Annotated in this window: 50 protein-coding genes and 6 tRNA genes (2 of these 56 cut by a window edge); 42 read left to right on the forward strand and 14 right to left on the reverse strand. The window is 59.9% G+C overall.

The window, feature by feature from the left end:
- The 3 genes from phrB to ACJ8HA_RS11745 form a co-directional block, all read right to left on the reverse strand.
- Positions 1-1,220, reverse strand: partial view of a deoxyribodipyrimidine photo-lyase gene (gene phrB / locus ACJ8HA_RS11735; RefSeq protein WP_099816696.1) — the 5' portion only. It extends 211 nt beyond the left edge of the window; the window shows 1,220 of its 1,431 coding nt (coding positions 1-1,220); its start codon is at positions 1,218-1,220; its stop codon lies off the left edge, out of view.
- Positions 1,221-1,235: 15 nt separating this feature from the next.
- Entirely contained in the window at positions 1,236-2,192 is a 957-nt protein-coding gene (locus ACJ8HA_RS11740) for a YbgA family protein (RefSeq protein ID WP_049208639.1), read from the reverse strand.
- Positions 2,193-2,334: 142 nt separating this feature from the next.
- A complete protein-coding gene (locus ACJ8HA_RS11745; protein WP_004939916.1) occupies positions 2,335-2,544 on the reverse strand; it encodes a YbfA family protein in 210 nt (69 codons plus the stop codon).
- Positions 2,545-2,985: 441 nt separating this feature from the next.
- Between ACJ8HA_RS11745 and ACJ8HA_RS11750 the strand changes: the two genes are divergently transcribed.
- From ACJ8HA_RS11750 to kdpE, 6 genes are all read left to right on the forward strand, one after another.
- Entirely contained in the window at positions 2,986-3,075 is a 90-nt protein-coding gene (locus tag ACJ8HA_RS11750; protein WP_016928742.1) for a K(+)-transporting ATPase subunit F, read from the forward strand.
- Entirely contained in the window at positions 3,075-4,763 is a 1,689-nt protein-coding gene (kdpA, locus tag ACJ8HA_RS11755) for a potassium-transporting ATPase subunit KdpA (protein WP_313259685.1), read from the forward strand. The genes ACJ8HA_RS11750 and kdpA overlap by 1 nt, the downstream gene beginning before the upstream one ends.
- A gap of 26 nt (positions 4,764-4,789) precedes the next feature.
- Positions 4,790-6,859: a potassium-transporting ATPase subunit KdpB gene (kdpB, locus tag ACJ8HA_RS11760; RefSeq protein WP_167324900.1), complete on the forward strand. Its 2,070-nt coding sequence runs from the start codon at positions 4,790-4,792 to the stop codon at positions 6,857-6,859.
- An 18-nt stretch (positions 6,860-6,877) separates the two neighbouring features.
- Positions 6,878-7,447, forward strand: coding sequence for a potassium-transporting ATPase subunit KdpC (gene kdpC / locus ACJ8HA_RS11765; protein WP_167324899.1), 570 nt, complete (start codon positions 6,878-6,880; stop codon positions 7,445-7,447).
- A gap of 73 nt (positions 7,448-7,520) precedes the next feature.
- Positions 7,521-10,217, forward strand: coding sequence for a two-component system sensor histidine kinase KdpD (kdpD, locus tag ACJ8HA_RS11770; protein WP_049208642.1), 2,697 nt, complete (start codon positions 7,521-7,523; stop codon positions 10,215-10,217).
- A 16-nt stretch (positions 10,218-10,233) separates the two neighbouring features.
- Positions 10,234-10,923: a two-component system response regulator KdpE gene (gene kdpE / locus ACJ8HA_RS11775; RefSeq protein ID WP_016928747.1), complete on the forward strand. Its 690-nt coding sequence runs from the start codon at positions 10,234-10,236 to the stop codon at positions 10,921-10,923.
- Between the two features lie 27 nt (positions 10,924-10,950).
- On the opposite strand, the gene ACJ8HA_RS11780 is transcribed toward kdpE, so the two are convergent.
- The 4 genes from ACJ8HA_RS11780 to seqA all read right to left on the reverse strand — a co-directional run bounded on the left by ACJ8HA_RS11780 (position 10,951) and on the right by seqA (position 14,345).
- Positions 10,951-11,250, reverse strand: a complete 300-nt coding sequence (locus ACJ8HA_RS11780; RefSeq protein ID WP_004939927.1) for a DUF3861 domain-containing protein — start codon at positions 11,248-11,250, stop codon at positions 10,951-10,953.
- Complete coding sequence (locus ACJ8HA_RS11785) at positions 11,250-11,891, reverse strand: PadR family transcriptional regulator (RefSeq protein ID WP_442515350.1); 642 nt, start codon at positions 11,889-11,891, stop codon at positions 11,250-11,252. The genes ACJ8HA_RS11780 and ACJ8HA_RS11785 overlap by 1 nt, the downstream gene beginning before the upstream one ends.
- 190 nt (positions 11,892-12,081) lie before the next feature.
- Positions 12,082-13,725, reverse strand: a complete 1,644-nt coding sequence (gene pgm / locus ACJ8HA_RS11790; RefSeq protein WP_442515351.1) for a phosphoglucomutase (alpha-D-glucose-1,6-bisphosphate-dependent) — start codon at positions 13,723-13,725, stop codon at positions 12,082-12,084.
- Positions 13,726-13,802: 77 nt separating this feature from the next.
- Positions 13,803-14,345: a replication initiation negative regulator SeqA gene (gene seqA / locus ACJ8HA_RS11795; RefSeq protein ID WP_025301864.1), complete on the reverse strand. Its 543-nt coding sequence runs from the start codon at positions 14,343-14,345 to the stop codon at positions 13,803-13,805.
- Between the two features lie 224 nt (positions 14,346-14,569).
- Here seqA and ybfF point away from each other — a divergent pair, with 224 nt between their 5' ends.
- The 4 genes from ybfF to fur all read left to right on the forward strand — a co-directional run bounded on the left by ybfF (position 14,570) and on the right by fur (position 17,467).
- Positions 14,570-15,343 carry an esterase gene (ybfF, locus tag ACJ8HA_RS11800; RefSeq protein WP_089180625.1) on the forward strand — a complete coding sequence of 258 codons (774 nt, stop codon included), beginning with the start codon at positions 14,570-14,572 and terminating at the stop codon, positions 15,341-15,343.
- Positions 15,344-15,599: 256 nt separating this feature from the next.
- Entirely contained in the window at positions 15,600-15,887 is a 288-nt protein-coding gene (ybfE, locus tag ACJ8HA_RS11805) for a LexA regulated protein (RefSeq protein WP_004939936.1), read from the forward strand.
- 264 nt (positions 15,888-16,151) lie between these two features.
- Entirely contained in the window at positions 16,152-16,691 is a 540-nt protein-coding gene (gene fldA / locus ACJ8HA_RS11810) for a flavodoxin FldA (protein ID WP_025301862.1), read from the forward strand.
- Between the two features lie 329 nt (positions 16,692-17,020).
- A complete protein-coding gene (fur, locus tag ACJ8HA_RS11815; RefSeq protein ID WP_019454058.1) occupies positions 17,021-17,467 on the forward strand; it encodes a ferric iron uptake transcriptional regulator in 447 nt (148 codons plus the stop codon).
- A gap of 246 nt (positions 17,468-17,713) precedes the next feature.
- Here the strand turns inward: fur and ACJ8HA_RS11820 are convergent, their stop codons facing one another.
- The 5 genes from ACJ8HA_RS11820 to nagE all read right to left on the reverse strand — a co-directional run bounded on the left by ACJ8HA_RS11820 (position 17,714) and on the right by nagE (position 26,679).
- Positions 17,714-20,371: a beta-N-acetylhexosaminidase gene (locus ACJ8HA_RS11820; protein WP_164099552.1), complete on the reverse strand. Its 2,658-nt coding sequence runs from the start codon at positions 20,369-20,371 to the stop codon at positions 17,714-17,716.
- A gap of 13 nt (positions 20,372-20,384) precedes the next feature.
- Entirely contained in the window at positions 20,385-20,711 is a 327-nt protein-coding gene (gene chiQ, locus ACJ8HA_RS11825; RefSeq protein WP_025301860.1) for a ChiQ/YbfN family lipoprotein, read from the reverse strand.
- A gap of 45 nt (positions 20,712-20,756) precedes the next feature.
- Complete coding sequence (chiP, locus tag ACJ8HA_RS11830; RefSeq protein ID WP_025301859.1) at positions 20,757-22,160, reverse strand: chitoporin ChiP; 1,404 nt, start codon at positions 22,158-22,160, stop codon at positions 20,757-20,759.
- A 577-nt stretch (positions 22,161-22,737) separates the two neighbouring features.
- The gene (glnS, locus tag ACJ8HA_RS11835) at positions 22,738-24,402 is read right to left on the reverse strand and encodes a glutamine--tRNA ligase (protein ID WP_025301858.1); all 1,665 of its coding nucleotides are present in this window, start codon (positions 24,400-24,402) and stop codon (positions 22,738-22,740) included.
- A gap of 240 nt (positions 24,403-24,642) precedes the next feature.
- The gene (nagE, locus tag ACJ8HA_RS11840; RefSeq protein ID WP_025301857.1) at positions 24,643-26,679 is read right to left on the reverse strand and encodes an N-acetylglucosamine-specific PTS transporter subunit IIBC; all 2,037 of its coding nucleotides are present in this window, start codon (positions 26,677-26,679) and stop codon (positions 24,643-24,645) included.
- Between the two features lie 334 nt (positions 26,680-27,013).
- Between nagE and nagB the strand changes: the two genes are divergently transcribed.
- From nagB to ACJ8HA_RS11900, 12 genes are all read left to right on the forward strand, one after another.
- Positions 27,014-27,814, forward strand: coding sequence for a glucosamine-6-phosphate deaminase (gene nagB, locus ACJ8HA_RS11845; protein ID WP_004939952.1), 801 nt, complete (start codon positions 27,014-27,016; stop codon positions 27,812-27,814).
- An 18-nt stretch (positions 27,815-27,832) separates the two neighbouring features.
- Positions 27,833-28,972: an N-acetylglucosamine-6-phosphate deacetylase gene (gene nagA, locus ACJ8HA_RS11850; RefSeq protein ID WP_025301856.1), complete on the forward strand. Its 1,140-nt coding sequence runs from the start codon at positions 27,833-27,835 to the stop codon at positions 28,970-28,972.
- Positions 28,973-28,999: 27 nt separating this feature from the next.
- Positions 29,000-30,220, forward strand: a complete 1,221-nt coding sequence (gene nagC, locus ACJ8HA_RS11855; protein WP_004939956.1) for a DNA-binding transcriptional regulator NagC — start codon at positions 29,000-29,002, stop codon at positions 30,218-30,220.
- 67 nt (positions 30,221-30,287) lie between these two features.
- On the forward strand, positions 30,288-31,040 hold the full coding sequence (locus tag ACJ8HA_RS11860) for an HAD-IIA family hydrolase (protein WP_004939957.1): 753 nt from the start codon (positions 30,288-30,290) through the stop codon (positions 31,038-31,040).
- 190 nt (positions 31,041-31,230) lie between these two features.
- A complete protein-coding gene (locus tag ACJ8HA_RS11865; RefSeq protein WP_049295166.1) occupies positions 31,231-32,673 on the forward strand; it encodes a carbohydrate-binding protein in 1,443 nt (480 codons plus the stop codon).
- Positions 32,674-32,956: 283 nt separating this feature from the next.
- On the forward strand, positions 32,957-34,621 hold the full coding sequence (gene asnB, locus ACJ8HA_RS11870) for an asparagine synthase B (RefSeq protein ID WP_004939961.1): 1,665 nt from the start codon (positions 32,957-32,959) through the stop codon (positions 34,619-34,621).
- A gap of 218 nt (positions 34,622-34,839) precedes the next feature.
- Positions 34,840-34,916: transfer RNA gene (locus ACJ8HA_RS11875), tRNA-Met, on the forward strand.
- A gap of 16 nt (positions 34,917-34,932) precedes the next feature.
- A tRNA-Leu gene (locus ACJ8HA_RS11880) sits at positions 34,933-35,017 on the forward strand.
- Between the two features lie 30 nt (positions 35,018-35,047).
- Positions 35,048-35,122: transfer RNA gene (locus tag ACJ8HA_RS11885), tRNA-Gln, on the forward strand.
- Between the two features lie 44 nt (positions 35,123-35,166).
- Positions 35,167-35,241, forward strand: a tRNA-Gln gene (locus ACJ8HA_RS11890).
- 41 nt (positions 35,242-35,282) lie between these two features.
- Positions 35,283-35,359: transfer RNA gene (locus ACJ8HA_RS11895), tRNA-Met, on the forward strand.
- A 4-nt stretch (positions 35,360-35,363) separates the two neighbouring features.
- A tRNA-Gln gene (locus ACJ8HA_RS11900) sits at positions 35,364-35,438 on the forward strand.
- A gap of 87 nt (positions 35,439-35,525) precedes the next feature.
- Here the strand turns inward: ACJ8HA_RS11900 and ubiF are convergent.
- Positions 35,526-36,707 carry a 3-demethoxyubiquinol 3-hydroxylase gene (gene ubiF, locus ACJ8HA_RS11905; RefSeq protein ID WP_127146249.1) on the reverse strand — a complete coding sequence of 394 codons (1,182 nt, stop codon included), beginning with the start codon at positions 36,705-36,707 and terminating at the stop codon, positions 35,526-35,528.
- A gap of 197 nt (positions 36,708-36,904) precedes the next feature.
- Between ubiF and miaB the strand changes: the two genes are divergently transcribed.
- The 12 genes from miaB to ACJ8HA_RS11965 all read left to right on the forward strand — a co-directional run bounded on the left by miaB (position 36,905) and on the right by ACJ8HA_RS11965 (position 48,589).
- Positions 36,905-38,329, forward strand: a complete 1,425-nt coding sequence (miaB, locus tag ACJ8HA_RS11910; RefSeq protein ID WP_025301853.1) for a tRNA (N6-isopentenyl adenosine(37)-C2)-methylthiotransferase MiaB — start codon at positions 36,905-36,907, stop codon at positions 38,327-38,329.
- Positions 38,330-38,449: 120 nt separating this feature from the next.
- A complete protein-coding gene (locus ACJ8HA_RS11915; protein WP_004939967.1) occupies positions 38,450-38,785 on the forward strand; it encodes a zinc ribbon domain-containing protein YjdM in 336 nt (111 codons plus the stop codon).
- A gap of 234 nt (positions 38,786-39,019) precedes the next feature.
- Positions 39,020-40,075, forward strand: coding sequence for a PhoH family protein (locus ACJ8HA_RS11920; protein WP_025301852.1), 1,056 nt, complete (start codon positions 39,020-39,022; stop codon positions 40,073-40,075).
- Positions 40,072-40,545, forward strand: coding sequence for an rRNA maturation RNase YbeY (gene ybeY, locus ACJ8HA_RS11925; protein WP_016928766.1), 474 nt, complete (start codon positions 40,072-40,074; stop codon positions 40,543-40,545). The genes ACJ8HA_RS11920 and ybeY overlap by 4 nt, the downstream gene beginning before the upstream one ends.
- A gap of 85 nt (positions 40,546-40,630) precedes the next feature.
- Positions 40,631-41,509 (forward strand): CNNM family magnesium/cobalt transport protein CorC, encoded by an 879-nt coding sequence (corC, locus tag ACJ8HA_RS11930; protein WP_025301851.1) that lies wholly within the window; start codon positions 40,631-40,633, stop codon positions 41,507-41,509.
- A gap of 7 nt (positions 41,510-41,516) precedes the next feature.
- Positions 41,517-43,046 (forward strand): apolipoprotein N-acyltransferase, encoded by a 1,530-nt coding sequence (gene lnt, locus ACJ8HA_RS11935; protein ID WP_049295164.1) that lies wholly within the window; start codon positions 41,517-41,519, stop codon positions 43,044-43,046.
- A 392-nt stretch (positions 43,047-43,438) separates the two neighbouring features.
- Positions 43,439-44,335 (forward strand): amino acid ABC transporter substrate-binding protein, encoded by an 897-nt coding sequence (locus ACJ8HA_RS11940; protein WP_025301849.1) that lies wholly within the window; start codon positions 43,439-43,441, stop codon positions 44,333-44,335.
- A gap of 213 nt (positions 44,336-44,548) precedes the next feature.
- Positions 44,549-45,289, forward strand: a complete 741-nt coding sequence (locus ACJ8HA_RS11945; protein WP_019454074.1) for an amino acid ABC transporter permease — start codon at positions 44,549-44,551, stop codon at positions 45,287-45,289.
- Positions 45,289-45,963, forward strand: coding sequence for a glutamate/aspartate ABC transporter permease GltK (gene gltK / locus ACJ8HA_RS11950; protein ID WP_025301848.1), 675 nt, complete (start codon positions 45,289-45,291; stop codon positions 45,961-45,963). Before ACJ8HA_RS11945 ends, gltK begins: the two co-directional genes overlap by 1 nt.
- A complete protein-coding gene (locus tag ACJ8HA_RS11955; RefSeq protein ID WP_025301847.1) occupies positions 45,963-46,688 on the forward strand; it encodes an amino acid ABC transporter ATP-binding protein in 726 nt (241 codons plus the stop codon). Before gltK ends, ACJ8HA_RS11955 begins: the two co-directional genes overlap by 1 nt.
- 115 nt (positions 46,689-46,803) lie before the next feature.
- Positions 46,804-47,736: a pyrimidine-specific ribonucleoside hydrolase RihA gene (rihA, locus tag ACJ8HA_RS11960; RefSeq protein ID WP_043135761.1), complete on the forward strand. Its 933-nt coding sequence runs from the start codon at positions 46,804-46,806 to the stop codon at positions 47,734-47,736.
- A 148-nt stretch (positions 47,737-47,884) separates the two neighbouring features.
- Complete coding sequence (locus ACJ8HA_RS11965; protein ID WP_089180619.1) at positions 47,885-48,589, forward strand: FMN-dependent NADH-azoreductase; 705 nt, start codon at positions 47,885-47,887, stop codon at positions 48,587-48,589.
- 40 nt (positions 48,590-48,629) lie between these two features.
- On the opposite strand, the gene ACJ8HA_RS11970 is transcribed toward ACJ8HA_RS11965, so the two are convergent.
- Positions 48,630-49,112, reverse strand: a complete 483-nt coding sequence (locus ACJ8HA_RS11970) for a zinc ribbon-containing protein (RefSeq protein ID WP_025301844.1) — start codon at positions 49,110-49,112, stop codon at positions 48,630-48,632.
- A gap of 285 nt (positions 49,113-49,397) precedes the next feature.
- On the opposite strand from ACJ8HA_RS11970, the gene leuS reads away from it, so the two are divergent.
- The 8 genes from leuS to mrdB all read left to right on the forward strand — a co-directional run.
- On the forward strand, positions 49,398-51,980 hold the full coding sequence (gene leuS / locus ACJ8HA_RS11975; RefSeq protein ID WP_043135757.1) for a leucine--tRNA ligase: 2,583 nt from the start codon (positions 49,398-49,400) through the stop codon (positions 51,978-51,980).
- 14 nt (positions 51,981-51,994) lie between these two features.
- A complete protein-coding gene (gene lptE, locus ACJ8HA_RS11980; protein WP_025301842.1) occupies positions 51,995-52,555 on the forward strand; it encodes an LPS assembly lipoprotein LptE in 561 nt (186 codons plus the stop codon).
- Positions 52,552-53,586, forward strand: a complete 1,035-nt coding sequence (gene holA, locus ACJ8HA_RS11985) for a DNA polymerase III subunit delta (protein ID WP_149570297.1) — start codon at positions 52,552-52,554, stop codon at positions 53,584-53,586. The genes lptE and holA overlap by 4 nt, the downstream gene beginning before the upstream one ends.
- Positions 53,576-54,238: a nicotinate-nucleotide adenylyltransferase gene (gene nadD, locus ACJ8HA_RS11990; protein WP_025301840.1), complete on the forward strand. Its 663-nt coding sequence runs from the start codon at positions 53,576-53,578 to the stop codon at positions 54,236-54,238. The genes holA and nadD overlap by 11 nt, the downstream gene beginning before the upstream one ends.
- A gap of 194 nt (positions 54,239-54,432) precedes the next feature.
- Positions 54,433-54,750 (forward strand): ribosome silencing factor, encoded by a 318-nt coding sequence (gene rsfS, locus ACJ8HA_RS11995; RefSeq protein WP_025301839.1) that lies wholly within the window; start codon positions 54,433-54,435, stop codon positions 54,748-54,750.
- Between the two features lie 3 nt (positions 54,751-54,753).
- On the forward strand, positions 54,754-55,224 hold the full coding sequence (rlmH, locus tag ACJ8HA_RS12000) for a 23S rRNA (pseudouridine(1915)-N(3))-methyltransferase RlmH (protein WP_004940002.1): 471 nt from the start codon (positions 54,754-54,756) through the stop codon (positions 55,222-55,224).
- Positions 55,225-55,262: 38 nt separating this feature from the next.
- A complete protein-coding gene (mrdA, locus tag ACJ8HA_RS12005; RefSeq protein ID WP_025301838.1) occupies positions 55,263-57,158 on the forward strand; it encodes a peptidoglycan DD-transpeptidase MrdA in 1,896 nt (631 codons plus the stop codon).
- Between the two features lie 8 nt (positions 57,159-57,166).
- Positions 57,167-57,671, forward strand: the beginning of a protein-coding gene (mrdB, locus tag ACJ8HA_RS12010; RefSeq protein WP_004940006.1) for a peptidoglycan glycosyltransferase MrdB. The gene runs 608 nt beyond the window's last position; only the first 505 of its 1,113 coding nucleotides appear in the window; it begins with the start codon at positions 57,167-57,169; its stop codon lies off the right edge, out of view.

Consider the following 57,671-nt stretch of genomic DNA (forward strand, 5'->3'; position numbering starts at 1 on the left):
GTGGTCGGGTTGAAGATGCGGAAATACGGCGCGGCGTCGGTGCCGGTGGAGGCCGCCCACTGCCAGCCGCCGTTGTTGGCCGCCAGATCCCCGTCCAGCAGTTGCGACATGAAATAGCGCTCCCCGGCGCGCCAGTCGATCAGCAGATCTTTCACCAGAAAACTGGCGCTGATCATGCGCAGCCGGTTGTGCATCCAGCCGGTGGCATTCAGTTGGCGCATGGCGGCATCGACGATCGGATAACCGGTTTCGCCCCGCTGCCAGGCCTGCAGCTTCGCCGCGTCATCGCACCAGCGCACCTTGTCCGTCCAGGCGATAAATGGCCGATAGCGGCACAACGCGGGATAAGCCACCAGCAGATGACGGTAGAACTCGCGCCAAATCAGCTCGTTCAGCCAGGCGAAAGCGCCGCTCTCGCGATCTTCCAGCAGCTGCGGGCATTCGGCGCGCAGGCGGTTGAAGCACTGGCGCGGCGACAGCGCACCGATCGCCAGATAGGGCGACAGGCTGCTGGTGCCGGCGATGGCGGGCAGATCGCGCTGCCGAAGGTAATCCTGCACCTGCTCACGACAAAAGGCGCGCAGCCGCTGCAGCGCGGCCTCCTCGCCGGCGGGATAGTCATCCCCAATTTCCGCCGCGGGATAATCGAACGCCGCCGGCGCCTCAGGCGCAGGCAACGCGCCATCGGCACGGATCTTCGGCGCCGGCAGGCAGCTCACGTCGGACTCGGTCAGGCGCTGAATAAAGGCGTTGCGAAACGGCGTATAAACCTTGTACATCTCGCCGCCGCCGGTGAGCACGCTGCCCGGCGGCAACAGCAGGCTGTCATCAAAACCGTGGCACGTTACCCGGTCGCTCAATCGCTGTTCCAACTGCTCATCGCGGCGCCGTTCATTCAGTTCATACTGGCGGTTGTAAAACAGCGCATCTACCTGCTCTCGCTCGCAATAGTCCGCCAGCCAGTCGATCGACGCGGCAAAGTCCGCACAGGCATGGCAATGCAGCGCAATGCCCTTTTGCGCCAGCGCCTGTTGCACCGCCTGCAGGCTGGCGTGGATCAGCGCCGCCTGCCGCGGCGCCATCTCATGTTGCCGCCACTGCTCCGGTGTGGCGATAAACACCGCCAGCACCCGGGCTTTCGGATCGCTGCAGGCGGCGTGCAGGGCTTTGTTGTCGGTGATACGCAGATCGTTACGCAACCAGACCAGATGCGTGGTCATAAAACTCCTTGTCAATCAATGGCCGTAACGCAAACGCAGCGCCTCCGGGTAAGGTTCGAAATAGCGTTGTTCCGCCAGATAGCGATCGGGGTATTCCGCCATGTAATGCTTGAGCAGCGCGATCGGCGCCAGCAGCGGCTGCATGCCCTGCCGGTAGCGATCGATCAGGTGCGCCAGCTCCTGGCGCTGCGCCGCGCTAAGCTGACGACGGAAGTAGCCCTGCACGTGCATTAACACGTTGGTGTGGTTGCGCCGCGTCGCTTTGTGCGCCAACAGCGCCATCAGGCGGCTGCGGTATTCCACGGCGAAGGCCTCCAGCGAGTCCCAACAGTGAATATCGGCGACGAAGCGCCCCAGCTCGCGGTACGCCGGCTGCGAATGCGCCAGCAGCGACAGCTTGTAGCGGCTGTGAAACGCGATCAGCCCGCCGCGGGTCAGCCCCTGACGCCACAGCATGTTCAACTCATACAGCGCGTACACTCGCTCGATAAAGTTTTCCCGCAGCGCCGCATCCTGCAATCGTCCATCTTCTTCCACCGGCAGCCACGGCATCTGACGCAGCAGCTCGGCGGTAAACAGCCCAACGCCGTTTTTACGCGAGTCCTTGCCGTTCTCGCTGTAGACCCGCACCCGTTCCAGGCCGCAGCTCGGCGACTTGGCGCAGACGATATAGCCGCACAGGTGCTGCAACGCGGCCACGCGCTGCGCGGAGAAACTGCGCATCTCCTCGGTCAGATCCACGCCGGCGTCGTTGCTGTAGCGCATCGCCGGCCACGGCTGCGCCTGTTTCACCAGGCGCAGCGCCGGGCGCGGCGTGGGCAGGCCGATCGCCATTTCCGGGCAAACGGGCTCAAAGCGCACATAGGGCGCCAACTGTTCCACCGCAAAAGCCAGCCGCTTGTGGCCACCGTCGAAACGCACCGCGTCGCCCAGTAAACAGGCGCTGATGCCGATAGGGATCTTGTCGCTCATACCGCTCTCCCATGTTGTTGACCGATGAGGAAAGTGTAGAAGAATGGCTTGCCAAATACGACCTTGCGCTTGATAGGGGTGGCCAGAGGCATAAAAAAACCCCCGCCACAGGGCGAGGGTTTTTTCGTGAATCGGCAGCGACTCAGTAGAAATCGCAGGACGCCAGTTCCGCCTGCTGCAGCCAGACCGGCTTATCGCTGGTTTTTGACCAGACGCGGTGCAGGTAGCTGTAAAAACGCCCGCGATCGCTGCGGAACAGCATCACCGGCAGGGCCAAAATGCCCGCGATAACCACTGCGCTGCGGCGCAGGAGAATCCGATGCAGTGAATAAGCGTGATAGGTCGTAGACATGCGAACCTCCTTAAAAACGCCTGCCGTTGATTTGTCAGGGAAAACGGCGTGGGCGTATCAAATGAACAATCGGTAATTTGGTAACTGAGCAAAATTTTAGCGCACTTGATGAAAGTTTACTACTCATCCGACCACTAAATCGCACAAAAAATCGCTAATCACCGCAGCGATTCGTAATTTTGTTACAGTCAGGTTAATTTTTAACTTATCATGGGTTACATTGTGGTTATTATCCGGTTCCTGCTTCCACGCCTCTGCCCTTGCTTATTCACTCATCAGGCGCAATCTCGCCGCCAACCTGCTGCTTGAAATGCTCAATTTCCGCTGAAATTTCAGCCATTTTTATACTTTTTTTACACCCGCCCGCGCGATTTTTTCATCTTCTTTCTACCCCGCTCCCTACACTGCCTCTATCAAAAACAACACCTCTGGAGGTGTCCCGTGAGTTTCAGCGTTATTGGTGGTGCGCTGTTGGTCCTGCTGCTGTTGGCCTATCTGGTCTACGCCCTGTTTAACGCGGAGGATTTCTGATGGCGGCTTCAGCCTTTTTACTGATCGCCAGTTTCCTGCTGGTGCTTCTGCTGCTGGCCCGGCCGCTGGGCGGCTTTATGGCGCGCCTGATCGAAGGTGAGCCGCTGCCTACGCTGCGCGGGGTGGAAGCCGGCGTCTGGCGCGCCTGCGGCATCCGCGCCACCGAGATGAACTGGTGGCAGTACGCGCTGGCGATCCTGGCGTTCAACCTGCTCGGCCTGGCGTTGCTGTTCGCCCTGCTGATGACGCAGGGCTCGCTGCCGCTCAACCCGCAAGGCTTCCCGGGCCTCTCCTGGGATCTGGCGCTCAACACCGCCGTCAGCTTCGTCACCAACACCAACTGGCAGGCCTACAGCGGTGAAAGCGCTCTCAGCTATTTCAGCCAGATGGCCGGGCTGGCGGTGCAGAACTTCGTCTCCGCCTCCACCGGCATCGCCGTGGCCTTTGCGCTGATCCGCGCCTTTACCCGCCGCGCCGGCAAGACCGTCGGCAACGCCTGGGCCGATCTGTTCCGCATCACGCTGTATGTGCTGCTGCCGATCGCGCTGCTGATCGCCCTGTTCTTCGTCAGCCAGGGCACGCTGCAAAACTTCCTGCCTTACCTGCACGTCACCACGCTCGAAGGTGCGCAGCAGACGCTGCCGATGGGGCCAGTGGCCTCGCAGGAAGCGATCAAGATGCTCGGCACCAACGGCGGCGGCTTCTTCGGCGCCAACTCGGCGCACCCGTTCGAGAACCCAACCGTGCTGACCAACTTCGTGCAGATGCTGGCCATCTTCCTGATCCCCTGCGCGCTGTGCTTCTCCTTCGGCCAGTTGGCCGGTGAAAACCGTCAGGGCCACGCGCTGATCTGGGCGATGGCGCTGATCTTCGTGGTGGCGGTGGTGGTGGTGATGGTCGCCGAGCTGGCGGGCAACCCGCACCTGAGCGCGCTGGGCGCCGACAGCAACATCAATATGGAAGGCAAAGAGTCGCGCTTTGGCATTCTCGCCACCAGCCTGTTCTCGGTGGTGACCACCGCCGCGTCCTGCGGGGCGGTCAACGCCATGCACGACTCCTTCACCGCGCTGGGCGGCATGGTACCGATGTGGCTGATGCAGATCGGTGAAGTGGTGTTCGGCGGCGTAGGCTCCGGCCTGTACGGCATGCTGCTGTTCGTACTGCTGACGGTATTTATCGCCGGCCTGATGATCGGCCGCACCCCGGAATATCTGGGCAAGAAAATCGACGTTTACGACATGAAGATGACCGCGCTGGCGATCCTGGTCACGCCGACGCTGGTGTTGCTGGGCAGCGCGCTGGCCATCGGCACCGACGCGGGCCGCGCCGGCATCCTCAACCCGGGCGCTCACGGCTTCAGCGAAGTGCTGTACGCCCTGTCCTCCGCCGCCAACAACAACGGCAGCGCCTTCGCCGGGTTGAGCGTCAATACGCCGTTTTACAACCTGCTGCTGGCCTTCGCCATGTTCGTCGGCCGCTTCGGGGTGATCCTGCCGGTGCTGGCGATCGCCGGTTCGCTGAGCGCCAAACAACGCCAGCCGGCGGGCAACGGCACCCTGCCGACCTATGGGCCGCTGTTTATCGGTCTGCTGATCGGCACCGTATTGCTGGTGGGTGCACTGACCTTCGTGCCGGCGCTGGCGCTAGGCCCGGTGGCCGAGCATTTGCAGCTTTGGTTGGCAAACTAACCGACGTCACAGAGAGAGAATAAGAGATGACTCGCAAACAACGCGCGCTGTTTGAACCGGCCCTGGTGCGCACCGCGCTGATCGATGCGGTGAAAAAACTGGACCCTCGCGTTCAATGGCGCAACCCGGTGATGTTCGTGGTGTATATCGGCAGCATTCTGACCACCGCCATCTGGCTGGCGATCCTCGCCGGCCAAACCGACGGTGCCGCCGCCTTTACCGGCAGCGTCGCCCTGTGGTTGTGGTTCACCGTGCTGTTCGCCAACTTCGCCGAGGCGCTGGCCGAAGGCCGCAGCAAGGCCCAGGCGGAAAGCCTGAAAGGCACCAAGAAAACCAGCTGGGCGAAAAAGCTGGCCGGCCCGCGCCGCGACGGCGCCACGGAGAAAGTGGCCGCCGAAAGCCTGCGCAAAGGCGATATCGTACTGGTGGAAGCCGGCGATACCGTCCCGTGCGACGGCGAAGTGCTGGAAGGCGGCGCCTCGGTAGATGAAAGCGCCATCACCGGCGAATCCGCCCCGGTGATCCGCGAATCCGGCGGGGACTTCTCCTCGGTCACCGGCGGCACCCGCGTGCTGTCCGACTGGCTGGTGGTACAGTGCAGCGTCAACCCGGGGGAAACCTTCCTCGATCGCATGATCGCCATGGTGGAAGGCGCCAAGCGCCGCAAAACGCCGAACGAGATCGCGCTGACCATCCTGCTGGTGGCGCTGACCATCGTGTTCGTCCTGGCCACCGCCACCCTGTTCCCGTTCTCGCAATACAGCGTGGAAGCAGCCGGCAGCGGCAGCGTAGTCACCATCACCGTGCTGGTCGCCTTGCTGGTTTGCCTGATCCCCACCACCATCGGTGGCCTGCTGTCCGCCATCGGCGTGGCCGGGATGAGCCGCATGCTCGGCGCCAACGTGATCGCCACCAGCGGCCGCGCGGTGGAAGCCGCCGGCGACGTGGACGTGCTTCTGCTGGATAAAACCGGCACCATCACGCTGGGCAACCGCCAGGCTTCAGAGTTCCTGCCGGCGCCGGGCGTGAAAGAGCAAGAGCTGGCGGACGCCGCGCAGCTGGCCTCGCTGGCGGACGAAACGCCGGAAGGCCGCAGCATCGTGGTGTTGGCCAAACAGCGCTTCAACCTGCGCGAACGCGATCTGCAGGCGCTGAACGCCACCTTCGTGCCCTTCTCCGCCCAGACCCGCATGAGCGGCGTCAACGTGCAGGAGCGCATGATCCGTAAAGGCGCAGTGGATGCCATTCGCCGTCACGTCGAAACCAATCAGGGGCACTTCCCGCGGGCGGTGGACGATCTGGTGGAAAGCGTGGCGCGCACCGGCGGCACGCCGCTGGTGGTGGCGGAAGGCGCCCGAGTGCTGGGCGTGGTGGCGCTGAAGGATATCGTCAAGGGCGGCATCAAGGAACGCTTCAATGAGCTGCGCAAGATGGGCATCAAAACGGTGATGATCACCGGCGATAACCCGCTGACCGCGGCGGCGATCGCCGCCGAAGCCGGAGTGGACGACTTCCTGTCGGAAGCCACGCCGGAAGCCAAGCTGGCGCTGATCCGCCAGTATCAGGCGGAAGGCCGTCTGGTGGCGATGACCGGCGACGGCACCAACGACGCCCCGGCGCTGGCGCAGGCCGATGTGGCGGTGGCGATGAACTCCGGCACCCAGGCCGCCAAAGAGGCGGGTAACATGGTCGATTTGGATTCCAACCCGACCAAGCTGATCGAAGTGGTACACATCGGCAAACAGATGCTGATGACGCGCGGCTCGCTGACCACCTTCAGCATCGCCAACGACGTGGCCAAATACTTCGCCATTATTCCGGCGGCGTTCGCGGCCACCTATCCGCAGCTGAACGCGCTGAACGTGATGCACCTGCACTCCCCTGCCTCCGCCATCATGTCGGCGGTGATCTTCAACGCCCTGGTGATCGTGTTCCTGATCCCGCTGGCGTTGAAAGGGGTGAGTTACAAACCGATGAGCGCCGCGGCCTTGCTGCGCCGCAACCTGTGGCTGTACGGGATCGGCGGTCTGCTGGTGCCGTTCGTCGGCATCAAACTGATCGACCTGATCCTGGTCGCGCTGCACGTCGCCGGTTAACCATTGAGGGAAATGAACATGACGTATTTACGACCTGCGCTGGTGATGTTGATCCTGCTGACGCTGATCACCGGCATCGCCTATCCGCTGCTGACCACCGGGCTGGCGCAGCTGCTGTTTTCGGGCGCGGCCAACGGTTCGCTGCTGTACCAGGGCGACAAGGCGGTCGGCTCCGCACTGATCGGCCAGAACTTCACGCGCGCCAACTATTTCTGGGGCCGCCCATCGGCCACCGGCGATTCGGCCTATAATTCGCTGGCCTCCGCCGGCAGCAACCTGGCGGCCACCAACCCGGCGCTGGATAAGGCTATCGCCGAGCGCGCAGCGCAGCTGCGCCAGGCCAATCCTGCGATGAGCGGCCCGATCCCGGTCGATCTGCTGACCGCCTCCGGCAGTGGGTTGGATCCGCAGATCTCGATCGCCGCGGCGCGGTATCAGCTGGCGCGGGTCGCGGCGGCGCGTCATTTGCCGCCGGAACAGGTCGCCAAACTGATCGAAGACAACACCGATCGGGCCACGCCCAACTTCATGGGCGAATCGGTGGTGAACGTGCTGAAGCTGAACCTGGCGCTGGATGCGTTGAAGTAACGCGCCGTATTCAGCATAGTGATAGGGTTCGGCATGCCGAACCCCTTTTTGCTTGGTAACACAAGGAATTGTCATGGTCGAAGAAGAACAGCAGCGTCCCGATCCCGACAGCCTGCTGGCGCTGGCCAATGAAAAACCGCGCGGCCGGTTGAAGGTATTCTTCGGCGCCTGCGCCGGCGTCGGCAAGACCTACGCCATGCTGCAGGAGGCCCAGCGCTTGCGCGCTCAGGGGCTGGACGTGTTGGTCGGCGTGGTGGAAACCCACGGCCGCAGCGAGACCGCCGCCCTGCTCGACGGCCTGGCGCTGCTGCCGCAAAAGCGCATCCAGCATCGCGGGCGACTGGTGCAGGAATTCGACCTCGACGCCGCGTTGGCGCGCCACCCAGCGCTGATCCTGATGGACGAACTGGCGCACAGCAACGCCCACGGTTCGCGCCACCCCAAACGCTGGCAGGATGTGGAAGAGCTGCTGGACGCCGGCATCGACGTGCTGACGACCGTCAACGTGCAACATTTGGAAAGTCTGAACGACGTGGTGGGCGGCGTGACCGGCGTGCGGGTGCGCGAAACGGTGCCCGACCACGTGTTTGACGAGGCCAGCGAAGTGGTGCTGGTCGATCTGCCGCCGGACGATCTGCGCCGACGGCTGCACGAAGGCAAAGTGTATATTCCCGGCCAAGCCGAGCGCGCCATCGAGCACTTCTTCCGCAAAGGTAACCTGATCGCCCTGCGCGAGCTGGCGCTGCGCCGCACCGCCGATCGGGTCGATGACCAGATGCGCGAATTTCGTGACACCCAGGGGCGCGAGAAAGTGTGGCACACCCGCGACAGCATTCTGCTGTGCGTCGGCCACAACAGCGGCAACGAAAAGCTGGTACGCATCGCCGCCCGGCTGGCGGCGCGGCTTGGCTGCCACTGGCATGCGGTCTACGTGGAAACCCCCAAGCTGCACCGGCTGCCGGAAAACCAGCGCCGCGCCATTCTGCGCGCGCTGCGGCTGGCGCAGGAACTGGGTGCCGAAACCGCTACCCTGGCCGATCCGTCCGAAGAGCGTGCGGTGCTGCGCTACGCCCGCGAACATAACCTCGGCAAAATCATCATCGGCCGCCGCAGCGAGCAGCGCTGGAAGCTGCGCGGCAGCTTCGCCGATCGCCTCGGCCGGCTGGGCCCGGATCTCGATCTGGTGATCGTCGCGCTGGAGAGCGACGCCGCACAGCCGCCGCCAGGCAAGGAGCACGACGGCCGCAGCTTCAATGAGAAATGGCGCATGCAGCTGCGCGGCTGCGCGGTGGCGGTGGCGCTGTGCGCGCTGATCACCCTGCTCTCGCAGTGGCTGCTGCCGGGCTTCGATCAGGCCAACCTGGTGATGGTCTACCTGCTCGGCGTGGCGATCGTCGCACTGTTCTTCGGCCGCTGGCCATCGGTGCTGGCGGCGGTGATCAACGTCGCCAGTTTCGATCTGTTCTTCGTTCAGCCCGAATGGTCGTTCGCCGTCAGCGATATGCAGTATCTGCTGACCTTCGGCGTGATGCTCGCCGTCGGCATCATCATCGGCAACCTGACCGCCGGGGTGCGTTATCAGGCCCGGGTGGCGCGCTACCGCGAGCAGCGGGCGCGCCATCTGTACGAAATGTCACGCGGGCTGAGCCGCGCGCTGACCGTGGCCGACATCGCCAACACCAGCCGTCATTTCCTCTCCAGCAGCTTCCAGGCGAAAACCGTGCTGCTGCTGCCGCAGGAAGGCGGCCGGCTGCAGCAAATGGTCGGCGAGGAAGGCGGGCTGCTGTCGGTAGACGAAGCCATCGCGCGCTGGAGTTTCGATAAAGGCTTGCCGGCCGGCGCCGGCACCGACACCCTGCCCGGCGTGCCTTACCAACTTCTACCGCTCAATACCCCCAAGCAGACCTTCGGCCTGTTGGCGATCGAGCCCAATAACCTGCGCCAGCTGATGGTGCCGGAACAGCAGCGGTTGCTGCAAACCTTCGCAGTGCTGATCGCCAGCGCGCTGGAACGACTGCACCTGGCGCGCAGCGCCGAAGAAGCCAAGCTGGACGCCGAACGCGAACAGCTGCGCAACTCGCTGCTGGCGGCGCTGTCGCACGATCTGCGCACGCCGCTGACGGTACTGTTCGGCCAGGCGGAAATCCTCACGCTGGACCTGGCGGCCGAAGGCTCCAATCACGCCACCCAGGCCAGCCAGATCCGCCAGCAGGTGCTGAGCACCACCCGGCTGGTGAACAACCTGCTGGATATGGCGCGCATCCAGTCCGGCGGTTTCAGCCTGCGCAAAGAGTGGCAGTCGCTGGAAGAGATCGTCGGCGCTTCGCTGCACATGCTGGAGCCGCTGCTCAGCCAGCATCCGATCGAGGTCGAGCTGCCGCCGGAACAGATCCTGGTCAACTGCGACGGCAGCCTGCTGGAACGGGTGTTCACCAACCTGTTGGAAAACGCCAATAAATACGCCGGCGCCGAGGCCACCATCGGCATTCGCGCCCGCACGCTGCCCGAGTGGCTGGAAGTCGAGGTCTGGGATAACGGCCCCGGCATCCCCGCCGATCAGCTGCAGCTAATTTTCGACAAGTTTTCACGCGGCAATAAAGAGTCGGCGATCCCCGGCGTCGGCTTGGGGTTAGCGATTTGTCGTGCCATTATTGAAGTGCATGACGGCCGCATCTGGGCGGAAAACGGCGCCAACGGCGGCGCCAGCTTCCGCTTCGTGCTGCCGCTGGAAAAACCGCCCGAGATCGACGGCGACGCCTTCGATCTGTAATCAACGCAGAGGAAACGTGAGCATAACGCCAACCAACATTCTGATTGTTGAAGATGAAAAAGAGATCCGCCGCTTCGTGCGCACCGCGCTGGAGAGCGAAGGCCTGCGGGTATTTGAAAGTGAAACGCTGCAGCGCGGGTTGATTGAAGCCGGCACGCGCAAACCGGATCTGATCATTCTTGATTTGGGCTTGCCGGACGGCGACGGGCTGAGCTACATCCGCGATCTGCGGCAGTGGAGCGCCATTCCGGTGATCGTGCTCTCGGCGCGCAACGCCGAAGAGGACAAGATCGCCGCGCTGGATGCCGGCGCCGACGACTACCTCAGCAAACCGTTCGGCATCGGCGAGCTGCTGGCGCGGGTGCGGGTCGCACTGCGCCGCCACTCAGCTAACCAACAGGAAAGCCCGCTGGTGAGCTTTTCGGCGATTACCGTCGATCTGGTGAATCGCCGGGTGCTGCGCAACGACGAAGATCTGCATCTGACGCCGATCGAGTTTCGCCTGCTGGCGGAGCTGCTGGCCAACGCCGGCAAAGTGATCACCCAACGCCAGCTGTTGAGCCACGTCTGGGGGCCGAACTACGTGGAGCACAGCCACTATCTGCGCATCTACATGGGCCATTTGCGGCAGAAGCTCGAAGCCGATCCGGCCCGGCCCAAACACCTGCTGACCGAAACCGGCGTCGGCTATCGCTTCATGCCTTAACCCCGGTGGGCGCGGTTTGCCGCGCCTTTACGCCGCCGGGCCCTTCTTCAATCCGACCATAAATTCCTTAAACGCCTCGCGCAGCGGAGCGAACACCGGGTGTTTGCGGTTTTCGATCATCACTTCGGAGAACAGCTTCAATCCTACGGCGAAGGCCGCGCTCTGCTCGGGGCCGAAGTTCAGATCGTCACGCGCCCGAATGCGCTCGACGATCTCGAGAATATCGTCGTGGTTGGTCACCTCAAAACTCAGCGGTGCTTTCTCGACGGGGTTGCCCTGGCGATCGCTCAGGGCTTCAACGGTAATGTTAAAACGGTGGCCGGGCATCAGTTCTTCTCCTGCTGCGTGGGTTGAATATGCATTTCGCTTTCGATCGCCGCCACGGCGGTCAGCAACGCGGCGTTGATGCGCTCCACCTGCTGCGGCGTGAGATCGGCGCGCATCACGTTGCCGCGCAGCAGGCTGCGCAGACGGTTCATGGCGTCATAGATGCCTTCCGCCAGGTTGCCGTGCCGATGATGCTCGCGGCCGGCGCCCGCCAGGCGCGCCAGAATGACGTCAACCACCTGTTGATGCTTTTGCAGCTCGCCCTCGCCCGCCGCGGTGATGCGGTAGCTTTTGCGGCCGTTGCCGGTGGTGAGCGGTTCGAGGAAGTCCTGCTCTTCCAGCAGCGTCAGCGTGGGGTAAATCACCCCCGGGCTCGGCACGTACAGGCCGGATGACGCTTCCTCGATCGCCTTGATCAATTCGTACCCGTGGCTGGGCTTGCGCGCCACCAACGCCAGCAACACCAGGCGCAGATCGCCGTGTTCGAACAGACGATGACGCCCGCCCCGGCCACCACGCCCACCTCGGCCGTGTTCTTCGCCTTCGCCGCCGAAGTGATGGCGCCCGCCGCGATGACGGCGGCCCTCTTCGCACTCATGATGGTGGTGGTGATGCCGGTGTAAATCTAATCGATGAAACATAAGGTGATACCTCGCTTAACAGTGAACATCAATACGAGGTTGTTTAGATATATCTAAACAGCGTCGATAGCGCTAATCTAGATCGATATATCTAAATGCGCAAGCACGTACCGTGAAAAAGATATATCTAAATTACAGGCATAAAAAAAGCGCTGTAAAAACAGCGCTTTTTATCCATCAAGAAAAGCGATTACTTGGCGGAAGCCAGCACTTCGCTGACGATCTCGACCGCTTCGTGCTCAATCTTCTCGCGGTGTTCCGCCCCGAGGAAGCTCTCGCAGTAGATCTTGTAAGCCTCTTCAGTACCGGAAGGACGGGCCGCGAACCAGCCATTGTCAGTCATCACTTTCAAGCCGCCGATCGACGCGCCGTTGCCCGGCGCCGCGGTCAGACGTGCGGTGATCGGATCCCCGCCCAGCGTACTGGCCTTGACCATCTCCGGCGACAGTTTGGACAGCGCCGCTTTCTGCGCATGGGTTGCCGGCGCCTGGATGCGGTTGTAGCTCGGCGCGCCGAAGCGCTTGGCCAGATCGTCATAATGATGCTGCGGGTTCTCACCGGCTACCGCGGTGATTTCAGCCGCCAGCAGGCACATGATGATACCGTCTTTGTCGGTCGACCACGGCTGGCCGTTGAAGCGCAGGAACGAGGCCCCGGCGCTTTCTTCGCCGCCGAAGCCCAGGCTGCCGTCGAACAGGCCGTCCACGAACCACTTGAAGCCGACCGGCACTTCCACCAGCTTGCGCCCCAGGTCAGCCACCACGCGGTCGATCATCGCGCTGGATACCAGCGTTTTACCTACCGCCACATCGGCGCCCCACTGCGGGCGATGTTGGAACAGGTAGTTGATGGCTACCGCCAGATAGTGGTTCGGGTTCATCAGCCCCTTCGGCGTGACGATGCCATGGCGGTCGTAATCCGGATCGTTGGCGAACGCCAGATCGAATTTGTCGCGCAGCGCCAGCAGGCCGGCCATCGCCGACTCGGACGAGCAGTCCATGCGGATGATGCCGTCATGGTCCAGGTGCATAAAGCGGAAGGTCTGATCGATGGAGTCGTTCACCAGCGTCAGATCCAGCTTGTAGTGTTCCGCCACCCGCTGCCAATAGGCGATGCCGGAGCCGCCGAGCGGATCCACGCCCAGCTTCAGGCCGGCGCGTTGAATGGCCGGCATGTCGACCACGTCAACCAGGCCTTCGACATAAGGCTGCACCAGATCTTTGGCATGCAGGTGGCCGCTGTTCCAGGCCTTATCCAGCGACTGACGCTGAACGCCTTTCAACTGCTGCGCCAGCAGTCCGTTGGCGCGCTTCTCGATCACCGACGTCAGGTTGGTGTCAGCCGGGCCGCCGTTCGGCGGATTGTATTTGATGCCGCCATCTTCCGGCGGGTTATGGGACGGCGTAATGACGATGCCGTCGGCCTGAGCGCCGCCGCGGCGGTTGTGGCACAGAATGGCATGCGATACCGCCGGCGTTGGCGTGAAGCCGTTGTTTTCCTGCACGATCACATCGACGCCGTTGGCGGTCAGCACTTCCAGCACGGAAATGAAGGCCGGCTCGGACAGTGCATGGGTGTCTTTGCCCACGTAGCACGGGCCGGTAGTGCCTTGCTGATGACGAACTTCGGCGATCGCCTGAGCGATGGCGAGGATGTGCGCTTCGTTGAAGCTGTGGCGCTGCGCGCTGCCGCGGTGGCCGGAGGTACCAAACTTCACCGCATGTGCGGCATTGCCGGCTTCCGGTTGCAGCACATAGTACTGCGACGTCAGCTGGGCTACGTTGATCAGATCGCTTTGGCGGGCGGGCTGCCCGGCACGTGGATTATTCGCCATCGACATATCTCCCTCATCCCTGTCGGTGACCGGGCAAATACGTCGCGCACGGCCATCATGACGGGCTGTTCGCTAAATTAGACGGTACCGCAAACTTTCTCGATCAGTTCCGCCGGGAACTGCATCGCCTGCATGATGTGTTCGATCATGCTGCGCTTGCGGCCGGTATTGGTATTGGTGATCACCCAGTAAGGGGTGCCCGGTACATGCTTCGGCTTGGTGTGCGTGCCGTTGGCCAGCAGAGTCTGCTGATCGCCGGCGAAATAGGTGCGGGTACGGCCGGTCAACGCCTCGGTAGCGGCGGCGAAACCGGCGGCATCGAGGGTGTACAGCGTGGACAGCACCAGCATGAAACGGTTGACCGCTTTGTTCTGCTCGGCGTATTCATCCGACAGCAGCAGTTCACGCACGGCGCGTACGCGATCGCGCGGACGCTGAGCCGGCACCGCTTTTTCCAGCTCGACGGACTGTGACGCACTGGCGGCAGGCAACGCGCGCACCGGTTGCCCGGCGGTGAATTTCAACATGCGGCGTAAAATATCGGACGCGCTTTCACCGATGTGTTGCGTGTGGCTGGCAATATAACGGTAAAGCTCTTCGTCGACTTCAATAGTTTTCATCTTTATCCAATACTGTTTTTTCTACTTAGAACCTGAAGCCAGATCCTGCATTCAAGCCATGGGATTATAAGGTTAAAAGCGCTGGGGCGAACACAACAATGTGCCTCCGGACGGCAAATGCAGACTAATACCTATAGCCGGCACTGCCAAGCCCGCGCCGCGAAAATTCCGCATGATTCATCGTGCGATTCAATCATGATACCCTAATCTGAATCTCTCTCAGTATGAACTTCGCCATGAAATTACATTATCAACTGCTGGCCGCCGAGTCAGACGCGCTGCCGGTGCTGCTGATCCACGGGCTGTTCGGCAATCTGGACAACCTGGGCGTGCTGGCGCGCGATCTGCATAAACAGCACAGTGTGATCAAGGTCGATCTGCGCAACCACGGCCTCTCCCCGCGCGCCGACGACATGAACTACCCCGCCATGGCGCAGGATCTGCTGGCGCTGCTCGACGAACTGCAGCTGGAAAAAGCGATCGTCATCGGCCACTCGATGGGTGGCAAAGCGGCGATGGCGCTGACCGCCATCGCGCCCGAGCGCATCGCCAGGCTGATCGTCATCGACGTCGCGCCCGTGGATTACCAAACCCGCCGCCACGACGAGATCTTCGCCGCGCTGAAGGCCGTCAGCGCCGCCGGCATTACCCAGCGCCAGGCGGCTGCCCAACTGATGCGCGACTACCTGCAGGAAGAAGGCGTGATCCAGTTCCTGCTGAAGTCCTTCCACAACGGTGAATGGCGCTTCAACCTGCCGGTACTGATCGAACGCTACGCAGACATTACCGGCTGGCAGGAAGTCCCGGCCTGGCCGCATCCGACTCTGTTCATTCGCGGCGGCCTGTCGCCGTACGTGCAGGACAGCTACCGTGCGGATATCGCCCGCCAGTTCCCGCTGGCCCGCGCACACGTCGTCGCCGGCACCGGCCATTGGGTGCACGCCGAAAAACCGGAAGCGGTGCTGCGCGCCATCCACCGTTTCCTCGGCGAAGCCTGAAAAACGCACTCACCTGGCGAAAAAACGCGCTAAAGATAACGGCTTAGCGCGTTTAGCCCGCAGTTAGGCATTGTCGCCGCTCCATCTGCTGGGGTAATATGGCGCGCTATAATTTTGCCGCCGCGCCAGCGCGTTCGCGAACGCCGGTTCGGGGGTGAATTTGGGTTAGGGTTTATTGGCCCGAAGTGTGTTAACCGATGCCTCCGGAAGCGTGCGAGCGCTTTTTGATGCAAACTCCCTTGCAGTACCGCTACCTATGGCAAAAGAACAAACGGATCGCACGACGCTGGATCTGTTCGCAGATGAACGCCGTCCGGGGCGCCCGAAAACCAACCCGCTTTCCCGCGATGAACAGCTTAGAATCAATAAGCGCAATCAGTTACGGCGCGATAAAGTGCGTGGATTGCGACGCGTAGAGCTGAAAATCAACGCGGACGCGGTGGATGCCCTGAACAAACTGGCGGAACAGCGCAACATCAGCCGCAGCGAACTCATCGAGCAGATGCTGTTGGCACAACTGGCGGAAGAACAGCCGGAACATTGATCTCTTCGGCCGCACGCGCGGCGCGGCGTTAAGGACAACGCCGGATCGACCCCGCTTTTCTTCATTCTCCGGCATCGCATAAATGCGATAAAACCCCGGCGCCACTTTCTGGCATGATACGCATTTACCGGTAAGAGACTGCGCCTGTCGGCGCCCGCCCCGGAGGCGAAAGGCTCTTGCCATGGCATCATTTTAATCGGCGTCAGCGGCGGCAGTGCTGGCATCGAGTAATGCAATTACTTGAATTTAAAGGTTATACGCGATATGGCTACTGTAGGCATTTTCTTTGGCAGCGACACTGGCAATACCGAAAACATTGCCAAAATGATCCAGAAAATTCTCCAGAAACAGTTTGGCGACGACGTCTCTGAAGTGCATGACATCGCTAAAAGCAGCAAAGAAGACCTGGAAGGGTTCGATATCCTGCTGCTGGGTATCCCGACCTGGTACTACGGTGAAGCGCAGTGTGACTGGGATGATTTCTTCCCGACGCTGGAAGAAGTCGACTTCAACGGCAAACTGGTGGCGCTGTTCGGCTGCGGCGACCAGGAAGACTACGCGGAATACTTCTGTGACGCGATGGGCACCATCCGCGACATCATCGAACCGCGCGGCGCAGCCATCGTGGGCCACTGGCCGACCAAAGGCTACCACTTCGAGGCCTCCAAAGGCCTGGCGGACGACGATCACTTCATCGGTCTGGCGATCGACGAAGACCGTCAGCCGGAGCTGACCAACGAGCGCGTGGACGCTTGGGTCAAACAGATTGTCGAAGAGCTGAGCCTGGCCGATATCGTCGGCTAAACCCCGGCACTGGCGAAAGGTTGAACAAAGGCCCTGTAAAGTGCATAGTGTGCCGACAGGGCCGTCATCGGCAACAGGGATTGCTGCGATAGAAGCTACAGATTTGTAACTTCCCACCCCGTCACGGTAGACTGAGATATCGGTTTATCCCATCCATCAAGGCGTTGCATGCAAAACATGCAATAGTGCAATTATATCTTTGTTAACAACCGGCGGTTTCCATTTAGTACAACCGGTTCTATAATGAGACGCATTAACTCTTTGTGCCGACCGATGCCACAGGCGAGTACGCCTCAACTTGATTAGCATAGTAACAGGACTGAATTCGCATGACCGACAACAACATCGCATTGAAGAAGGCCGGCTTAAAAGTCACGCTTCCGCGACTCAAAATCCTGGAAGTACTGCAAAATCCGGAATGCCATCACGTCAGTGCGGAAGATTTGTACAAAAAACTGATTGATATGGGCGAAGAGATCGGGCTGGCAACGGTTTATCGCGTACTGAATCAGTTTGACGATGCGGGCATTGTGACACGTCACAATTTCGAAGGCGGCAAGTCCGTGTTCGAGCTGACCCAACAGCATCACCACGATCACCTGATTTGCCTGGACTGCGGCAAAGTGATCGAATTCAGCGACGAATCCATCGAAGTGCGCCAGCGTGATATCGCCAAGCAGCACGGTATCAAGCTCACCAACCACAGCCTGTACCTGTACGGCCACTGTGAAACCGGTGACTGCCGCGAAGACGAAACGCTGCACGACAAGAAGTAAGCCCTGACCGGCTATGAAAAACCGCCTCACATCGAGGCGGTTTTTTTATGCCCGCCGTACAGCAGACAAAAAAATCCCCGGACAAGCCGGGGGAAAATCATGTCATGAAATATCACAATTGCAGCGGCACAGCGACTCCACGTACTACTCTCACTACAACGTCCGCCCTACGCCGACACGCGTGGGCGAACGCATTCCCCCTTCGTTATACGGCCGCCGCTAGGGCAGCGGGCCGTTGCACCGGGCTTAGACCTTCTCGGCGCGGCTGTAGCGTTTGCCGTCCGGGCTGACCGAACGCACCTGCACTTCACCGGAGATCGCCGGCTTGGCCTTGGCATCATAGCGCTGCCACTGCTTGCCACCGTCGGTGGAGTACTCGATGCCCAACCCCGGCAGCGCGATATTCGCCTCCAGCTTGCCGCCCGCTACGCGTGCGCCCGGCACCGGCAGACGGTAAGCGACGCCGCCCTTGTCCAGCTTGGCCAGTTCACGCTGGCCCAGGATATTGGCAAAGCGCAGCCAGTCTTTCTCCAGCGTCTTGGTATCGACAAAGTGGGTTTCCCCGCCTTTGTATTCGCGGCCGGCGCGATAGTCCTGCTCCCAACCGGCGCGGTGCCAGGCACGTTCTGCCACCGAGAGCGCGCGTGGGAAGATCATGTATTCCATCTGCGGGTCGGTGCGCTGGGTTTCGCTCCACAGCTGAGCGGACAGCCCGTAGGCGCCCGGCCACGGCTTGTCGCTCTTGGCGTTGAAGTGGTTGCCGTCTCGGTCAACCGAGGTTTCCGCGTTCTGCGGCATGTTGTCCGGCGCGAAGCTGAACACCTTGCGTTCGTCGCTGAAGCGGGTACCCCAGTAGTAACCGCGCTCGTCCGGGTTCACCTCGTAAGGGAAGTCCATATAGACGTAGTCCGGGTTGGAGACCACCACTTCATACCCTTTATTGGCCCAGTCGTTGACACTGTCGAAACCGCCCCAGTACAGGGTGTCCCAGAAGTTGACGCCCACGCGCGAGGTGGCGAACGCCTTCGAACTCTCGGCGTCTTTCAGGCCGTCTTGCCAGGCCTGCATTCTGTCGATGCCGTGCGCTTTCACCAACTTGCTGACCTCTTGACCAAAGTAGCTCGGCAGGTGCTCCATGTCGGCCACCTTTCCCTCTTTGATCATCGTCTGGCAGACCTGCGACTTGGCCCACGGCTTGTCTTCGTTGCTCTGGTCGATGATGCCTTTGCCCGGCTCCGGTTTCGCCTTGTCGGTATAGCCGGCGCCCAGGCGAATGTTTTTCGCTTCGTCGCCACCGAAGTGCCAGGTCTTGAGCGGCTGGCCGGCTTCTTTATGCATCTGGGCAATCTCGCCAATCACCTTGTCGACAAAGCGCTGGGAAGAATCCAGACACGGGTTCAGGTAGCTCTGGCGGTTAAAGAATTGCACGGAGGTGGTGTTAGAGGTATCGGTCGGATCCACCAGGCGGAACTCGTTGGCCTCCTGCTCTTTGCCGGCGGCATGCAGTTTCTTGTAGCGCGCTTCCATCGAGACCACCGCCGCGCGGGCGTGTGCCGGCATGTCGATCTCCGGGATCACCTCAATCTGGCGCGCCTGGGCATATTTGATGATGTCGATATAGTCCTGACGGCTGAAGAAGCCGCCGTAGACGTCCGGCCCCTGGCCGTACTGCGGCAATAGGCAGGTGGTTTCGCTCAGATCGTGGCAGCGCTGGCCGCCGACTTCCGTCAGCTCCGGCAAACCGGGGATCTCAATACGCCAACCTTCGTCATCGCTCAGGTGGAAGTGGAATTTGTTGAGCTTGTAGGCCGCCATCTGATCCAACAGGCGCAGCACCGCATCCTTCTTATGGAAGTTACGCGCCACGTCGAGGAAAATGCCGCGATACTGGAAGCGCGGCGCGTCGCTGGCGTCGAGCGTAGCGATCTTGCCGCTGCCGTCGCTCGGCACTAACGACAGGATAGACTGCAGCCCGTAGAACACCCCGGCCTGATCGAAACCGATCACCCGCGCCTCTTTCTTGCCAATTTTTAGCTCATAGGCGCCCGGCACCGCCATCGCGCCTTTAAATTTGCCCGGCTGGATGTCGGTCTTGATCGGATAGCCGTTGGCCTGAACCGGCACGCCCAACAGCGCGAAGCGCTGGTTGACGACGTCCGCCGCCGGCATGACCAGCGTGCTCAGATCCGGCGATACCCCTTTGCGCAGATCGGCGTCCTGCGCGTGGACCTTCACCTGCATCGGCGTCGGCACGATCTGGCCGCGCAGCGCGCCGGCAGGCAGCGTCTGCAGATCGGCGTTGCTGACAAAACGCGAGGTCGGCGTCATCAGAATGTTTTTGTCGTCCTTGGTGCGCTTCCACTGATCGCCGGTGAACGGCGCCACAAACTGATCCAGGTTTTCGGTGTCGGTATTCGCCAGCATTTTCGGCTTAGCGTCGCCGGAGGTGGCATACCAGCGCGGCAGGAAGTCGTTTCTGAACAGCTGCCAATATTCGGCGACCACCGGGATTTCCACCGCCTTACCGGCCGGGAAGCCGCTGAATTTGGCGGTCGGCTCCAGCTTGTACAGATCGCCGGTGAGGTGAGCGATCTTGAACTGGTCGTTGTCTACCCGCAGGGTCTGGCGCGGGCTGTGGAAATAGATGACCCAGTCTTTGCCGTCGATCGCCTGGCCGTCGTTGCTGAGGGTGAACAACACCCGGTTGCAAGAGGCCCAGTCAGCGCCCAGCGCCGCGCAATCCACGCCGTTTTCGCCGGCGCGGTTATCCAGCATTTTCACGTTCAGCTTCAGCTGGCTAAGCTGATCCACCAGCTGTTGATCGGCCATGGCGCTCCCCATGCCGCCCAGGAATCCCATCGTTGCCGTCAAGGCGGCAAGCGCGCTCAGTTTGAATGCGTTCATCTTCTTATCCTTCTTAATTATTGTTATCGCGAATTTCTTGCCACAGCTTGCCGCACTTGGCGTCGTAAGCCTGACCGTTACCGCTGTGCACCGCCATAATGCAGTTCTGATAATCCATCACCCGCACCGTTTCCTGCGCGGCGAACTGCTGGTGCTGCTTCTCTTGTTTCAGCACGTTCAGCACCGCCTTACAGGGCTGCAGACGCTCCGGCGAGCCTTCGGCAGTGTTGATGCAGGCGCTGTAAGCCTGCTTCAACTTGGCGTCTTCCGGCGGCGCGGTGGGTTGCGCGCAGGCGCTCAGGGCCGCAGCGGCCGCCAACATCAGCATGATTTTTTTCATCGTTGAATTCCCTTAACTGCCCCGGCGGCGAGGCCGGGGAACGCATCAGAAGATGGTGAATGGCGCGATGACCATGAACTTGACGTCTTTCTCGTCCTGGAAGATGTTGCCGTAACCGCCGCCCCAGCTCGGGATGTTGGTGTGGTTGTCATACTGGGTGTAGTGCAGTTTGATCAGGGTGCCCTTGGCGCGCCCTTCCTGGATGGTATACATCGCGTCCAGGCTCCAGGCGCTCTCTTTCAGGCGCTGGCTCTGATCGTAGATCGGGTTGGTGCTCGGCTTGGCGTCCCAGGCGTAAACGTAGGAGCCGCCGACCGCCATGCCCGGCAGGTTCCAGTTGCTGAGGTCATACATCACGCCGGCGTACACCGCTTTCTCGCCGTTGGCGTTAAAGTCGGAGCGGTTATCCCACCACACGTCCAAACGACCGTTGGACGAAGCGTAGGTCGGGGTCATGCGCTGCAGGAAGAAGCCCTGGTTGCCTTCCGCCTTGACCATGGTGCCTTCCAGACGCCAGTTGAACTGCCCGGTGGTGTAACCGAAGGTCAGCGCCTGCAGCCAGGCCAGACCGTCGTAGATGCTGTTCGGATCGTTCTTGTCGCTGATGCGGTCTTCCGCACCGTAGAACTGGTAACTGGTGGTCAGCGGGTTGCCCAGCAGATCGAATTTGTAAGACGCCTTGGTGAAGTATTGATTCACATACCCCTGTGCCTGGCCGAAGGCAGCTTCCAGCACCAAATCGTTTTTGAAATCGTACTTGGCGCCCAGCGAGTGCAGGTAGGAGACACGGGTTTTCTTATCGTTCTGGCGGAAGTCATCCACCTCGATATGCCACGGCGCCTTGTATTTGTCGGCCCACATGTAGGAGAAGCTCAACGCGCCAGCATCGCCGTAATCGAACTTGGCGCCGGCTTCAGCCCCCTGATAGGTGCCCGGCATAAAGCTCCAGTGCGGCGCCAGCAGGGTTTGGCCGCTCGGCTGAATATAGCCTGCGCGCGCCCAGACCGGGCCGTATTTGAATTTGGCGGCGGCTTTGTACAGGCTCACGCCGCCTTTGTCACCGGAATAGTCTTCGTCGTAGGTACGGTTTTTAGAGGAGAACGCGATCTCGTTCGGGTGGCCGCTGGCGCTGGATTCCGCCAGCTCGATGGCGGTAAAGGCGCCGACGTCCAGACCGAACATGTCCCAGGCGTAGCCCGACGCGAAATCCAGGCTCAGGTTGGCGGTGGAGTGCGACAGGTTGGTGGTGTATTGGTTGTAATCCTTGCTGTCCGGATTGAGATCTTTACGGTCGCGCTCACGTTGCCAGTAATAAATACCGCCGGTCAGCGTGGAATCATCGATAAACCCTGCGGCTTTCGCCTCAGGCGCCATGGCAAACCCTGTTCCCAACAGCGCGCCCGCGACTGCGAGCGCCAGCGTTTTACGCTGAGCACCGTGCGTACCCATAGTGAAATTCCTCTTTGACTTAACTTAAAAGTTGCAGCCGCCTGTGTTCACCACTGCCCTGCACGACTGCCAATAAAAAACCCGAACGGGTAAAAAATATTGCCGACGAGATGTTATTCCCACAGCACTAATTGCTACAGACAGACTATTTTTCGCGACGCGAATTATCAAATGAAAAATGCGGAAGATTTGTCAAAGTATGACAAGGAGCACATATCAGTGATATTTTGTTACGCCGGCGATCATGGAAGGTGTCGAATAAAAAATTCAATTAAATCAGAATAAATTGAGATACAAGGTCAACCAGAGACGATTAATGGTTTCAGCCTGACTAAATTCGTCAGGCAGACGATAAAAATTGAGAGCGCTCTCTAAATGAAATTAATTCGCATCACGAATATATAAATGAAAATTAAGATTAGTAAGGCCAATATCAGAAAACTTATGGCCTCACGCGCTGCGATTAATTAAACGCAGCCCAGATAAATGTGAGAGGAATAGATTATTCGCTAAATCGCAGGTATAAAAAAGCGCGGCCTAAGCCGCGCTGATTCATTAATTTTCGAGGCGAATAAGATTAGCCTTCGATTTTCGCCCAGGTGTCACGCAGGCCGACAGTGCGGTTAAACACCAGATGCTCGGCCGACGAGTAACGGTTGTCGGCGCAGAAGTAGCCTTCACGCTCGAACTGGTAGGCTTTCTCCGGCTGTGCGGCCGCCAGGCTCGGCTCAACGAAGCCGTGCTTGATCACCAGCGATTCCGGGTTGATGGTGGAGAGGAAGTCCTCCGCCGCGCCCGGGTTAGGCACGCTGAACAGGCGATCGTACAGGCGAATTTCCGCCGGCAGCGCGTGCGCCGCAGACACCCAGTGGATCACGCCCTTCACCTTGCGGCCGTCGGCAGGATCTTTGCTCAGCGTTTCCGCATCGTAGCTGCAGAAGATGGTGGTGATCTCGCCCGCTTCGTCCTTCTCGACGCGCTCGGCCTTGATCACGTACGCATTGCGCAGACGCACTTCTTTGCCCAGCACCAGACGCTTGTACTGCTTGTTGGCTTCCTCGCGGAAGTCGGCGCGATCGATATAGATTTCGCGGCTGAACGGCACATCGCGGCTGCCCATTTCCGGTTTGTTCGGGTGGTTAGGCATGGTGACCATTTCCACCGCATCGCCCATGTTCTCGATGACGATTTTCACCGGATCCAGCACCGCCATGGCGCGCGGGGCGTTCTCGTTCAGATCGTCACGGATGCAGGATTCCAGCGCCACCATCTCGACGTTGTTGTCTTGCTTGGTCACGCCGATGCGCAGGCAAAACTCGCGGATAGAGGCGGCGGTATAACCGCGACGGCGCAGACCGGAAACGGTCGGCATACGCGGATCGTCCCAGCCCTCAACGATCTTCTCGGCCACCAACTGGTGCAGCTTGCGCTTCGACATGATGGCGTATTCGAGGTTGAGGCGCGAAAACTCGTACTGACGCGGGTGGCAAGGAATGGTGATGTTATCCAGCACCCAGTCATACAGACGGCGGTTATCCTGGAATTCCAGAGTACACAGCGAGTGGGTGATCCCTTCCAGCGCATCGGAAATGCAGTGGGTGAAATCGTACATCGGATAGATGCACCATTTATTGCCGGTCTGGTGGTGTTCGGCGAACTTGATGCGGTACAGCACCGGATCGCGCATCACGATAAACGGCGAAGCCATATCGATCTTGGCGCGCAGGCAGGCGGCGCCTTCGGCAAACTCACCGTTGCGCATCTTCTCGAACAGCGCCAGGTTCTCTTCCACGCTGCGATCGCGGTACGGGCTGTCTTTGCCCGGCGCGGTCAGCGTGCCGCGATATTCACGGATCTGCTCCGGCGACAGCTCATCGACGTAGGCCAGGCCCTTGGAGATCAGCTCAACCGCATACTGATGCAGCTGATCGAAATAGTCTGAGGAGTAACGAACGTTGCCGCTCCACTCAAAGCCCAGCCACTCCACGTCGTGCTTGATTGACTCCACGAACTCGATGTCTTCTTTCACCGGGTTGGTATCATCGAAACGCAGGTTGCACTGGCCCTGATAGTCCTTGGCGATGCCGAAGTTCAGGCAGATGGACTTGGCGTGGCCGATATGCAGATAGCCGTTAGGCTCCGGCGGGAAGCGGGTATGTACCGACGTGTGTTTCCCCGACGCCAGATCTTCATCGACGATCTGACGGATAAAATTGGTTGGGCGGGCTTCAGCCTCACTCATTTCACTGTTCCTCAATGCAAAGCGCTACACATAACCGCCTATGATCCAACAAGCCACGTCTGGAAACAACCGTTTGTTTCACGAAAAATGCGGCGCGTTGCACCATCGGCGCGCAGCGCACCGCCATGGGGCGAAACGGAATAAAAAAAGCGGGAAGAGATCGCTCTCTTCCCGCCAAGTCGGGGCAAACTCCGCCATGATGCGTGACCGGCCCCGGATACTACTCAGGTAAAAACGGCCTTACTTTTGGATCTCGTACAGCTTGGTCTGACCGGCGACCACCGAGCCGCTGGCCAGCGCCGCCAGGCCGGCGTAGTCGTCAGCGTTGCTGACCACCACCGGGCTTATCATCGAGCGCGCGTTAGCGTTCAGGTAATCCAGATCCAGTTCCAGAATCGGTTGACCGGCTTTCACTTCCGCGCCCTCTTCCACCAGGCGTTTGAAGCCCTGGCCTTCCAGCGCGACGGTGTCGATCCCCATGTGTACCACGACCTCAGCGCCCTTGTCGGTTTCCAGGCAGAACGCGTGGTTGGTATTGAAGATTTTCACCACGGTGCCATCCGCCGGCGCCACCACGATCTTGTCGGTCGGGCGAATCGCCAGGCCGTCACCGACCGCCTTGCTGGCGAAAGCTTCGTCCGGCACCTGATCGAGCGCCACGACTTCACCCGTCACCGGCGCCACCAGCGTTTCAAACGCGACTTTCGGTGCGTTCGGCACCGCCTGCGGTTTGACTTCCGCGGCAGGGGCCGCCGCCGGAGCCGCCGCAGCCGCTACCGGGCCGGCCGCAATTACGTTGCGCATTGCGCTGGCAATCAGCTCGGCACGGGTGCCGACGATCACTTGTACGCTCTGCTTGTTCAGACGAATAACGCCCGACGCACCAAGGCGTTTCGCCAATGCGTCGTTCACCAGCGCAGAGTCCTTCACGTTCAAACGCAGGCGGGTGATGCAGGCGTCGATGCCGGTCAGGTTGTCGGAGCCGCCGATCGCGCCGACGTAGCGACGGGCCAGCGTGGTGGTTTCGTTCTCGTCTTTACCGGCGCTGCTGTTGACGTTGACGTCATAACCGTCGGTTTCGTCACCGGCAACCGCCAGCTCGCGGCCCGGGGTCATCAGGTTGAACTTGTTGATGGTGAAGCGGAACACCACATAGTAGATAACGAAGAACACCAGGCCCTGCGGGATCAGCATGTACCAGTGGGTCGCCAGCGGGTTACGCACCCACAGCATCATATCCACCAGGCCGGCGCTGAAACCGAAGCCTGAAATCCAATGCATGTTAGCGGCGATGAACACCGAGATACCGGTCAGTACGGCGTGGATCACGTACAGCACCGGTGCCACGAACATGAAGGAGAACTCCAGCGGTTCGGTGATGCCGGTAAAGAAGGCAGCGAATGCCCCTGCCATCATGATCCCCAGCACCTTCGCCTTATTCTCAGGACGCGCGCAGTGATAGATGGCCAGCGCCGCGCCCGGCAGACCGAACATCATGATCGGGAAGAAGCCCGCCTGATAACGGCCGGTGATGCCAACAACCGCTTTACCCGCGTCAATCGACTGCTGGCCGCCGAGGAAGTTAGGGATATCGTTGATGCCGGCCACGTCGAACCAGAACACCGAGTTCAGCGCGTGGTGCAAGCCGACCGGGATCAGCAGGCGGTTGAAGAAGGCATAGATACCCGCGCCGACGGAGCCCAATTTTTGGATGTGTTCGCCGAAGCTCACCAGAGCGCCGAACACGACGGGCCAGACGAACATCAGGATGTAAGCGACCAGGATCATCAGGAAGGAAATGAGGATCGGCACCAAACGGCGGCCGCTGAAGAACGACAGCGCCTTAGGCAGCTCGACGCCGCTGAAGCGGTTGTACACTTCGGCGGAGATGATACCCACCAGAATACCAACGAACTGGTTCTCAATCTTGCCGAACGCGGCAGGCACCTGATCGAGCGGGATCTTCTGAATCATCGACACGGCGGCCGGTGAACAGAGGGTCGTCAGCACCAGGAAACCGACGAAGCCGGTCAGTGCGGCAGAGCCGTCCTTATCTTTGGACATGCCGTAGGCGACACCAACGGCGAACAACACCGCCATATGATCGATAATCGCTGAGCCAGACTTAATCAATAAGGCAGCGAAAGCGTTGTCGCCGCCCCAACCAACAGGGTCAATCCAGTACCCGACGCCCATCAAGATGGCGGCGGCGGGCAGCGTGGCGACCGGCACCATCAGCGCCCGTCCCACCTTTTGCAAATAACTAAGAATGTTCACCTTTTCCCCCTATGTTGTCCGCGGACGGACCCTATTAGTAGTTTATTTGGAGCTCTCACTACCTTTTTAGAAACAATGCTTGGCACGTATCACTCATGCCGAGTGTAAAAAATTTATTTTGTATCGCAAATTAAAACCTCCTTTTTTGTGATAAATATCACCAAAAAGTAGTCTTTCCCTCCCAGATTGCTGGCCATCACACAAAACTTATTTTATCATTCAAAAAATCAACCGAACGGACGATTCACGCGAGAATCATAAAGCTGGGTTACGCTTAGGACTCCCGCAGGCCCGTACAGTATAGCTTTAGTTTACTTATCCCAAGAGGTGTTAGATGAGACTTATCCCACTGAAAGATACCGCACAAGTCGGCAAATGGGCCGCGCGTCATATCGTTCAACGCATCAACGCATTCAAGCCAACCGCAGAGCGCCCGTTTGTCCTCGGCCTGCCTACCGGCGGCACGCCGCTGGAAGCCTACAAACATCTGATTGCGATGCACAAAGCAGGTGAAGTAAGCTTTAAGCATGTTGTGACTTTCAACATGGACGAGTACGTTGGCCTGCCGCAGGAACACCCGGAAAGCTACCACACCTTCATGTACCGCAACTTCTTTGACCACGTTGATATCCCTCGTGAAAATATCAACCTGCTGAACGGCAACGCCGCGGATGTCGACGCCGAGTGCCGCCAGTACGAAGAGAAGATCAAATCTTACGGCAAAATTAACCTGTTCATGGGCGGCGTGGGTATCGACGGCCATATCGCGTTCAACGAGCCGGCTTCGTCCCTGGCTTCGCGCACCCGCATCAAAACGCTGACCGAAGACACCCGCATCGCCAACTCGCGCTTCTTCGGCGGCGACGTCAGCCTGGTGCCGAAATATGCGTTGACCGTCGGCGTGGGCACGCTGCTGGATGCCGAAGAAGTGATGATCCTGGTGACCGGCCATGCCAAGGCACAGGCGCTGGAAGCCGCAGTGGAAGGCAACATCAACCACATGTGGACCATCAGCTGCCTGCAGCTGCACGCCAAAGCGGTGGTGGTGTGCGACGAACCGGCCACCATGGAACTGAAAGTCAAAACCGTCAAATATTTCCGCGAGTTAGAAGCGGAAAGCGTGAAAAGTCTTTAATCTTTGCAGGGGGCTACGATGTTCGCTTTAACCCACGGCCGAATCTATACCGGCCACGACGTACTTGATGACCATGCAGTCATTATCGCTGATGGGCTGATCGAGAGAGTCTGCCCGGTGGCTGAATTGCCCGCCGGCATCGAAACGCGCGACCTGGGTGGCGCCATCCTGGCCCCCGGGCTTATTGACGTGCAGCTGAACGGCTGCGGCGGCGTCCAGTTCAACGATTCGCTGGAAGCAATCTCGGAAGAAACGCTGGAGATCATGCAGCGCGCCAACGAGAAATCCGGCTGCACCAGCTATCTGCCGACGCTGATCACCAGCAGCGACGAATTCATGAAGCACAGCGTCGACGTGATGCGCGCTTATCTGAAAAAGCACCAAAACCAGGCGTTGGGCCTGCACCTGGAGGGGCCGTACCTCAGCCCGGTAAAAAAAGGCACTCACAACCCGGCGTTCATTCGCAAGCCAACGCAGGACATGATCGATTACCTGTGCGCCAACGCCGACGTGATCACCAAGGTGACGCTGGCACCGGAAATGGTTGAGCCGCACGTTATTAAACAACTGACCGAGGCCGGCATCGTGGTCTCCGCCGGCCACTCGAATGCCACCTACGATCAGGCGCGCACCGGCTTCGCCGCCGGCATCAGCTTCGCCACCCACCTGTACAACGCCATGCCGTATATCACCGGCCGCGAACCGGGGCTGATGGGGGCGATCTTCGATACGCCAGAGGTCTATACCGGCATCATCGCCGACGGCCATCACGTAGCCTGGGCGAGTATCCGTAACGCCAAACGCCTGAAAGGTGATAAATTGGTCTTGGTCACCGACGCGACCGCACCGGCGGGTGCAGATATTGACCAATTTATTTTCGCCGGTAAAACAATATACTATCGGGATGGGCTGTGCGTGGATGAGAACGGCACCCTGAGCGGTTCCGCGCTGACCATGATCGAAGCGGTGCAAAACAGCGTCGAGCATATCGGCATCGCGCTGGACGAAGCGCTGCGTATGGCGACGCTGTATCCGGCGCGCGCCATTGGCGTCGATCACCGTCTGGGCACCCTCGAAGCCGGCAAGGTGGCTAACCTGACCGCCTTCACCCGTGATTTCAAGATCACCAAAACGCTCGTTAACGGTAACGAGGTTTAATTCAATGAACAGCGAGTAACATTATTGATGAGCACTGGCGGACAAGCACAAATAGGGAACGTTGACTTAGTCAAACAACTTAACGGCGCAGCAGTTTACCGCCTGATCGACCAGCAGGGCCCGATCTCGCGCATTCAAATTGCCGAACTCAGCCAGCTTGCTCCCGCCAGCGTCACCAAAATTACTCGCCAGTTGCTGGAGCGCGGGCTGATCAAAGAAGTCGATCAGCAAGCCTCCACCGGCGGCCGCCGCGCGATCTCCATCGTGTCGGAAACCCGTCATTTCCATACCGTCGCGGTGCGTCTCGGCCGCCACGACGCCACCATCACGCTGTATGACATGAGCGGTAAATCGCTCAGCGAAGAACACTATCCGCTGCCGGAACGCACCCAGGAAACGCTGGAGAATGCGCTGTTCGCCGCCATCGCCCAATTCATCGAAGCGAACCAGCGCCGCCTGCGCGAACTGATCGCCATCGCGGTGATCCTACCCGGCCTGGTGGATCCGGCGCTGGGCGTGGTGCGCTACATGCCGCACATCAGCGTCAGCAACTGGGCACTGGTGGACAACCTGCAGCAGCGCTTCAACGTCACCAGCTTCGTCGGCCACGACATCCGCAGCCTGGCGCTGGCGGAGCACTACTTCGGCGCCACCCGCGACTGCGAAGACTCGATTCTGGTGCGCCTGCACCGCGGTACCGGCGCCGGCATCATCGTCAACGGGCAGATTTTTCTCGGTAATAACGGCAACGTCGGCGAAATCGGCCATATCCAGATCGATCCGCTGGGTGAACGCTGCCACTGCGGCAACTTCGGCTGCCTGGAAACCGTGGCCGCCAACGCGGCGATCGAACAGCGCGTGCGCCAACTGCTGAGCCAGGGCTACCCGAGCAAATTGACGCTGGAAGACTGCGGCATCAACGCCATCTGCAAGGCCGCCAACCGTGGCGATCTACTGGCCAGCGAAGTGATCGAACACGTCGGCCGCTATCTGGGCAAGGCAGTGGCCATCGCCATCAACCTGTTCAATCCGCAGAAGGTGGTGATCGCCGGTGAGATCACCGAAGCGGATAAGGTGCTGCTGCCGGCGATCCAGAGCTGCATCAATACCCAGGTACTGAAGGACTTCCGCAAAAATCTGCCGGTGGTGACCTCCGAACTCAATCATCGCTCGGCGATCGGCGCTTTCGCCCTGGCCAAACGCGCGATGCTCAACGGCGTGCTCTTGCAGCGATTGCTGGAAAGCTGATCCGCCGCTTCTGGCAGGTGTGTTATCGTCACCTCTTGCCTGCCGTAATCATGAGAAACAGCGACAAATGAAAATCAAAAACGTTATATGCGATATCGACGGCGTGCTGCTGCATGACAATACGCCGGTTCCCGGCGCCGATCTGTTCCTGGCGCGCATCCAGGAACAAGGCATGCCGCTGGTGGTGCTGACCAACTACCCATCACAGACCGCACAGGATCTGGCGAACCGCTTCGCCGCCGCCGGTCTGGAAGTGCCGGAGAGCGCGTTCTATACCTCGGCGATGGCCACCGCCGATTTCCTGCGCCGGCAGGAAGGCAAAAAGGCCTACGTGGTCGGTGAAGGCGCCCTTATCCATGAGCTGTACAAAGCCGGTTTCACCATCACCGACATCAACCCGGATTTCGTGATCGTCGGTGAAACCCGCTCTTACAACTGGGACATGATGCACAAAGCCGCCTATTTCGTGAGCAATGGGGCGCGCTTTATCGCCACCAACCCGGATAGCCACGGCCACGGCTTCTCGCCGGCCTGCGGCGCACTGTGTGCCCCCATCGAGAAGATCACCGGCCGCAAGCCGTTTTACGTCGGCAAGCCCAGCCCGTGGATCATTCGCGCCGCACTGAACAAAATGCAGGCGCACTCGGAAGAAACGGTGATCGTCGGCGACAACCTGCGTACCGACATCCTGGCGGGCTTCCAGGCCGGCCTGGAAACCGTTCTGGTGCTGTCCGGTGTCTCCACGCTGAGCGACATCGAAACCATGCCGTTCCGCCCGAGCTATGTCTACCCTTCCGTCGCCGATATCACTATCTTCTGATGCGGCCATGGCGGCCGCCCGGCCGCCATTATTTCCTTCTCCCTCAGCGTCAGTTTGAATTTAATTCGTTCATGGCAGCAAAAGGTTTCAGCCTGCCTGCATTAAAAATCCTCATTATAACTTTACGCCCCGCCAATAGCTGATATTGCCGGCGAGCGGAAAACCCTTACCCCTAATGAATGAGGCTACCATGAGCACAAATAACATTATTAATGCCGTCGCCGCCGATGACGCGGCCATTATGCCGTCTATCGCCAATAAAAAGATCCTGATGGGTTTCTGGCACAACTGGGCCGCCGGCGTCAGTGACGGCTATCAGCAAGGCCAGTTCACCAATATGAACCTGACCGACATTCCCGCCGAGTACAACGTGGTGGCCGTCGCCTTTATGAAAGGCCAGGGCATCCCGACCTTCAAACCTTACAACCTGTCCGACGCCGAGTTTCGCCGCCAGGTAGGCGTGCTGAACAGCCAGGGCCGCGCGGTGCTGATCTCCCTCGGCGGCGCAGACGCGCATATCGAGCTGAAAACCGGCGACGAAGACAAGCTGAAAGACGAGATTATTCGCCTGGTGGAAGTCTATGGCTTCGACGGCCTGGATATCGATCTGGAACAGGCGGCGATCGGCGCCGCCAATAATAAAACCGTCTTGCCTGCGGCGCTGAAAAAAGTAAAAGACCATTACGCCGCCCAGGGGAAAAACTTTATTATCAGCATGGCGCCGGAATTCCCGTATTTGCGCACCAACGGCACCTACCTGGATTATATTAACGCCCTCGAAGGCTATTACGACTTTATCGCGCCGCAATATTATAACCAGGGCGGCGACGGTATTTGGGTGGATGAACTCAATGCCTGGATCACGCAGAATAACGACGCCATGAAAGAGGACTTCCTCTACTACCTGACGGAAAGCCTGGTTACCGGCACCCGCGGCTATGCGAAGATCCCGGCGGCGAAATTCGTCATCGGCCTGCCGAGCAACAACGATGCCGCCGCCACCGGCTACGTGGTCAACAAACAGGCGGTGTATAACGCTTTCTCGCGTCTCGACGCCAAAAGCCTGTCGATCAAGGGCCTAATGACCTGGTCAATCAACTGGGATAACGGCAAGAGCAAAGCCGGCGTCGCCTACAATTGGGAGTTCAAAACCCGCTATGCGCCGCTGATTCAGGGCGGCGTCACCCCGCCGCCGGGAAAGCCTAATGCGCCGACGGCGCTGACGGTCTCCGAGCTGGGCGCCACCTCGCTGAAACTGAGCTGGGCCGCCGCCACCGGCGCCTCACCGATCGCCAGCTACACCGTCTACCGCAACGGCAACCCGATCGGCCAAACCGCCGGTCTGTCGCTGGCCGACAGCGGTCTGACGCCGGCAACCCAGTACAGCTACTTCGTTACCGCGACCGACACCCTGGGCAATACCTCCCTGCCGAGCAGTGCGCTGGCGGTCAAAACCGCCAACGACGGCACGCCGCCCGATCCGGGCGCGCCCGAATGGCAGAACAACCACAGCTACAAAGCCGGCGACGTCGTGAGTTATAAAGGCAAGAAATACACCTGTATTCAGGCGCACACCTCCAATGCCGGCTGGACGCCGGATGCCGCGTTCACCCTCTGGCAGCTCATCGCCTAATCGCTAATCGATTGCCGGTCAAACTGGCCGGCAATCCCGCCATCACGCTAAAAATTGCATAATCGACAATTTTTTACGCCGATAACTGAAAATCCGTTAAAAACCTCAGCCACGCAAACAACTATTTCTCAGCGCATGGCTAAAACGCTTGCATCCTCCGCAGCTTTTGGCGCATTTTCATAACCACAGCGCAGCAAAACCGCGTTATCGCTGATAAATCGGCAATGCTGCCCATAACAGTAAAAACAACATCACAGTCATAAAAGCCCGTTAGGAGAGTTGTATGTGTTCTATTTTCGGTGTGCTCGATCTGAAGTCCGATCCCGTTGAACTGCGTAAGAAAGCGCTGGAGCTGTCACGTCTGATGCGCCACCGCGGCCCGGATTGGTCCGGCGTTTACGCCAGCGACAAAGCCATTTTGGCCCACGAACGCCTGTCGATCGTCGACGTCAACAACGGCGCTCAACCGCTGTACAACGCTGCGCACACCCACGTTTTGGCGGTCAACGGCGAAATTTACAACCACCAGGCGCTGCGCCAACAGCTGAGCGACCGCTATGCGTTCCAGACCGGTTCCGACTGTGAAGTAATCCTGGCGCTGTATCAGGAGAAAGGACCGGACTTCCTCGACGATCTGCAAGGCATGTTCGCTTTTGCCCTGTATGACACTGAAAAAGACGCCTACCTGATCGGCCGCGATCACCTGGGCATCATCCCGCTGTACATGGGCCATGACGAACACGGCAACCTGTACGTTGCCTCGGAAATGAAAGCGCTGGTGCCGGTGTGCCGCACCATCAAGGAATTCCCGGCCGGCAGCTACCTGTGGAGCCAGGACGGTGAGATCCGCGAATATTATCGCCGCGACTGGTTCGATTACGACAGCGTCAAGGACAACGTGACCGACGCCGCCGCCCTGCGCACCGCGCTGGAAGAGTCGGTGAAAAGCCACCTGATGTCCGACGTACCCTACGGCGTGCTGCTGTCGGGCGGGCTGGATTCCTCGGTCATCTCGGCGATCACCAAGAAGTACGCTGCGCGCCGCGTGGAGGATCAGGAACGCAGCGAGGCCTGGTGGCCGCAGCTGCACTCCTTCGCCGTCGGGCTGGAAGGCTCGCCGGATCTGCGCGCCGCGCAAGAGGTGGCTAACCACCTGGGCACCGTGCACCATGAGATCCACTTCACCGTGCAGGAAGGGCTGGACGCCATCCGCGACGTGATTTATCACATCGAAACCTACGACGTCACCACCATTCGCGCCTCGACGCCGATGTACCTGATGTCGCGCAAAATCAAGGCGATGGGCATCAAGATGGTGCTTTCCGGCGAAGGCGCGGACGAAGTGTTCGGCGGCTACCTGTACTTCCATAAGGCGCCGGACGCCCGCGAATTCCACGAAGAGACCGTGCGCAAACTGCTGGCGCTGCACATGTTCGACTGCGCGCGCGCCAACAAGGCGATGTCCGCCTGGGGCGTCGAAGCCCGCGTGCCGTTCCTGGACAAGAAATTCCTCGACGTGGCGATGCGCATCAACCCGAAAGATAAAATGTGCGGCAACGGCAAAATGGAAAAACACATCGTTCGCGAATGTTTCGAGTCCTATTTGCCCGCCAGCGTGGCCTGGCGCCAGAAAGAGCAGTTCTCCGACGGCGTCGGCTATAGCTGGATCGACACGTTAAAAGAGGTGGCTGCGCAGCAAATTAGCGATCAACAGCTCGAAACCGCGCGTTTCCGCTTCCCGTACAACACGCCAACGTCGAAAGAAGGCTACCTGTACCGCGAAATCTTCGAAGAGCTGTTCCCGCTGCCGAGCGCCGCCGAATGCGTACCGGGCGGCCCGTCCGTCGCCTGCTCGTCCGCCAAGGCCATCGAGTGGGATGAATCGTTCAAGAAGATGGACGATCCTTCCGGCCGCGCCGTTGGCGTGCACCAGGCCGCCTATAAATAATTGCGCGGCATTTCCCTCAGGGCGGGCCTTTTGGCCCGCCTTTTTGTTGCCTTTTCCCCCCGCCAACTGCCTGAATTGCCGATTTTATCGCCATAATGTTCACAACCCAGACAAACGGCGCTTCCGGGCGCTTTTTCGGGAAAAAACTTGTTGACGCAAATCGGTCATATACGCATAATGCGCCCCGCAACGCCGATGAAGGCAAAGCAAAAAAAGAGGGCTACGTAGCTCAGCTGGTTAGAGCACATCACTCATAATGATGGGGTCACAGGTTCGAATCCCGTCGTAGCCACCATCTCTTTTTTGTATTTGCGGGAGTGGCGAAATTGGTAGACGCACCAGATTTAGGTTCTGGCGCCGCAAGGTGTGCGAGTTCAAGTCTCGCCTCCCGCACCATTTCTCTTCATCGTCGGCGCAGTATGTTGATGGGGTATCGCCAAGCGGTAAGGCACCGGTTTTTGATACCGGCATTCCCTGGTTCGAATCCAGGTACCCCAGCCATATTCTTTCGGGAATGGGGTTTCAACATAAGATTTGTTTGCAGGTGGGGTATCGCCAAGCGGTAAGGCACCGGTTTTTGATACCGGCATTCCCTGGTTCGAATCCAGGTACCCCAGCCATAACAAACTGCTTGCAAATCAAAGAAGTAAAAAGTAACATCGGCTACGTAGCTCAGCTGGTTAGAGCACATCACTCATAATGATGGGGTCACAGGTTCAAATCCCGTCGTAGCCACCATAATTGGGGTGTCGCCAAGCGGTAAGGCTCTGGTTTCTGATACCAGCATACCCAGGTTCGAATCCTGGCACCCCAGCCATATTTAGAAAAGCCCGCTTCGGCGGGCTTTTTGCTGTCTGGCGTTCAGCCAATCCTAACGGGCCCAGCCACCGCTGAGCCCTGTCGGTTACAATCCCAACGCGTACTTCAACGCATGTTCTTTCAGCTTGCCCGCCCGCTGCGCGGCCATCAGCGCCAGATTGCGCGCGACGTTCAGCGGCGCCAGGTTATTGCTGAAGGCGGTATAAAACAGATCCATGCCGCTCTGCATCAGCAGATTGTCGGTACGGCGGCGGCGTTGATAGCGCAGCAGCACCGCCTCGCCGCTCCAGTCTTCTCCCTGCTCTCGCGCCTCGCTCAGCACGTTCAGCAAGGCATCCACATCGCGATACCCCAGATTGACGCCCTGCCCGGCCAGCGGGTTGATGGTATGCGCGGCATCGCCCACCAGCGCCAGCCCCGGCAGCACGTAGCGCTGCGCATGACGCCGCGTCAGCGGGAACGATCCGGCAGCGTGCACCTTGACCGGGCCCAGTCGCGCCGGAAAAGCGGTAGCGATTTCGCGCTCCAGCTGCGCCGGCGGCATCGCCTGCAGTTGGCGAATGCGCTGCGGGCTGTCATACCACACCAGCGACGCCCAGCTGTCGTACAGCGGCAGGAAGGCGCGCGGCCCGGACGGGCAGAAGCGCTGCCAGGTCACATCCTGCTGCGGCGCGCCGGTATCGACGGTGATCAACATGCACGCCTGACGATATTGCCAGCCGTTGGTGCCGATCGCCGCCAGCTTGCGCACCTGCGAGTTGGCCCCGTCGGCACCGACAACCAGCCGCGCTTGCAGCGTCTCGCCGCTGTCCAGCGTCAGCTGCCAGGCATTGTCCGCCCGCTGCAGCGATTGCAGCCTGGCGGGACACAGCAGCGTCAGGTTGGCGCACTGCGCGAACTGTTGCCACAGCCCCAGCTGCAGAATGCGGTTTTCCACCATAAAGCCCAGCTCGGGCAGCCCCAGGGACACCGCGTCGAACGCCACGCGCGACGACGCCCACTCCCAGGTCTCCAGCCGGCGATACGGCGCCGTACGCATCGCCGTCACGGCCTGCCAGGTGCCGAGCTGTTTCAGCAGCCCCACCGAGGTGCAGCCGATCGCGGAAATGCGCAGGTCCGGCGGGCTTTGCGCCTCGAACGCCTGCGGCGCCTGATGTTCCAGCAACGCCACCGACCAGCCCGCCTGCGCCAGCCCCAGGGCCGCCGCCGCGCCGACCATGCCGCCACCCACCACCACCGCGTCATACCGATTTTGAGATGTCTTCATATTGGCTATGTTTTCTATGTGAATGCTCGCCATCCCACCCGACATGGCGTTTTGCGCAGTGTACCGGATTTTCGCTTCGGCTTCAGGTTGCGTGCCATTTTCCCCCGCGCTGGTCACAACGGCGGCAAATGATTACAATACGCGCCCTGCATGTCGCGTAACGCAACTTTCGCTCCGCACTGAGTAATGGCAAGTCAATGACGAAAAAACTACATATCAAAACCTGGGGCTGCCAGATGAATGAGTACGATTCATCGAAAATGGCCGACCTGTTGAACAGCACGCACGGCTTCGAGTGGACCGACAACGCCGAGGAAGCGGACGTGCTGTTGCTGAACACCTGCTCGATCCGTGAAAAAGCGCAGGAGAAAGTTTTCGCCATGCTGGGGCGCTGGCGCTTGCTGAAAGAGAAGAACCCGTCTGTCATCATCGGCGTCGGCGGTTGCGTGGCCTCGCAAGAAGGCGAACTGATCCGCAGCCGCGCGCCTTGCGTCGACGTGGTATTCGGCCCGCAGACCCTGCACCGCCTGCCGGAAATGATCAATCACGTTCAGGGCACCCGCAGCCCGGTGGTCGATATCAGCTTCCCGGAGATCGAAAAATTCGACCGCCTGCCGGAGCCGCGCGCCGAAGGCCCGACCGCCTTCGTGTCGATCATGGAAGGCTGCAACAAATACTGCACTTTCTGCGTGGTGCCTTACACCCGCGGCGAGGAAGTGAGCCGCCCGAGCGACGACGTGCTGTTCGAAATCGCCCAGCTGGCGGCGCAGGGCGTGCGCGAGGTCAACCTGCTCGGCCAAAACGTCAACGCTTACCGCGGCGCGACGCATGACGGCGATATCTGCTCGTTCGCCGAACTGCTGCGCCTGGTGGCGGCCATCGACGGCATCGATCGCATTCGCTTCACCACCAGCCACCCGATCGAGTTCACCGACGACATTATCGCGGTGTACGAAGACACGCCGGAGCTGGTCAGCTTCCTGCATCTGCCGGTGCAGAGCGGTTCGGACCGCATCCTGACCATGATGAAACGCGCGCACACCGCGCTGGAGTATAAGGCGATTATCCGCAAGCTGCGCAAGGCGCGGCCGGCCATCCAGCTGAGCTCCGATTTCATCGTCGGTTTCCCGGGCGAAAGCCAGGCCGACTTCGAACAGACCATGAACCTGATCGCCGACGTCAACTTCGACGTCAGCTTCAGCTTCATCTATTCGTCGCGCCCCGGTACGCCGGCGGCGGACATGGTCGACGACGTCAGCGAAGAAGAGAAAAAGCAGCGGCTGTACATTCTGCAGGATCGCATCAACCAGCAGGCGCTGCAGTTCAGCCGCCGCATGCTCGGCACCGTACAGCGCATTCTGGTGGAGGGCACCTCGCGTAAAAGCGTGATGGAGCTGGCCGGGCGCACGGAGTGCAACCGTGTGGTAAACTTCGAAGGCACGCCCGACATGATCGGCCAATTTGTCGACGTGGAAATTACCGAGGTGCTGACCAACACCCTGCGTGGCGCAGTGGTGCGCACCGAACAGCAGATGGATCTGCGCGTACATGAATCCCCGCAGTCGGTGATCGCCCGTACCCGCAAAGAAAACGCGCTGGGCGTCGGCATTTACCAGCCCTGACGCCGCGGCGGCCTGCATTATCGCCGCCCGTTCGCGCTACTCCTTACCGTTTCTCCGCCGGGCGTCCGCGCCCGGTGATGTTCTTTTTTTATTTTTTTATTGTTGAAGAGGCGACATAACATGCAACTCCCACACTGCCCGAAGTGCAACTCCGAATACACCTACCAGGACAATGCCCTGTTCATCTGCCCTGAGTGCGCCCACGAGTGGAGCGACAGCGCCCCGGCGGAAGATCAGGACGCGCTGATCGTCAAAGACGCCAACGGCAACCTGCTGGCGGACGGCGACGCGGTCACCGTGATCAAGGATCTGAAGGTCAAAGGCAGCTCCTCGATGCTGAAGATCGGCACCAAGGTGAAAAACATTCGCCTGGTGGAAGGCGATCACAACATCGACTGCAAAATCGACGGTTTCGGCCCGATGAAGCTGAAATCCGAGTTCGTGAAAAAGAACTGATTCCCAGCGGCCTTGTTCTGTGATGACGCGGCGGGCTTTGCGCCCCGCCGCGTTTTTTCCTTATCTTCCCTTGAATTCCGCCGACGGCGCACAGATAGATCAGCGGTAAACTTGCGCCGTTGCTGCGCACCATGAATAATTCAAGAAAGAGAGTATTCAGGCTCGCCCTGAACGCGCGCGTCCCGGACGCGCTATGTGACATCAACCAGGCCCGATGTGACCTAGAGGAATAGTTTGAACGTCGCAACACAAGAAATTTTGTTAGAGCCCGCAGACAACAAGCGTTTGCTCAGCCTGTGCGGCCCGTTTGATGACAACATCAAGCAACTCGAGCGCCGATTGGGCATCGAAATCAATCGCCGCGACAACCGTTTCAAGTTGGTCGGCAAAAACCTGTGCGTGGTTGCCGCCGCCGATATCCTGCGCCATCTGTACGTGGATACCGCGCCGATTCGCGGCGTGATCCCGGATATCGATCCGGAGCAAATCCATCTGGCTATCAAAGAGAGTCGGGTGCTGGAACAGGTGGCGGACAGCGTGCCGGATTACGGCAAGGCGGTCACCATCAAAACCAAGCGCGGTATGGTGAAACCGCGCACGCCTAACCAGGCGCAGTACATCGCCAATATTCTCGATCACGACATCACCTTCGGCATCGGCCCGGCGGGCACCGGCAAAACCTACCTGGCGGTCGCCGCTGCGGTGGATGCGCTGGAACGCCAGGAAATTCGCCGCATACTGCTGACCCGCCCTGCGGTCGAAGCCGGCGAAAAGCTGGGCTTCCTGCCCGGCGATCTGAGCCAGAAGGTCGATCCTTATCTGCGCCCGTTGTACGACGCCCTGTTCGAAATGCTGGGCTTCGAGCGCGTGGAGAAGCTCATCGAACGCAATGTGATCGAAGTCGCGCCGCTGGCCTATATGCGCGGCCGCACGCTGAACGACGCCTTTATCATCCTGGATGAGAGCCAGAACACCACCATCGAGCAGATGAAGATGTTCCTGACACGCATCGGCTTCAACTCGAAGGCGGTCATCACCGGCGACGTCACCCAGATCGACCTGCCGCGCAACCAGAAATCCGGCCTGCGCCATGCGGTGGAAGTGCTGTCGGACGTGGAGGAGCTGAGCTTCAACTTCTTCCACAGCGAAGACGTGGTGCGCCACCCGGTGGTGGCCCGCGTGGTCATCGCCTATGAGGCCTGGGAAGCCGCCGAACAGAAACGCAAAGACGCGATTGCCGAGCAACGTAAGCGCGAGGCGCTCGCCGCCTCCGAGCAGGAGACACCATGAGTCAGGTGATTTTGGATCTGCAGATTGCCTGTGAAAGCAGCGACGGCCTGCCGGATGAGGCCACCTTCCAGCGCTGGCTGGAAGGCGTGCTGCCGCAATTTCAGGAAGAGGCCGAGGTCACCGTGCGTCTGGTGGACGAAGCGGAAAGCCACGAGCTGAACCTGACCTACCGCGGCAAAGACAAGCCGACCAACGTGCTCTCTTTCCCGTTCGAAGCCCCGCCGGGCATCGAGCTGCCGCTGCTCGGCGATCTGATCATCTGCCGCCAGGTGGTTGAGCAGGAAGCGATTGAGCAAGGCAAAACGCTGGAGGCCCACTGGGCGCATATGGTTGTCCACGGCAGTCTTCATCTGCTAGGGTATGACCACATCGAAGACGATGAAGCCGAAGAAATGGAGTCTTTGGAAACCGAAATCATGCACGGACTGGGTTATCCTGATCCGTACCTGGCGGAAAAAGACCCCGTCTGACGTCAGCCGTTTACCCCACAGCCCCCATGCGGGGCTGTCGCTGACGCCCCTTAACTCTGACATGAGTGACAGTAACTAAAACGCCATGAGCGACGACCATTCACAAAGCAATGACAGCCCCAGTCCCAAGAAGGGGTTCTTTACTCTTATCCTTAACCAGCTGTTCCACGGCGAGCCCAAAAACCGTGGCGATCTGGTCGAGCTGATCCGTGATTCCGAACAAAACGACCTGATCGATCCCGATACCCGCGACATGCTGGAAGGCGTGATGGATATCGCCGAACAGCGCGTGCGCGACATCATGATCCCCCGCTCCCAGATGGTGACGCTCAAGCGCAACCAGACGCTGGAAGAGTGCCTGGACGTGATTATCGACTCCGCCCACTCGCGCTTCCCGGTGATCAGCGAAGATAAAGATCACATCGAAGGCATCCTGATGGCCAAGGATCTGCTGCCGTTCATGCGCGCAGACTCCGAGCCGTTCAGCATCGACAAAGTGCTGCGTACCGCGGTGGTGGTGCCGGAAAGCAAGCGCGTCGACCGGATGCTGAAAGAGTTTCGTTCCCAGCGCTATCACATGGCGATTGTCATTGACGAATTCGGCGGCGTGTCCGGCCTGGTCACCATCGAAGATATCCTGGAGCTGATCGTCGGCGAGATTGAAGACGAATACGACGACGAAGACGATCTGGATATCCGCCAGCTCAGCCGCCACATGTACACCGTGCGCGCGCTGGCGCCGATCGAAGACTTCAACGACGCCTTCGGCACCCATTTCAGCGACGACGAGGTCGATACCATCGGCGGTCTGGTGATGCAGGCCTTCGGCCACCTGCCGGCGCGCGGGGAAACCATTGAAATCGAAGGTTACCTATTTAAAGTTGCCATGGCAGACAGTCGACGTATCATCCAGGTTCATGTAAAAATTCCGGACGACTCTCCACCACCGAAACTGGAAGATTAAATCCAACATGGCTAAAGCCTCATTACTTGAACGCCAGTGGGTTCGCGCCCTGCTGGCGCTGTTGTCAGGTGCCGGCGGGACGCTGGCGTTCTCGCCCTACGATTTTTGGCCCGCGGCCATCGTCTCCCTGTTCGGCCTGCTGGCCGTTACCCTCAATCGCACCACCAAACAGTCTGCCCTGCTCGGCTTTGTCTGGGGCTTCGGGTTGTTCGGCAGCGGGATCAACTGGGTGTATGTCAGCATCGCCGATTTCGGCGGCATGCCCTTCGCCGTCAACATCTTCCTGGTGGCGCTGCTCGCCGCTTACCTGTCGCTGTATACCGGGCTGTTCGCCGGGCTGCTGACGCGCCTGTGGCCGGCCACCCGCTGGTGGAGGCTGGCCATCGCCGCGCCGGTGCTGTGGCAGGTGACCGAATTCCTGCGCGGCTGGGTGCTGACCGGCTTCCCGTGGCTGCAGTTCGGCTATAGCCAGATCAACGGCCCGCTGAAGGGCATCGCGCCGCTGCTGGGCGTCGACGCCATCACCTTTGTGCTGATGGCCATCGCCGGCCTGCTGGTGTACGCCGTCAATCAGCGCCGTCTCTCGGCAGCCGTGATTGCCGCCGCGCTGCTGCTGTTGCCGTGGCCGCTGCGCCAGCTGCAGTGGTTTACCCCGCAGCCGGAGAAAGCGGTGAACGTCGCCATGGTGCAAGGCAACATCGCTCAATCGATGAAATGGGATCCGAAAGCGCTGGTCAGCACGCTGCAAACCTATCTGGACGAAACCCGTCCCTACATGGGCAAGGCGCCGATCGTCATCTGGCCGGAATCCGCCATTCCGGATTATGAAGCCAATCAGAACGGCTTCCTGACGATGATGGACGACCTGATGCGGGCGAAGAACAGCAGCCTGATCACCGGCATCGTCGACGTGCGTGCTACGCCGCAGGGCCAGCAAATCTACAACAGTGCCATCGTGCTCGGTGAACCGACGCCGTACAGTTACCCGGCCAACGATCGCTACAACAAGCACCACCTGGTACCGTTCGGCGAGTTCGTGCCGCTCGAGACGCTGCTGCGGCCCCTGGCGCCGTTCTTCGACCTGCCGATGTCCTCCTTCAGCCGCGGCGACTACGTACAACCGCAGCTCAGCGTACGCGGCTACAACCTGACGGCGGCCATCTGCTACGAAATCGTGTTGGGCCAGCAGGTGCGCGATAACTTCCGCCCGGACACCAACTTCCTGCTGACCATCTCCAACGATGCCTGGTTCGGCCACTCCATCGGCCCGTGGCAGCACTTCCAGATGGCACGCATGCGGGCGCTGGAGCTCGGCCGACCGCTGCTGCGCAGCACCAATAACGGCGTCACCGCCGCGGTGGACGCGAATGGCGAGGTGATCGCCGAGATCCCGCAGTTCACCCGTCAGGTACTCGAAGTGAAAGTCACGCCGACCACCGGCCTCACGCCTTATGCGCGCTTCGGCGCCACGCCGCTGTGGGTAATGACCCTGTTGCTGGGCGGCTGGGCGCTGATGTTGGGCCTGCGCCGCAAATAGCCCTCTTCGTCGGGGCGCACCCGCTGCGCCCCGCTTTCCCGTCAAATCTTCCCTCAGTCAGAAAACGCCGTTAAATCAACGCGGCTGGCACACTCCTTGCTTTTATCTATGGCGACATCGCGCGCCGGTTTACTTTTGCTGACGTTTTGTCGCACCTGCGCACATTTTGGGTGCATTGAACGCACCGCACGGGTGCGCCGACGTTTTGTTGCATTGATTTGGTGCGCGCGGCGTCTCAAAAAATGAAACATTTTAGTTTCAAGGTGTTCACAATCGGTTATTTTTTAACAGCGTTCAGTTCATAAGACTATCTTTATAACTTGAGCAATAAACAGTCGATTTAACCTGACGCTCTTTAGTCAGAGCCACAACAACAGTAAAGGAGTTGGACCATGCAAATGCGTAAATTGGCGTTATCGTTACTGCTGCTCGGTGCGGCAGGTAGCGTGGCGCACGCGGAAGACCTGACCGGTACGCTGAAGAAAATCAAAGACAATGGCGTGATCGTTGTCGGCCACCGCGAATCGTCAGTGCCGTTCTCCTACTACGACAACCAACAAAAAGTTGTGGGCTATTCTCAGGACTACTCCAACCAAATCGTTGAAGCCGTTAAGAAAAAGCTGAATGCACCGAATCTGCAGGTGAAAATGCTGCCGATTACCTCGCAGAACCGCATCCCGCTGCTGCAAAACGGCACCTATGATTTCGAGTGCGGCTCCACCACCAATAACCTCGAGCGCCAGAAACAGGCCGCCTTCTCCGACACCATTTTCGTGGTCGGCACCCGCTTGCTGGTGAAAAAAGGCTCCGACATCAAAGACTTTAAAGACCTGGCCGGCAAACCGGTGGTGGTCACCTCCGGCACCACCTCTGAAGTGCTGCTGAACAAGCTGAACGACAGCGGCAAGATGAACATGCGCATCATCAGCGCCAAAGACCACGGCGACTCCTTCCGCACTCTGGAAAGCGGCCGCGCGGTGGCCTTCATGATGGACGACGCCCTGCTGGCGGGCGAGCGCGCCAAGGCCAAGAAGCCGGATCAGTGGGAAATCATCGGCACACCGCAGTCGAAAGAAGCCTACGGCTGCATGCTGCGTAAAGACGATCCTGCGTTCAAGAAACTGGTCGATGACACTATCGCCCAGGCGCAAACCTCCGGCGAAGCGGCCAAGTGGTTTGATAAATGGTTCAAGCAGCCGATTCCACCGAAAAACCTCAACATGAACTTCGAACTGTCGGACGACATGAAGCAGCTGTTCAAAGAACCTAACGACAAGGCATTGAACTAAATAGAATGACAGCCGGGGCGGCCGCCAGGCCAAACCGGCCCAGTTGATGACTGGGACAGACAGGTATGAGGGGGGCCGTTCCCCTCCCTCATTTTCCCCAAGGCGCATCACCGACATCCGCACACAATAAGCCAGCCAGACTGGCCGCGCGGCGATCGGCGCTCATCAAGTCATCAATCTTCGGCGCTCTGCGCCCGTTTACCGGAGTTTGTTATGTCAATAGATTGGAACTGGGGTATCTTCCTGCAGCAGGCCCCGTTTGGGAACACCACTTACCTCGGCTGGATCTGGTCCGGCTTTCAGGTCACGGTGGCCCTCTCCGTCTGTGCATGGATTATCGCTTTCTTCGTCGGTTCGCTGTTCGGTATCTTGCGTACCGTACCCAACCGCTTTCTTTCCGCCCTCGGCACCTGTTACGTCGAACTGTTCCGCAACGTGCCGCTGATCGTGCAATTCTTTACCTGGTATCTGGTGATCCCCGAGCTGCTGCCGGCCAATATCGGCACCTGGTTTAAAAGCGAGCTGGATCCCAACGTGCAGTTCTTCGTCTCTTCCATGCTTTGCCTGGGATTGTTTACCGCCGCCCGCGTTTGCGAACAGGTGCGCGCCGCCATCCAGTCCCTGCCGCGCGGCCAGAAAGCGGCCGGGCTGGCGATGGGCCTGACGCTGCCGCAAACCTACCGCTACGTGTTGCTGCCGAACGCCTACCGGGTGATCGTGCCGCCGATGACCTCGGAGATGCTCAACCTGGTCAAAAACTCCGCCATCGCCTCTACCATCGGGCTGGTGGACATGGCCGCGCAGGCCGGCAAGCTGTTGGATTACTCCGCACACGCCTATGAATCCTTTACCGCCATCACGCTGGCTTATATCGGCATCAACGCCGTTATCATGCTGTTTATGCGTCTGGTCGAAAAGAAAGTGCAGTTGCCTGGCAACCTGGGGAGTAAATAATGTACGAATTTGACTGGGCGTCGATCGTCCCAAGCTTCCCGTTTCTGCTGCAGGGCATGGTAATCACGCTGAAGATCACCGTGACCGCCATCGTGGTCGGCATTCTGTGGGGTACCGTGCTGGCGGTGATGCGTCTGTCGCCGTTCAAACCGATCAGCTGGTTCGCCACCCTGTACGTCAACCTGTTCCGCTCGGTGCCGCTGGTGATGGTGCTGCTGTGGTTCTACCTGGTGGTTCCAAGCTTATTACAACAGGTTCTAGGCTTATCGCCGAAAACCGATATTCGCCTGATCTCGGCTATGGTAGCCTTTTCCCTGTTTGAAGCGGCCTATTACTCGGAAATCATCCGCGCCGGCATCATCAGCATCTCGCGCGGCCAATCCTCCGCCGCGCTGGCGCTGGGCATGACCCATTGGCAATCCATGCGGCTGGTGATCCTGCCGCAGGCGTTCCGCGCCATGGTGCCGCTGCTGCTGACCCAGGGCATCGTCCTGTTCCAGGATACCTCGCTGGTTTACGTACTGAGCCTGGCCGACTTCTTCCGCACCGCGTCGACCATCGGCGAACGCGACGGCACCCAGGTTGAAATGATCCTGTTCGCCGGCTTTGTCTATTTTGTTATCAGCCTCGCCGCCTCGGCGCTGGTAAGCTATTTGAAGAAAAGGACTGTTTGATGATATCCCTGAAAAATGTTTCTAAGTGGTACGGTCACTTTCAGGTGTTGACCGATTGCACCACCGAAGTGAAAAAAGGCGAAGTGGTCGTCGTCTGTGGTCCTTCAGGTTCCGGCAAGTCCACCCTGATCAAAACCGTCAACGGCCTCGAGCCGATCCAGCAGGGCAATATCCTGGTGAACGGCACGCCGGTCAACGACAAGAAAACCAACCTGGCGCAGCTGCGTGCCAAGGTTGGCATGGTGTTCCAACACTTTGAGCTGTTCCCGCACCTGTCTATCATCGACAACCTGACGCTAGCGCAGGTGAAAGTGCTCAAGCGCGACAAATCCGCCTCACGCGAGAAGGGTCTGAAGCTGCTGGAGCGCGTCGGCCTCTCCGCCCATGCCAACAAGTTCCCCGGTCAGCTGTCCGGCGGCCAGCAGCAGCGCGTCGCCATCGCCCGTGCGCTGTGCATGGATCCTATCGCCATGCTGTTCGATGAGCCGACCTCTGCGCTCGATCCGGAAATGATCAACGAAGTGCTGGACGTGATGGTCGAACTGGCGAACGAAGGCATGACCATGATGGTGGTAACCCACGAAATGGGCTTCGCCCGCAAGGTGGCGAATCGAGTGATCTTTATGGACGAAGGCAAAATCGTCGAAGACCGCAACAAAGACGATTTCTTCAACAACCCCGAGTCCGATCGCGCCAAGGATTTTCTGGCCAAGATCCTGCACTAAACGCTCTGCCTATGCGCCCCGCCAGGGGCGCATCTTTTCCCCCGGCACTAAAAGCGCTTGTTTCTCCCCGGTTTTGATCCGATGCTCGCTGGATAACAAACAGAGGAGAAAGAACATGCCCCGCCCTATTATCATCGATTGCGATCCCGGCCTCGACGACGCCATCGCGCTGGCTATGGCGCTGCGTTCGTCAGAACTGGACATCAAAGCCATCACCACCTCCGCCGGCAACCAGACGCCGGAGAAAACCCTGCATAACGCGCTGGGCCTGTTGACCCTGATGCAGCGCGAGGACATCCCGGTCGCCGCCGGCGCCAGCGGCCCGCTGATGCGCGAACTGGTGATCGCCGACTATGTCCACGGCAAAACCGGCATGGGTAACACCCACCTGCCGACGCCGACAATCAAACCCGATCCCCGCGGCGCCGTCGAGCTGATCGCCGACTTGCTGCGCGCCAGCCCGCAGCCGATAACCCTGGTGGTGACCGGCCCGATGACCAATATCGCCCTGCTGCTGGCCCAGCATGCCGAGCTGAAAAGCCATATCGAACGCATCGTATTCATGGGCGGCGGTATGAACGCCGGCAATACTACGCCTGTCGCGGAGTTCAACATCTTCGTCGATCCCGAAGCCGCCGAAATGGTGCTGAAATCCGGGGTGCCGCTGACCATGGCCGGGCTGAACGTCACCCATCAAGCGCTGGTGTTGCCGCAGGATATCGAGCGCATTCGCCAGATAGACAATCCGGTCGCGCAGGCGGTCGCGGAGATGCTCGATTTTTACCTGCCGCTGTACCTCAGCCATCCGCGCGGCCTGCCCGGCGCTGCGATGCACGATCCCTGCACCATCGCCTGGCTGCTGGCGCCGCAGCTGTTCACCGGCGTAGAACGCTGGGTCGGTGTGGAGACCAAAGGGGAATACACCGTCGGCATGACGGTGGTGGACTATTTCCAGCAAACCGGCAACGCGGCCAACGTGGAAGTGCTGACCAGCATCAACCGCGAGGGTTTTATCGATCTGCTGGCCGAGCGCCTGGCGCGTTATTGATCCCATCGGGGCGCGCTCGCGCCCCTCATTCAACTTTTTTGATTTAACTCAGCGAATTTTTGCGCTATCACTGTTGATGGCTTGCCTCTACCATGCGTTTACACCGACTGACATCGTCACCGATTAAACTTCGCCTGGAGATAAGCCAATGAGCCGCGTACTGGTCCTGAAATCAAGTATTCTGGGTGAATATTCCCAGTCTGGAAAATTAGTCGATTTTTTTGTTGAACAATGGCGTGAAGCTCACCCAGAAGACACGTTCACCGTGCGCGACTTGGCTAACCCAACGCTGCCGGAGCTGGATGGCGAAGTGATGGCTGGCTTTACCGCCGGCGACAACCCGCTGACGCCGCATCAGCAGAGCACCCTGGCGCTTTCCGATGAGCTGATTGCCGAGCTGAAGTCGCACGACACGCTGATCATCAGCGCCCCGATGTACAACTTCAACATCCCGACGCAGCTGAAAATCTACTTCGATCTGATCGCCCGCGCCGGTCAGACGTTCCGCTACACCTCCGCCGGTGCCGAAGGGCTGGTGACGGGCAAGAAAGCGATCGTCATCTCCAGCCGCGGCGGCATCCACGCCGACACGCCGACGGATCTGATCACGCCGTACGTGAAGCTGTTCCTGGGCTTTATCGGCATCACCGACGTTGAATTCGTACTGGCGGAAGGCTTCGCCTACGGCCCGGAAGCGGCGGAGAAAGCCGCCCAGGACAGCCGCATCGCGGTCGCGCAGAAAATCCCGGCCGGCGTCGCCGTACCGGCCAGCGCACCGGCGCAGGCGCAAGCCGCCCCAGCAGCCGTCAGCGGCGGTTTCCTGAGCAACCTGCTGAAGAAACTGTTCCGTTAAACGCCGGCCTTAGTGTTCCCCGCCCTGGCGGGGAACGTCATCAAGGCTCAAACGGCCGACGCTGGAACTGGTCGTGACCGCATTTCGGGCAAAGCGGCAGCACCTCCGGCGTGTAAAACGCCAGATGGTAGTGACACTGCTCGCACACCAGATTGCCCAACCCCACCACTTCACCGCTGTGATAAACGCCGTGATGGCTGACATCCTTGAACACTTCACGCCACTCCAGCTGGGTTTTGTCGGTGATATCCGCCAGTTCCTGCCACAGGCTCTCTTTGATCACCCGCATAAACACGCTGTCGGTAAACTCGTCCCGGCTTTCCTGATAGCTGCGGGCGAACTCTTCCAGATCGCGCCGCACCGCCTGCGTCACCTGCCGCACCTCGTCGCGGGTCAGATCTTCGGCCTCGTTCAACCGCCGCTCCGCGCTGGCCACCAGTTCGTCGATATCACGTTCACCGTTTTTCAGGCGTTCGGTCAGCGATGCCACCAATTCGCGGTAATACTGAGCAACCTTGTTCATAGACTCTCCTCGATAAACGCTGCGCCGGGCTTGGCTGTAGGGATACCCCTAAGCTACTTGTTCTTATTTTAGCCGTAAATGACTGATGTCACTTGGCAAGACGCGGGATCCGCAGGTTGTGAGCCGCGTCATGGCGGCGTTTTTTTTAAATGCGCCGAGTCAGGCGCTTGGAGTTGTTGCCGAGAGGTCTTATCAGCTATGCTATGCGGATCTACGAATGCTAAATGTTCATTGCGTTGCCTCTGACCGGGGCAACGGTTTACACCTACAGGACCACCGGCCGCCATGCAAGAGCAATACCGTCCAGAAGACATAGAATCGAACGTACAGCTTCACTGGCAAGAGAAGCAGACTTTCAAAGTTACCGAAGACGACAGCAAGGAAAAGTACTACTGCCTATCCATGCTGCCTTACCCGTCCGGCCGACTGCACATGGGCCACGTTCGTAACTACACTATCGGCGACGTGATCTCGCGCTATCAGCGCATGCTGGGTAAAAACGTACTGCAGCCGATCGGCTGGGATGCGTTCGGCCTGCCGGCGGAAGGTGCGGCGGTGAAAAACAACACCGCACCGGCCCCGTGGACCTACGACAACATCGAATACATGAAGAACCAGCTGAAACTGCTGGGCTTCGGCTACGACTGGGATCGCGAAATCGCTACCTGCCAGCCGGAATACTACCGCTGGGAACAGTGGTTCTTCACCAAGCTGTATGAAAAAGGCCTGGTCTACAAGAAGACCTCGGCGGTGAACTGGTGTCCGCACGATCTGACCGTGCTGGCCAACGAACAGGTTATCGACGGCTGCTGCTGGCGCTGCGACACCAAGGTCGAGCGTAAAGAGATCCCGCAGTGGTTCATCAAAATCACCGCTTACGCCGATCAGCTGCTGAACGATCTGGACACGCTGGAAAGCTGGCCAGAGCAGGTGAAAACCATGCAGCGCAACTGGATTGGCCGCTCCGAAGGCGTGGAAATCACCTTCGACGTGGCGGACAGCGAAGAGAAGCTGACGGTTTACACCACCCGTCCCGACACCTTCATGGGCGCCACCTACGTGGCGGTCGCCGCGGGCCACCCGCTGGCGCAACAGGGCGCGCGCAACAATCCGGCGCTGACCGACTTCATCGACGAATGCCGCAACACCAAAGTGGCCGAAGCCGAAATGGCGACGATGGAGAAGAAAGGCATGCCAACCGGCCTGTTCGTTGTCCACCCGCTGAGCGGCGAGAAGCTGCCGGTGTGGGTCGCCAACTTCGTGCTGATGGAATACGGCACCGGCGCCGTGATGGCGGTACCGGCGCACGACCAGCGCGACTGGGAATTCGCCACCAAATACGATTTACCGATCAAACCGGTGATCCTGAACCTCGACGGCAGCCAACCTGACGTGAGCGCCGAAGCGATGACCGACAAAGGCGCGCTGTTCAACTCCGGCGAGTTTGACGGTCTGGACAACGAAGCCGGCTTTAACGCCATCGCCGACAAACTGGTCGCCAAGGGCGTGGGCCAGCGCAAGGTCAACTACCGTCTGCGCGACTGGGGCGTCTCCCGTCAGCGTTACTGGGGCGCGCCAATCCCGATGGTGACGCTGGAAGACGGCACCGTGATGCCAACGCCGGAAGATCAGCTGCCGGTGATCCTGCCGGAAGACGTGGTCATGGACGGCATCACCAGCCCGATCAAGGCCGACCCTGAGTGGGCGAAGACCACCGTTGACGGCCAGCCGGCGCTGCGTGAAACCGACACCTTCGACACCTTTATGGAGTCTTCCTGGTACTACGCGCGCTATACCTGCCCGCAGTACGACCAGGGCATGCTGGATCCGGCCGCCGCCAACTACTGGCTGCCGGTCGATCAATATATCGGCGGTATCGAACACGCCATCATGCACCTGATGTACTTCCGCTTCTTCCACAAGCTGATGCGCGATGCGGGCCTGGTGGATTCCGACGAGCCGGCCAAGCGCCTGCTGTGTCAGGGCATGGTGCTGGCCGACGCCTTCTACTACACCGGCAACAGCGGCGAGCGCGTCTGGGTATCTCCGGTTGACGCCACGGTCGAGCGCGACGACAAGGGCCGCATCATCAAGGCCACCGATCCGCAAGGCCGTGAACTGGTCTATGCTGGCATGAGCAAAATGTCGAAGTCGAAGAACAACGGCATCGACCCGCAGGAAATGGTGGAAAAATACGGCGCGGACACCGTGCGTCTGTTCATGATGTTCGCTTCACCGGCAGAAATGACGCTGGAGTGGCAGGAATCCGGCGTAGAAGGGGCTAACCGCTTCCTGAAACGCGTATGGAAACTGGCCTACGATCACGTGGCAAAAGGCGCGGTACAGCCGCTGGACGTGGCGGCGCTGAACGAAGATCAGAAAGCGCTGCGCCGCGATCTGCACAAAACCATCGCCAAGGTGACCGACGATGTCGGCCGCCGTCAGACCTTCAACACCGCGATCGCCGCCGTGATGGAGCTGATGAACAAGCTGGCCCGCGCGCCGCAGGAGAGCGAGCAGGATCGCGCGCTGCTGCAGGAAGCGCTGCTGGCCGTGGTTCGCATGCTGTATCCGTTCACCCCGCACGTGTGCTTCACCCTGTGGCAGTCGCTGGGCGGCGAAGGCGACGTGGACACCGCGCCATGGCCGGTTGCCGACGAACAGGCGATGGTCGAGGACTCCAAGCTGGTGGTGGTGCAGGTGAACGGCAAGGTTCGCGCTAAAATCACCGTATCTGCCGATGCGACCGAAGAGCAAGTGCGTGCGCGCGCTGCCGAAGAGCATCTGGTGGCTAAATATCTGGACGGCGTCACGATTCGCAAAGTGATCTACGTTCCGGGCAAACTGCTTAACCTGGTTGTGGGTTAACACAAGGAGGAGTTGTGCGACAACGTATTCTGACGCTGTTGCTGGGGTTGGCGGTGCTGGTCACCGCCGGCTGCGGTTTTCACCTGCGTGGCACCACGCAGGTGCCTAATGAAATGAAAACGCTGATCCTGGACAGCGCCGACCCTTATGGTCCGTTGACGCGCGCGGTGCGTGAGCAGTTGCGTCTGAACGCCGTGACCATCGTCAGCGATCCGAAGCGTAAAGACGTGCCTTCCCTGCGCATCCTCGGCGCGACGGAAAGCCAGGATACCGCCTCGATCTTCCAGGACGGTAAAACCGCCGAGTACCAGTTGGTGCTGACCGTGCAGGCGCAGGTGCTGCTCCCGGGCCACGACCTGTATCCGCTGTCGGTGAAAGTGTTCCGTTCGTTCTTCGACAACCCGCTGACCGCGCTGGCCAAAGACTCCGAGCAGGAGATCATTCGCCAGGAAATGCGTGAGCAGGCGGCGCAACAGCTGGTGCGCAAACTGCTGACCGTGCACGCGGCGGAAGAAGAAAACCGGCAGAAAGCCGCTGCCGTCGGCGAACGAGCGGCAAGCCAAACCGCACAATGATCCGCATTTATCCGGAACAACTTGCCGCGCAGCTCCGAGAGGGGCTGCGCGCTTGTTATTTATTGAGCGGCAATGAACCGCTACTGCTGCAGGAAAGCCAGGATCTGCTCCGGCAGGCTGCGCAACAGCAGCAGTTCAGCGAGCACTACAGCATTTCCCTCGACGCCCATACCGACTGGGACGCCATCTTCGGCATCTGCCAGGCGATGAGCCTGTTCGCCAGCCGCCAGACGCTGCTGCTGATCTTCCCGGAAAACGGCCCGACGGCGCCGATCGGCGAACAGCTGACCAAGCTTGCCACGCTGCTGCACGAGGATATTCTGCTGATCCTGCGCGGCCCGCGCCTCACCAAAGCGCAGGAAAACAGCGCCTGGTTCAAGGCGCTCAGCCCACACGGCGCCCTCGTCAGTTGCCAGACGCCGGAACAGGCACAGCTGCCGCGCTGGGTCGCCACGCGCGCCAAGGCGATGAAGCTGGAATTGGACGACGCCGCCAATCAGCTGTTGTGCTACTGCTACGAAGGCAACCTGCTGGCGCTGTCGCAGGCGCTGGAGCGGCTGTCGCTGCTGCACCCGGACGGCAAACTCACGCTGCCGCGCGTCGAACAGGCGGTGAACGACGCCGCCCACTTCACGCCGTTCCACTGGCTGGATGCCCTGCTGGCCGGCAAAAGCAAGCGCGCCTGGCATATCTTGCAGCAGCTGCAGCAAGAGGACGTGGAGCCGGTGATCCTGCTGCGCACCTTACAGCGCGAACTGCTGCTGTTGCTGACGCTGCAGCGCCGCATGGCGTCCGCGCCGCTGCGCACGCTGTTCGACCAGCACAAGGTCTGGCAGAATCGCCGCCCGCTGGTGACCCAGGCGCTGCAACGCCTGTCCGGCGCCCAGCTGCAGCAAGCGGTACAGCTGCTGACGCAAATCGAGCTGACCCTCAAGCAGGACTATGGCCAGTCGGTCTGGCCGGAACTGGAAACCCTGTCGATGCTGCTGTGCGGCAAACCCCTGGCCACGAGTTTTAGCGATGCCCACTAATCCGGAACACCCCACCGTTTTGCACGCGCTGTTCGGCGGCACCTTCGATCCGATCCACTACGGCCACCTGCGGCCGGTGGAAGCGTTGGCCGCCGAAGTGGGTCTGAATCGCGTCACGCTGCTGCCTAACCACGTGCCGCCGCACCGCCCGCAGCCGGAGGCCAATGCGCAGCAACGCCTGAAGATGGTCGAGCTGGCGATCGCCGGCAACCCGCTGTTTGCGGTCGACGATCGCGAACTGCACCGCACCACCCCCTCCTACACCATCGAGACGTTGGAAACGATTCGTAAAGAGCGTGGCGCCGCCCAGCCACTGGCGTTTATTATTGGCCAGGACTCGCTGCTGACATTGCATAAATGGCATCGCTGGCAGGCGCTGTTGGACGTCTGCCACCTGCTGGTGCTGGCGCGCCCGGGCTATAACGATCGCATGGACACACCGGAACTGCAGCAGTGGCTGGAACGCCATCGCACCGTCGATCCGGCGCTGCTCAGCCGTCGCCCGCACGGCCATATCTATCTGGCAGATACGCCGGAACTGGAAATTTCCGCCACCGAGATCCGCCAGCGCCGCCATCAGGGCCTCAACTGCGACGACCTGCTGCCACGCCCGGTGCAGCGCTATATCGAGTTGCAGGGTTTATATCGCTAGCGAAAGGTGCGTGATATACTGCGCCGCTATTTTTCAGGTATCCGCTGAAAACCCCGGAAACCTTAGCTGGCCGGGCAGTCACCAGTTAGCTGGCTTTCAGCGGCAGCCTGCCGAAACCATTATCCGGTTACGCCGCGGCGTGCGCATGTTGCCCGCTGCAGTCGACTGAACAGAACACACCCGAGGGGGAACCTTTGCAAGGTAAAGCGCTCCAAGATTTCGTCATCGATAAAATCGATGACCTGAAAGGCCAAGACATTATCGCTCTGGACGTACAGGGCAAATCCAGCATCACTGATTGCATGATCATCTGCACCGGCACATCGACTCGCCACGTGATGTCGATCGCCAACCACGTGGTACAGGAATCTCGTGCCGTAGGCATGGAGCTGTTTGGCATGAAAGGCCAGGAAGCCTCCGACTGGATCGTGGTCGATCTGGGCGAAGTGATCGTGCACGTGATGCAGGAAGAAAGCCGTCGCCTGTACGAGCTGGAAAAACTCTGGAGCTAAGCGGTGAAACTGCAATTGGTGGCGGTCGGCACCAAAATGCCAGACTGGGTGCAAACCGGCTTTATGGATTACCTGCACCGCTTTCCCAAAGATATGCCGTTTGAGCTGACCGAGATCCCGGCGGGCAAACGCGGCAAAAACGCCGACATCAAACGCATTCTGGACAAGGAAGGCGAACAGATGCTGGCGGCGGTGGGCAAAGGCAACCGCATCGTTACGCTGGATATCCCAGGCACGCCGTGGGAAACGCCGCAGCTGGCGCAGCAGCTTGAGCGCTGGAAGCAGGATGGCCGCAACGTCAGCCTGCTGATCGGCGGCCCGGAAGGGCTGGCGCCCGCCTGCAAAGCCGCTGCCGAGCAGAGCTGGTCGCTTTCTCCGTTGACGCTGCCGCATCCTTTGGTGCGCGTCCTGGTGGCCGAAAGCCTCTACCGCGCCTGGAGTATTACAACAAATCATCCTTACCACCGGGAATAGCCGGTGGTGACCGTGACAGAGTGAAATAAAGCAGCGGGATGAAAATAGAACGTAACCCTTTTCGCGACTATACGGCTGAATCCGCCCTGTTTGTACGCCGCGCCCTGGTGGCGTTCCTGGTCATCCTGGTGCTGTCCGGCATCCTGATCGCCAACCTGTATAATCTGCAAGTGGTCCGCGTCGAGGATTACCGCACCCGCTCCAACGAAAACCGCATCAAGCTGGTGCCCATCGCGCCCAGCCGCGGCATTATCTACGATCGCAACGGCACCCCGCTGGCGCTCAACCGCACCATTTATCAGCTGGAGCTGATGCCGGAAAAGGTCGACGATCTCAAAGCCACGCTGCAGGCGCTGCGCACGGTGGTCGATCTGACCGACGACGACATCACCAATTTCGAAAAAGAGCGCAAGCGTTCGCGCCGTTTCGTCTCCATTCCGGTGAAAACCGCGCTAACCGAGGTGCAGGTCGCCCGCTTTGCGGTCAATCAGTTCCGCTTCCCCGGCGTGGAAGTAAAAGGCTACCAGCGCCGCTACTACCCCTACGGTTCCGCCCTCACCCACGTCACCGGCTATGTGTCGAAGATCAACGACCGCGACGTCGAACGCCTGGATAAAGACGGCAAGCTGGCCAACTACGCCGCCACCCACGATATCGGCAAGCTGGGTATCGAACGCTATTACGAAGACACGCTGCACGGCAAAACCGGCTATGAAGAGGTCGAGGTCAACAACCGTGGCCGGGTGATCCGCCAATTGCACGAACAGCCGCCTTCCGCCGGTCAGGACGTTTACCTGACGCTCGATCTTGATTTGCAGCGCTATATCGAGCAGCTGCTGGTCGGCAGCCGCGCCGCGGTGGTGGTGAGCGATCCACGCACCGGCGCCATCCTGGCGATGGTGTCCAACCCGAGTTACGATCCGAACCTGTTCGTCGACGGCATTTCCAGCAAGGACTACCAGGGGCTGTTGAACGATCCGAATCGCCCGCTGATCAACCGCGCCACGCAGGGGGTCTATCCGCCTGCATCAACGGTGAAGCCTTACATCGCGGTGTCGGCGCTGAGCGCCGGAGTGATCACCAAAAACACCGTGGTGTTCGATCCCGGTTGGTGGCAACTGCCCGGCTCGGAAAAACGCTTCCGCGACTGGAAAAAATGGGGCCACGGCCGCCTGAACGTCACCAAGGCGCTGGAAGAGTCCGCAGATACCTATTTCTATCAGGTCGCCTATGACATGGGGATCGATCGGCTGTCGACCTGGCTGACCAAATTCGGTTACGGCCAGTACACCGGCATCGATCTGTCCGAAGAACGATCCGGCCTAATGCCGACGCGCGAGTGGAAGCTGAAACGCTATAAAAAGCCGTGGTATCAGGGCGACACCATTCCGGTGGGTATCGGCCAGGGTTACTGGACCGCCACGCCGATCCAGATGGCCAAAGCGCTGAACACCCTGATCAACGACGGCACCGTCAAAACGCCGCACCTGCTGCAGAGTACCCGCGTCAACGGCGCGCTGGTGCCGTTCAAACAGGAAGAGAGCACGCAGATCGGCGATATTCACTCCGGCTTCTGGGAAATCGCCAAAGACGGCATGTATGGTGTGGCCAACCGTCCGAACGGGACGGCGCGCAAATACTTTGCGGACGCACCTTATAAAGCCGCGGCGAAATCGGGTACCGCACAGGTATTCGGCTATGAAACCTACAACGCCCACAAACTGGCGGAGCACCTGCGCGATCACAAACTGATGACCGCCTTCGCACCGTTCAACAATCCGACGGTGTCGGTCGCCATCATTCTGGAAAACGGCGGCTCCGGTCCGGCGGTGGGAACCATCACCCGCCAGATCCTCGACCACATTCTGCTGGGCGACAACAATACGCAATTGCCAAGCGAGGCCCCGCTGCCGCCTGGCGTAGAAGGTGACTAAGGTAGAACATGACTGAAAGCCAACAAAAAGGCTCGATCTGGACCAAAATCCACATCGACCCGACGTTCCTGCTGCTGATCCTGGCCCTGTTGGTCTACAGCGCCTTCGTGATGTGGAGCGCCAGCGGCCAGGACATCGGCATGATGGAGCGCAAGATCGGGCAGATCGTCATGGGGCTGATCGTGATGGCCGTCATGGCGCAAATCCCGCCACGCGTGTACGAAAGCTGGGCGCCCTATCTGTATATTTTCTGCGTGATTTTGCTGATCCTGGTGGACGCCTTCGGCCAGATAAGTAAAGGCGCGCAGCGCTGGCTGGATCTCGGCGTGGTGCGCTTCCAGCCGTCGGAAATCGCCAAGATCGCCGTGCCGCTGATGGTGGCGCGCTTTATGAACCGCGATGTCTGCCCGCCTTCGCTGAAAAACACCGCCATCGCGCTGGTGCTGATCTTCCTGCCAACGCTGCTGGTGGCCGCGCAGCCAGATCTGGGCACCTCGATCCTGATCGCCGCCT

Origin of the sequence: Serratia sp. CY33802 (assembly GCF_052169095.1) — a bacterium.
Classification (GTDB): domain Bacteria; phylum Pseudomonadota; class Gammaproteobacteria; order Enterobacterales; family Enterobacteriaceae; genus Serratia; species Serratia bockelmannii.

Excerpts from the sequence above, each read along its gene's own strand:
- chiP (WP_025301859.1), bottom strand. The coding sequence starts at position 22,160 with ATGGGTACGCACGGTGCTCAGCGTAAAACGCTGGCGCTCGCAGTCGCG.
- ACJ8HA_RS11945 (WP_019454074.1), top strand. The coding sequence starts at position 44,549 with ATGTCAATAGATTGGAACTGGGGTATCTTCCTGCAGCAGGCCCCGTTT.
- nagC (WP_004939956.1), top strand. The coding sequence starts at position 29,000 with ATGAGCACTGGCGGACAAGCACAAATAGGGAACGTTGACTTAGTCAAA.
- ACJ8HA_RS11740 (WP_049208639.1), bottom strand. The coding sequence starts at position 2,192 with ATGAGCGACAAGATCCCTATCGGCATCAGCGCCTGTTTACTGGGCGAC.
- ybfF (WP_089180625.1), top strand. The coding sequence starts at position 14,570 with ATGAACTTCGCCATGAAATTACATTATCAACTGCTGGCCGCCGAGTCA.
- ACJ8HA_RS11970 (WP_025301844.1), bottom strand. The coding sequence starts at position 49,112 with ATGAACAAGGTTGCTCAGTATTACCGCGAATTGGTGGCATCGCTGACC.
- ACJ8HA_RS11860 (WP_004939957.1), top strand. The coding sequence starts at position 30,288 with ATGAAAATCAAAAACGTTATATGCGATATCGACGGCGTGCTGCTGCAT.
- ACJ8HA_RS11940 (WP_025301849.1), top strand. The coding sequence starts at position 43,439 with ATGCAAATGCGTAAATTGGCGTTATCGTTACTGCTGCTCGGTGCGGCA.
- mrdA (WP_025301838.1), top strand. The coding sequence starts at position 55,263 with ATGAAAATAGAACGTAACCCTTTTCGCGACTATACGGCTGAATCCGCC.
- nadD (WP_025301840.1), top strand. The coding sequence starts at position 53,576 with ATGCCCACTAATCCGGAACACCCCACCGTTTTGCACGCGCTGTTCGGC.
- seqA (WP_025301864.1), bottom strand. The coding sequence starts at position 14,345 with ATGAAAACTATTGAAGTCGACGAAGAGCTTTACCGTTATATTGCCAGC.
- rihA (WP_043135761.1), top strand. The coding sequence starts at position 46,804 with ATGCCCCGCCCTATTATCATCGATTGCGATCCCGGCCTCGACGACGCC.
- ACJ8HA_RS11780 (WP_004939927.1), bottom strand. The coding sequence starts at position 11,250 with ATGCCCGGCCACCGTTTTAACATTACCGTTGAAGCCCTGAGCGATCGC.
- ybeY (WP_016928766.1), top strand. The coding sequence starts at position 40,072 with ATGAGTCAGGTGATTTTGGATCTGCAGATTGCCTGTGAAAGCAGCGAC.
- pgm (WP_442515351.1), bottom strand. The coding sequence starts at position 13,725 with ATGGCGAATAATCCACGTGCCGGGCAGCCCGCCCGCCAAAGCGATCTG.
- ubiF (WP_127146249.1), bottom strand. The coding sequence starts at position 36,707 with ATGAAGACATCTCAAAATCGGTATGACGCGGTGGTGGTGGGTGGCGGC.
- kdpD (WP_049208642.1), top strand. The coding sequence starts at position 7,521 with ATGGTCGAAGAAGAACAGCAGCGTCCCGATCCCGACAGCCTGCTGGCG.
- holA (WP_149570297.1), top strand. The coding sequence starts at position 52,552 with ATGATCCGCATTTATCCGGAACAACTTGCCGCGCAGCTCCGAGAGGGG.
- corC (WP_025301851.1), top strand. The coding sequence starts at position 40,631 with ATGAGCGACGACCATTCACAAAGCAATGACAGCCCCAGTCCCAAGAAG.
- nagA (WP_025301856.1), top strand. The coding sequence starts at position 27,833 with ATGTTCGCTTTAACCCACGGCCGAATCTATACCGGCCACGACGTACTT.
- miaB (WP_025301853.1), top strand. The coding sequence starts at position 36,905 with ATGACGAAAAAACTACATATCAAAACCTGGGGCTGCCAGATGAATGAG.
- gltK (WP_025301848.1), top strand. The coding sequence starts at position 45,289 with ATGTACGAATTTGACTGGGCGTCGATCGTCCCAAGCTTCCCGTTTCTG.
- chiQ (WP_025301860.1), bottom strand. The coding sequence starts at position 20,711 with ATGAAAAAAATCATGCTGATGTTGGCGGCCGCTGCGGCCCTGAGCGCC.
- leuS (WP_043135757.1), top strand. The coding sequence starts at position 49,398 with ATGCAAGAGCAATACCGTCCAGAAGACATAGAATCGAACGTACAGCTT.
- fur (WP_019454058.1), top strand. The coding sequence starts at position 17,021 with ATGACCGACAACAACATCGCATTGAAGAAGGCCGGCTTAAAAGTCACG.
- ACJ8HA_RS11965 (WP_089180619.1), top strand. The coding sequence starts at position 47,885 with ATGAGCCGCGTACTGGTCCTGAAATCAAGTATTCTGGGTGAATATTCC.
- kdpB (WP_167324900.1), top strand. The coding sequence starts at position 4,790 with ATGACTCGCAAACAACGCGCGCTGTTTGAACCGGCCCTGGTGCGCACC.
- ybfE (WP_004939936.1), top strand. The coding sequence starts at position 15,600 with ATGGCAAAAGAACAAACGGATCGCACGACGCTGGATCTGTTCGCAGAT.
- ACJ8HA_RS11745 (WP_004939916.1), bottom strand. The coding sequence starts at position 2,544 with ATGTCTACGACCTATCACGCTTATTCACTGCATCGGATTCTCCTGCGC.
- ACJ8HA_RS11915 (WP_004939967.1), top strand. The coding sequence starts at position 38,450 with ATGCAACTCCCACACTGCCCGAAGTGCAACTCCGAATACACCTACCAG.
- nagB (WP_004939952.1), top strand. The coding sequence starts at position 27,014 with ATGAGACTTATCCCACTGAAAGATACCGCACAAGTCGGCAAATGGGCC.
- fldA (WP_025301862.1), top strand. The coding sequence starts at position 16,152 with ATGGCTACTGTAGGCATTTTCTTTGGCAGCGACACTGGCAATACCGAA.
- ACJ8HA_RS11785 (WP_442515350.1), bottom strand. The coding sequence starts at position 11,891 with ATGTTTCATCGATTAGATTTACACCGGCATCACCACCACCATCATGAG.
- lnt (WP_049295164.1), top strand. The coding sequence starts at position 41,517 with ATGGCTAAAGCCTCATTACTTGAACGCCAGTGGGTTCGCGCCCTGCTG.
- ACJ8HA_RS11955 (WP_025301847.1), top strand. The coding sequence starts at position 45,963 with ATGATATCCCTGAAAAATGTTTCTAAGTGGTACGGTCACTTTCAGGTG.
- kdpA (WP_313259685.1), top strand. The coding sequence starts at position 3,075 with ATGGCGGCTTCAGCCTTTTTACTGATCGCCAGTTTCCTGCTGGTGCTT.
- kdpC (WP_167324899.1), top strand. The coding sequence starts at position 6,878 with ATGACGTATTTACGACCTGCGCTGGTGATGTTGATCCTGCTGACGCTG.
- glnS (WP_025301858.1), bottom strand. The coding sequence starts at position 24,402 with ATGAGTGAGGCTGAAGCCCGCCCAACCAATTTTATCCGTCAGATCGTC.
- asnB (WP_004939961.1), top strand. The coding sequence starts at position 32,957 with ATGTGTTCTATTTTCGGTGTGCTCGATCTGAAGTCCGATCCCGTTGAA.
- ACJ8HA_RS11865 (WP_049295166.1), top strand. The coding sequence starts at position 31,231 with ATGAGCACAAATAACATTATTAATGCCGTCGCCGCCGATGACGCGGCC.
- ACJ8HA_RS11820 (WP_164099552.1), bottom strand. The coding sequence starts at position 20,371 with ATGAACGCATTCAAACTGAGCGCGCTTGCCGCCTTGACGGCAACGATG.